The following is a 55,724-nucleotide window of genomic DNA, read 5'->3' as shown; positions in this document are numbered from 1 at the left end:
TGACGGTCGCTCCCGGCGACGTGATCGGCATGGTCGGCGCGAACGGCGCCGGCAAGTCGACACTGCTCACGACGCTCGCCGGCGTCGGTACCGCCGACGTGACCGGCACGATCACGCTCGGCCCGCCCGACGCGACCGTCGGTTATCTCGCCCAGGAACCCGAGCGCATCGCCGGGGAGACGATCCTCGGGTTCCTCGAACGACGCACCGGTGTCGCCGAGGCCGAACGGGTGATGAACGCCGCGGCGGAGGCGCTCGGCGAATCCGACGTCGACGACTACACCCCGGCACTCGAACGATGGCTCGCCCTCGGTGGCGCCGACCTGGGCGAACGCGCCGAGAAGACCGTCGCCGACCTCGGTCTCGACGTCGGGCTCGACGCCCCGATGACCGGTCTGTCCGGCGGGCAGGCGGCCCGGGCCGGGCTCGCGGCGCTGCTGCTGTCGCGCTACGACGTGCTGCTGCTCGACGAACCGACCAACGACCTCGATCTGGCCGGCCTCGAACAGCTCGAGCGGTTCGTCGCCGAGACCCGCACCGCGCTCGTGGTGGTCAGCCACGACCGTGAGTTCCTGGCGCGGACCGTCACCGGCATCGTCGAGCTGGACCTGGCGCAGCAGCAGATCGCCGTGTACGACGGCGGATACGAGGCGTACCTCGTCGAACGGGAGGTCGCGCGACGGCACGCCCGCGAGGCCTACGAGGAGTTCGCCGACACCAAGCAGCAGCTCGAGGATCGCGCTCGGATGCAACGTAATTGGCTCGAGCACGGGGTCCGCAACGCGCGCCGCAAGTCGAAGGACAACGACAAGATCGGCAGGAAGTTCCGCGCCGAGGCCACCGAGAAGCAGGCGGCGAAGGCTCGCCAGACGCAGCGCCGCATCGAACGGCTCGACGTCGTCGAGGAGCCCCGCAAGGAATGGGAACTGCGGATGTCGATCGCGGCCGCACCCCGCAGCGGCGCGGTCGTGGCGACCTTGAACGGCGCCGAGATCCGGCGTGGCGCTTTCCGTTTCGGCCCTGTGACGACCCAGGTCGACTGGGGTGACCGCATCCTGGTGACCGGGCCCAACGGCGCCGGGAAGACGACGCTGCTCGGCCTGCTCCTCGGCACGTTGACTCCCGATGCCGGCAGCGTGTCGCTCGGCTCCGGTGTCGAGATCGGTGAAATCGACCAGGCGCGTGGGTTGTTCGAGGGCGAGGAGCCGTTGGTCGAGGCGTTCGGCGCGCAGATACCCGACTGGCCCGACGCGGACGTCCGGACGCTGCTCGCGAAATTCGGGTTGAAGGGCCACCACGTGCTGCGGCCCGCGGCGTCGCTGTCCCCCGGCGAACGCACCCGCGCCGGACTCGCCCTGCTGCAGGCGCGCGGGGTGAACCTGCTGGTGCTCGACGAACCGACGAACCACCTGGACCTTCCGGCGATCGAGCAGCTCGAACAGGCCATCGACAGTTTCGAGGGCACGCTGCTGCTCGTCACGCACGACCGCCGGATGCTCGACACCACCCGCAGCACCCGACGGTGGCGCCTCGACGACGGGAAGCTGACCGAGGAGAACGCATGAGTGGCAGTGTCCGGGTCGACAGCTGGACGTGGTCGGTGCGACTGTTCAAGACCCGCTCGGCTGCCGCGGCGGCGTGCCGGGCCGGGCACGTGCGCGTCGACGGGATGACCGCGAAGCCGTCGACACCGGTGACGATCGGCGCGGAGGTCCGGGTCCGCGCCCACGGGCTCGAAAAGATCGTCGAGGTCACCCAATTGGTGAACAAGCGGGTCGGCGCCCCCATCGCGGCGACCGCCTATCTCGACCACAGTCCTCCGCCGCCGCCGAAGGAGATCCTCGCGTCGCTCCCCCGCCGCGACCGCGGTGCCGGCCGGCCGACGAAGAAGGAACGTCGAGAGCTGGACCGGATCCGCGGGTTCAACGAGGACTGATCCGCCCGGCGGTCACCTCTGGGCGACGGCCGCGAGTGCGTGTTCCACGAAGGTGCGGAAGGCCCAGGCCAGGTCGTCCCGGGATCGGTGGGTTCCGCTCTCGTACCCGACGAGCATGTACATCGCGACGGTCGCCTGCCGTTCGGCCAGCGTACGGTCGCCGGTCGCGTCGAAGAAGGCCTCGGCGATGAACTGCCGACGTTCCTCGTCGGCCTCGATCTGGATCGCCCGGACGTCGGGGTCGTGGGCCGCCCACACGCGGATGGCGGCCTCGGTGTCGTGAGGCAGGTTGAGGGCGACGTCGATGAGGAATTGGAGCCGTTCGACCGGGTCGGCGACCTCTCGTGCATCGCCGATGAGGCGGTCACTCTTGGTTTCGCGCCAGTAGCGGATGAGCGCGGACGTGTACTCACCCCAGTTGGGGAACGCGTGGTAGAACGAGCCGCTGGTGGCGCCGACCTCCTCGCACACCGTCGCGAGTTTCAGTCCGGCGTGACCCTGCCTGCCGAGCACGTCGAGTCCGGCCTCGAGATAGCGCAACTGAGCGCCGCGCGTGGGTACCTTCCTCTTTCCCCCGTCCGAAGCCATGTCTCCTCCGATCCGGCCACGCCTCTCGATTGTGACCTCTTGCACAAAAATATAACCCTACTTACACTCCGACCGGGACGCGAAGGAGAAGCCGTGAGCAAACCCAACCGCAACGCCGGTCTCGACCCGGAGAGCCGATTCCACGAGATCTACCGCAACCTGACCACCTACGAATTCCCGTGGGATTTCAACCAGGCCCTGAGCTTCGCGCTGTTCCGCACGTATGCGGTGCCGAGCATCGGGTCGCTGCTCGACGCGACCGGCGCGTTCACCGAGACCACCCAGAAGCGCTACGACGACACCTCGATCCTGCTCGAAGTCCCGCTCCTCCAGGGATTCGACAGCGCCGAGGGCAAGGCCGCGATCCGTCGCATCAACCAGATGCACCGCATGTACGACATTTCCAACGACGACTTCCGCTACGTGCTCTCCACGTTCGTGGTCGTCCCGCAGCGCTGGATCCAGGCCTACGGCTGGCGGCAGCTGACCGACGACGAACTGCTCGCGTCGGTCCGCTACTACCAGGCCCTCGGGCGTCACATGGGCATCAAGGACATTCCGGCCACCTACGGTGACTTCGAGACCCTCATGGACAGCTACGAGGCCGAGCACTTCGCGTTCGACGCCGGCGGGCGGCGCGTCGCCGACGCCACGATGGACCTGCTCGCGTCGTTCTACCCGAGCTTCGCCAAACCGGCCGTCGAACTGTTCAGCCGCTGCCTCATGGACGAGCCGCTGCTCGCCGCATTCCGCTACCCCGAGCCCGGGAGCCTGGCCCGGAAGCTCTCGGTCGCGGCGCTGCGGGGCCGTGCCCGGCTGCTCGCCGTCCTCCCGCCGCGACGCAAGCCGCAGTTCGTCCACGACATGCCCCGAATCCGCAGCTACCCCAACGGCTTCGACATCAACAGTATGGGCACCTTCACCCCCGGCTGCCCGGTTCCGCACACGGCGCCGGAGAAGTCCGCACCCCAGCAGTAGACGTCTCGGGATTCGGCCCGCCGACCGTACGCGTCGGCGGGCCTTCCCTTTTTCCGAGCGAATGTATCGCTCGACTCCTCAGATCGACTGAGCGTGCCACTCGCTCTGATGGCACGGTTGACAGATCGTTGGGTTTTCACAACACTTTGTTGTATGAGCCCGGTACGCCGTGGGGAAACCCTCCCCATCTACAACCGGATCCGCGTACTCCGCGCGGACCGCGGATTGAGCCGCAGCCAGCTCGCCGCATTGGTCGAGGTCAATCCCCAGACCATCGGCGCTCTCGAGCGCGGCGACCACTACCCCAGCCTCGACCTCGCGTTCCGCATCTGCGACGTGTTCGGCCTGCCCGTCGAGGCCGTGTTCTCGCGCACGGAGTTCGCGCCGCTGTCCGCCGGGCTGCACCGTCCCGCACCGAAGGAGGCTTGAGATGCCCGCGCAGAACCTGCTCGAGCGGTACGAGGCGCGTCGCACGCGCAGATTCCTCGACAACCAGGAACGGATGTCCGGGTGGCTCCCGACCTGGCGCACCCGAGCGCGTCGCCGGCTGCTCACCGTGATTCTCGCCGTCGTGCTGGCCTGCATGTTCGTCGCCACGACCGCGACCTATTTCGTTCCGCTCGCCGCACTCGCCTGGCTACCGCTGACACTCGTGTTCCTCGTGACCTGGACGTCCCTGCAGATCGTGTCGAGCCGGCTGTCCGACGCACCCCGGCACGCGCTCGACGAACGGGAGATCTCCGAACGCAACAGCGCCCGGTCGATCGGGCTCGGTGTCGCTCAGGTGCTCGTGATGATTCCCATCCTGGCACTACTGCTCGGATCGACCACGGACAGCGTCGACCACCAGGATCTGGCCTACGCCGCAGGAGGTTTCACTCTGGCCTCGATCCTGTTCGCCGGCTGCCTGCCCGCGATGATCCTGGCCTGGATCCGCCCCGACGACGACCCGGAGGACCATCTGTGACCTTGACGCTGAGCCACCTGACCAAACGCTACGGCGACATCGTCGCCCTCGACGACCTGAGCTTCGAGGTCCGGCCCGGCGAACTGTTCGGGTTCGTCGGCAGCAACGGCGCCGGCAAGACCACCACCATGCGCATCACGCTGGGCGTGCTCGCCGCGGACTCGGGTGAGGTGCTGCTCGACGGCAGGCCGGTCGATCTCGACGTGCGCCGCACCATCGGCTACATGCCGGAGGAACGCGGACTGTATCCCAAGATGAAAGTGGGACAACAGCTGTCGTATCTCGCTCAGCTGCACGGCCTGTCCCGTTCCGACGCGGACGGCGCGGTGCGCCGGTGGACGGAACGCCTGGGCATCGCCGAACGTCTCGGCGACACCGTCGATTCGCTCTCCCTCGGCAATCAGCAGCGCGTCCAGCTGGCCGCCGCGCTCGTGCACGACCCGACGGTTCTCGTGCTCGACGAACCCTTCTCGGGCCTCGACCCCGTCGCCGTGGACGTCATGAGCGAGGTGCTCATGGAGAAGGCAAACAGCGGTGTTCCCGTGGTTTTTTCGAGTCACCAGCTCGATCTCGTCCAGCGCCTGTGCCACCGCGTCGGCATCATCGCGAAGGGCCGGATGCGTGCCGTCGGCACCGTCGACGAACTGCGCTCCGGCGGCGACGCCCGCCTCGTCGTGCACGCACCGCAGGCACCGCCCGACTGGGCGGACGGACTGCCCGGCGTCGGCACCGTCGAGCACACGGACGGCCGGACCGTGCTGTCCGTCGCACCCGGGGTCGACGACCAGCAGATCCTGAAGACCGCACTCGAAACCGGGCCCGTGCACGAATTCTCGCTGCACCGACCGTCGTTGGCCGATCTGTTCCGGGAGGTGGTGTCCGCATGAGCGCCCCGTTGACCACGACACGTGCGATCGGGCTCGTCGCGCGACGCGAGTTCGTCACTCAGGTTCGGAAGAAGAGCTTCGTCGTCAGCAACGCGATCGTGCTCGTCGCGATCGTGGTGGGCATCGTCGCGATGTCGATCTTCGGCGGATCCGACGACGACCGGCCCACCGTCGGTGTCGTCGCCGCGCCGCAGCTGAGCGCAGCACTCGGCGCGATCGGCGACGCCACCGGCATGCCGCTGGAGATCTCCGAAGTACCGGACGGCGATACGGGTCGCGCACAGGTCTCCGCGGGCGAACTCGACGTCGTGCTGATCCCCCGCGAGCCCGCGGGCGTCACCGCCGTCACCGAATCGAATATCGACGCCGGGCTGAAGACCGTTCTCGATGCCGCGGTCGCGCAGGACGCGCAGTCGGCGGCACTGATCGAACGCGGAGTCGATCCCGCCGAGATCGCCGACGCCACCGCGCGATCGACCGTCGTCGTCGAAGCGATCGACCCGCCCGATCCGGAGCAGGGTCAGCGAGTCGTCCTGTCGATCGTCGCCGTGGTGTTGCTGTACATGCAGATCCTGATGTTCGGCATGTACGTCGCCATGGGGGTCGTCGAGGAGAAGTCCTCGCGCGTCGTCGAACTGCTCCTGTCGACGCTGCGCCCGCTGCAGTTGTTGTGGGGCAAGATCATCGGCATCGGTGCCGTCGGCCTGCTGCAGCTCGCCGCGTACGGCGTTGTCGGTGTCGGAGCCGCCCTGGCCACCGACACGCTCACCATCACCGGCACCGCGCTCGGGGTGTTCGCGAGCACACTCGGCTGGTTCGTCCTCGGATTCGCGTTCTTTGCGGTGCTCTACGCCGCCGCCGGGTCGATGGTGTCGCGGCAGGAGGATGTCAACTCCACCTCTGGTCCGTTGATGATGATCATCCTCGCGATGTTCTTCGCCGCGTTCTCGTCCGTCGACGATCCCGACGCCACGTGGAGCACGGTACTGAGCTGGATTCCGCCGTTCTCGGCGATCCTCATGCCGCTGCGGATCGCGGCCGGCGTCGCATCACCGTTCCAGATCGTCGGCACGATCGTGCTCATGATCGTGGTCACCGCGCTCCTCGCTGTCGTGGCGGCGAAGATCTACCAGCGTTCGATCCTGCGGATCGGCCGCACCGTCACGTGGAAGGAAGCCCTCGGGCGGTGACACCGGTCCCGAAGCAGCCCGACGTTCCATCTCCTCCACGAGGATGGGCACACCGATGTTGCAGGAGTGGATCCCGACGGTGGTCGCGAACTTCAGGACGTCGAGGATCGCCTCGGGTTCCACGCCGAGTTCGAGTGCGGCACGGATGTGGCGCCGCACGCCGGGCGCATACATGTGCAGGCAACTGGCGTCCACCGCGATGCACAGGAGCTGGATCTCCCGGGGCGTGAGCGAGCCGGACTGCAGCGGCTGCATGGCCGCGGCCATGTACTGCTCGGTCCACGCCGGGTCCATCCGGTCCAGGTCGTCCCACAGCGGATTCCAGAAACCCTCGTCCCGCATGCGTTCCACGGTCGGGCGGGTTCCCGGGCCGGTCACGACACACCCGCTTGCGTCGACGAGGCGGACTCGACCAGCGCCCGCTTGAGGATCTTCCCGGTGGCGGTCATGGGCAGGACGGCCGTGAACTCGATCCGGCGCGGATACTTGTACGCCGCCATCTGCTCCTTGCACCAGTCGATCAGCTCGGCCTCGCCGAGTCGTTCTCCCGCCTCGGGGATGACGAATGCCTTGACCTCCTCACCGTGCCGCTCGTCGGGGATTCCGACGACCGCGGCCAGCGAGACCGACGGGTGGCTCATCAGCACCTCCTCGATCTCTCGCGGGTAGACGTTGAACCCACCCCGGACGATAAGGTCCTTGGCCCGGTCGACGATGTAGTAGAAGCCGTCGTCGTCCCTGCGGGCGAGGTCGCCGGTACGGAACCAGCCGTCGCGCATCACCTCTGCCGTCGCTTCGGGCCGGTCCAGATAGCCCTTCATGACGTTGTGCCCGCGCAGCACGAGTTCACCGACCGCGTCGGGCCCGGTCACGGGATTCCCGTCCTCGTCGACGAGCATCGCCTCGATCCCCCACACCGGAACCCCGATCGAACCGGGCCGCGGCTCCCGCTCGGGGTCGCTGAACATCGCCAAGGGCGACGTCTCCGACAGGCCGTAGCCCTCGAGGATTCCGATGCCGAAGCGCTCGGCGAACCGGGTCAGGATCTCCACGGGCAGCGCCGCCCCACCGGAGATCGCCCGGCGGAGTGTGCGGGCGATCCGCTTCACGTCGACGGACTCGTCCACCGCGCCGAGCAGCGCCCAGTACATCGTCGGGACACCCGCGAACACGGTGACCGATTCGGCGAGCATGAGATCCAGGGCGGCCTTCGCCTCGAATCGGGGCATGAGCACCAGCGTCGCACCGACAGACAACCCGGCGTTCATCGTCACCGTCTGCCCGAACGAGTGGAACAGCGGCAGCGTGAGCAGGTAGGTGTCGTGGCGCAGCGGATTGCTGTCGAACAGGCGGTTCGCGGTCAGTGCGTTGAGGACCATGTTCGCGTGCGTGAGTTCCGCACCCTTCGGCCGGCCGGTGGTTCCGCTCGTGTAGAGCACGACCGCGGTGTCGGTCGGGCAGCGCACCACGGCACCGGTCCCGACCACCCAGTCCGGGTCGACGACGGGTCGCGCATCGCTTCCGTCGGCCGTCGTCACCACATCCGAATCTGCGGAGAGAAAGAGGATTTCGCGACAGCCGTCCGCTTCCGCGAAGGCGGACCGACCGTACTCGCCCGTCGGCAGCTCGTCCGTGCCCTCGAAGCAGAAGTAGAGGGCTGCGCCGGAATCGTTCAGGTGATAGGCGATCTCGCGGGGCTTGAGCAGGGTGTTCAGCGGCACCACCACACCCCCGGCCTTGAGGATGCCGTAGTACACGGCGGGAAACGCAGGAATGTTCGGGCACGTCAGCGCAATTCGGTCGCCGGGCCGGATACCGCGATCGATCAGCAGAGCCGCGATTCGGTCGGCGCGGACATCGAGTTCGGCGTAGGTCAGCCGCTCGGTGCCGTGGACCAGCGCGACCCTGTCCGGGTAGCGGCGAGCGGAATCCTCGAGAAGCACGGAAAGATTGAACATGGGATGGGTAGATCCTGTCGTTGCGGTGTGTGATGCCCGGAAGAACTCACTCTGCCTGTGAGAGCACCGGACTCGTGTCGTCGATCAGCTCCTGCAGCAGCGTCTCGGCGTCGGGCCAGAAGCCGTATCCGGCTGCGGGATTCAGATGCCCGACGTCACCGAGATCGACCAGGCGGCTCCCCCACGCCTCGGCCATTCCGGCGACCCGGCGGAAGCCGGCGAGCGGGTCGTTGCGGCTGGCCGCGACGATGCTCGGGAACGGCAGGATACGGCGGGGAATCGGGGTCCATCCCCCGTGTTCGAGTTCGTCCGTCGTCGGATATCCGGCCGGCAGTGGCAGTTCGACGTCCGCGGGGGTCGCGAGCAGTGCCCCTTGAATCGGGCGGGTCGGATTCTGTGCCCAGTGGACGGTGGTGACGACGCCGGCGCTGTGCGCGACGAGCACCACCGGACCGGCGGTGTCGGCGAGAACGGCGTCGAGGGCAGCGACGCGGGCGGCGCGATCGAGTTTGTGGTGTTCGAGCGGCGGCACGATGCGGGCGTCGTCGAGTCGTTCGGCGAGGAGGGTCTGCCAGTGGTCGGCGACATGGTCGCGCAGGCCGGGCACGATGACCACGGTCGGGGACGAAGAAGTGTTCACAGGGAGCTCCGGGGGTCGTCGAGGTACGGTTCGGGGTCAGCTGACCTGGACGGCGCGGTCACGCAGCTCGGCGAAGCGGCGCAGACCCGCCGGATACAGCCGCTTGCCTGCGATCAGCGCGACGATGGCGACGACATAGATCAGCGGCGCCAGCTGCAGCGCGCCGACGAGGCCGAGGCGGTCGGCGAGGATGCCGATGACGAACGGTCCCAGCGCGAGGCCGAGCAGGTTGTTCGCGACGGTGAGGGTGCCCATGGCCGAGGCACGGACCGAGGAATGGGTGAGGTTGGCGACCATCGCGGCCGTCGGGCCGGACGATCCTGCCGAGAAGAACGCGCCGATGCCGAGGAGCACCAACTGTGCGGTGCCTGCTTCGAGGCGGAACGCCGCTACCAGGGTCACCAGCGAGATCGCGCAGTAGACGATGGCGGTGGTCCACTTCCGGGCGATGTCCAAGCGCCCGACGCGGTCGGTGATCACGCCGCAGACGACCATGCCGCTGCCGATGAGGAGCACGACGATCGCTGCTGCGGCGGCGGCCTTGTCGGGAGCGAGGCCGTAGTACCGGTTGAAGAAGCTGGGTGTCCACGAGAGCAGGACCGCCGCGGTGAACATCTGCAGGCCGCCACCCGCGTAGGCGCACAGCACCGCGGGGTTGGTGAACAGGCTCGACACGGGAGCCCGGAAGCCGTCCGGCGGTGACGCGACCTTCGTTTCGGGAGCATCGTCGACCGAATACCGCGCCAGCTTCCGTTCACTGACGAGTGCGCGGAACAGCGCCACGAGGAGAAGCCCGAACACCGCCATCGCGGCGAACGACCACCGCCAGCTCAGATGCACGGCGATCAGACCGCCGAGCGCGACACCGACGACCGAGCCGAACGAACCGCCTGCCATGAATGCGCCGCTGAGGGTCGCGTGGATCCGCGGGGCGAACACGCTCAGGACCAATGCGATTCCGACGCTGCCGTAGGCCGCTTCACCGACACCGACGAGGAACCTGGCGCCGAGCATCTGCTCGTAGTTGCTCGCGACCGCGCACAGCAATGTCGCGGCGGACCACAACGTGGCCATGAGCACCAGACTCTTGACGCGACCCCACCGGTCGGCGAGCAGCGACAACGGGAGGGTGAGCAACCCGACCATGAGCGCGACGACGCTCGTCAGCGAGGCCAGTTCCGAATCGGCCAGTGCCCATTCGGTTTTGAGAAAGGGGAAGACGGCGCTGAGGACCTGCCGCGACATGTAGTCGGAGAGCAGCAGACCGAAGGTGAGTGCGAAGACGATCCACGGGTAGGCCCGTGAGCGGGTGCGCGGTCCGGCGACGGTGGCGCCCGGATCGGCGACAGAGGTGGTGTGCAGTCCCATGGGTGCTCCTGGGGAGACGGTTCGGTGAGTGGGGACTCGGCGGGCGGTGCGGTCCCGGGGCACGATGCGAGTGCGTGCCCCGGAACCGCTGGGTGTAGCGAGGTCGATCAGGCGTGCTGTGTGAAGCCGACCTGCCCGGGGCGACGGTTGGGCGCGTAGCCGAGCTTGGCGAGGGTTTCGTCGGCGTCGCGGTAGGTTTCGCCGATCTTGTAGATGTCGCGGGCTTCCTTGCCGGTGGCGACCTCACGGCCGAGTTCGCCGGCGATCCGGACGAGCTGCTGGATCTGCTGGACCGAGGTCATCTTCCGACCCTTGCGACCCCAGAGGGTGTCCTCGTTGCCGCACCGGGTGTGCAGGCCCATCGCGATCGCCATCGTGTTGACGGGAAGCACCGAGCGCATGAGGGTTTCGAGGGTCAGGCACGCACCGTCGGGGACGCGCTGGATGAAGTTCATGATGTTGTACGGGTTGGGGCCGTCGAAGCCGCCGCCGATGCCCACCCACGTGAGGTTGAGGGGTCCGGTGTAGACGCCGCGGCGGATGAGCCGTTCGACGGTCTCGAGCTGCGGGATGCTCGACAGCTGGAAGTGCGGCTGGATGCCCGCCGCCTGCAGGCGGCGCAGGTGCTCCTCGACCCACTCGGGTCCGGCGGGCACCGTCATCTCGCGGTAGGTCGTGGCCAGCTCCGGGCGTTCCATCGAGGTACCCGCGATGTCGTCCGCGGTCATCAGTTCCATGATGTTCATCTGCGAGGTGTTGATCGCGATGGTCACCTGATCCGGCTTCGGGTCGAGCTCGGCGAGCATGTGCCGCACGTCGTCGTCCAGCCACTTCGCTTCGGCGCCTTCACCTTCCGGAGCGAAGGAGATCGAGCCACCGACCTGCAGGATCATGTCCGGCACGGCCTCGCGCAGGCCGGCGAGGAGCTCGTTGAACTTCGACAGTCGCTTCGAGCCCTTGCCGTCGAGTTCGCGAACGTGGATGTGCAGCACCGTCGCGCCGGCCTCGTAGCAGTCCACGGCCTGCTGGATGTGCTGCTCCATGGTCAGCGGCAGGTCTTCGGGAAAGTCGGAGGGTTCCCACTCCGGGCCGTAGGGGGCCGCGGTGATGACCAGCTTCTCCTGGCACTCGGGGAACAGGGCGTCGTCGTGGAAATGCATGGGAGGTCTCCGTATCGGTATCGGGGGGATCGGGGGAAGGTCAGAAGGGGCGGTCGCCGACGATTCCGGCGCGTTCCATCCTGCGGACGGCCGGCCAGTAGTCCTGGACCGCGTAGTGCTGGGTGGATCGGTTGTCCCAGATGGCGATGCTGTTCCGGGTCCACCGCCAGCGCACCTGGTACTCGGGGATCGCCGCTTGGGATGTCAGGTAGCGCAACAGTTCTCCGGCGCCGGGTGCGTAGTCGCAACCGAATCGCACGTTCTCGGGGGTGTGGTAGTTGACCAGGTGCGTCGTGAAGGAATTGACGAACAGGATCTTCTCGCCGGTTTCCGGGTGGGTGCGAACCACCGGGTGCTCGGCGTCGGGGAACTGCGCGTGCAGTGCATGCCGCTTCTCCGTCGACAGTGCCGCACCGAAACTCGACTCGATGCTGTGCCGCGCGCGCAGGCCGGCGATCTTGTCCTTCACCGCATCCGGCAGACGACGGTAGGCCTCGACCATGTTCACCCAGATGGTGTCGCCACCGACGGGAGGTGTCTCCACGCACCGGAGCACGCAACCCATCGGCGGGTTCTCCCGCCACGTGGCGTCGCAGTGGTAGGCGTTCTCGTAGTGCTCGGGCGCGCTGTCGAGATCCTTGTAGATCCGAACCAGGCCGGGATGCTCGGGGTGGCTGCCGAGGACGGGGTGGTCCTCGAGTGCACCGAAGCGTTCTGCGAGAGCGACGTGTTCGGCGCAGGTGATGTCCTGGTCCCGGAAGAAGAGCACCTTGTGCTCGAGGAGCAGCGCGCGGAGCTGGGCGAACAGTGTCTCGTCGCGGGCGACGTCACCGAGGTACACGCCGGACAGTTCGGCGCCGATCGTCGCGGTGAGCCGCTCGACCCGGAATGCGGTGCGGGTGTCGCCGGCCGGAGGGAGCGTTGTGGTCATGGGAGTGTCCTTCGAGGTGGTGCAGATCAGAGGGTGAAGACCGAAGAGCCGATGCTGCGGCCGGATTCGATGTCGCGGTGCGCGCGGACGGCGTCGTCGAGCCCGTACCGCTGGTTGATCTCGATGGTGATGTCGCCCGCCGCGACGTGCGAGAAGAGCTCGCCGGCGAGTTCGGCTCGCTCGGCCGGGTCTGCGATGTAGTCCGCCAGCGCGGGGCGGGTCACGTACAGCGAGCCCTTGATCGCGAGCTGCATGGCGTCGATCGGGGGGATCGGCCCCGAGGCGGTACCGAAGCAGACCAGCAGACCCCGGCGGGCGAGCGAGTTCAGCGACGTCTCGTAGGTGGTGGCACCGATGCTGTCGAACACCACCGGGACGCCCTTGCCGTCGGTCAGTTCGCGGACGCGGGTGGCGACGTCCTCACGGGTGTAGAGGATCACCTCGTCGCATCCGTGCGCCCGGGCGATCTCGGCCTTCTCCTCCGTGGACACGGTCCCGATGACCTTGATTCCCAACAGCTTCGCCCACTGGGTGAAGATCAGGCCGACACCGCCGGCGGCGGCGTGGAGCAGAACCGTGTCGCCCGCCGAGAGCGGCCGGATCCGGCGCAGCAGGTAGGAGGTGGTCAGTCCGCGCATCGTCATCGCCGCGGCGGTCTCGAACGGGATCGCGTCGGGCAGATGGATGAGATGCTCGGCGGGCATCACGCGCTCGGTGCTGTAGGCGCCGAGGGGGCTGCCGGTGTAGGTGACGCGGTCGCCGGGTGCGAAGTCCTCGACGCCGGCGCCGACCGCCTCGACCACTCCGGCGGCCTCGACGCCCATGCCCGCCGGCAGCGGCGCGGGGTACAGGCCGGTGCGGAAGTAGGTGTCGGCGAAGTTCATGCCGACGGCCTCGTGACGGATGCGGACCTCGCCCGGTCCCGGGTCTCCGACCTCGACGGCTTCCCAGGTGAGGACCTCGGGGCCACCGGTTTCGTAGAAGCGGACGGCTTTTGCCACGGTATCTCCTTCGCGGCCGCACCGGGTCGCAGGCGGGCTGCGACAGGTGGGGCCCGGTTTCGGGGTGCGTTCGATCCCGTTGCGGGATCGCGGAATTAACCGGCGCTGGTGCGCTCGGCTCCGGCGTTTGCAGAGCCGGCCTTTGTGATGTGACTAACACTACGGGGCTCACGGCCCGTATGCTTATCCCTATGGGACATGACCCTGTTCATTTCGGGACATCGGTGTGACGACGTGAAGCCCCTCGCCCGCTATGCGTCGCTCAACAACTACGTCGACCTCGCCCACTCTGCCGGGCTCGATCCCGCCCGCATGATCCGCGACGCCGGTCTCGATCCCGCCGGTCTCGGTCTCCAGGACCGCTGGGTCCCGGCGTCGGCCATCGCGACACTGCTGGAGAACTCGGCGACGGCGTCCGGGCGCGACGACTTCGGCATAGCGCTCGCCGGACTGCGCCGCTTCTCCAATCTCGGCCCGTTGAGCCTGGTCGTCCGCGAGGAACCCGATGTCCGCAGCGCCGTGAAGATGCTCGTGCGCTACCAGCACATGTACAACGAGGCCCTGAGGACCCACATCAGCGAGAACGGCGGGATCACGACCCTGCGCGTCGAACTCGACGTGGGCGTGCCCGGCGACTTCCCCCAATCGATCGACCTGGCCGTCGGGGTGCTGCACCAGCTACTGAAGGGATTCCTGGGCCGGACCTGGCGGCCGCTCTCGGTGTCCTTCACCCGTCCCGCACCCCACGATCCGGCTCCCTATCGCCGGATGTTCGGAACCGAGGTGCTCTTCGCCGAGAGATTCGACGGAATATCCCTGTACACCAAGGATCTCGACGCACCGAACGCCATGTCGGATCCGCTGCTGCGTCCCTACACCCGGAAGATTCTCGAAGGAGTCGACGCGCGCGAGGACGTCACCACCCTGAGCAGGGTCCGCGAGCTGATCGAACTCCTGCTGCCCACCGGACGGTGCTCGGCCGAGCAGGTCGCCCGGAGCCTGGGCGTCGATCGCCGAACCGTGCACCGCAAACTCGCCGAAGAGGGTCATACGTTCTCGTCGGTGCTCGATTCCACCCGCGCCGAACTGGCCTCGCACATGGTGGGCAACACCCGGTACTCGCTCACCGAGGTCTCCGAACTTCTCGGGTTCTCCTCCCCCGCGAACTTCTCCCGCTGGTTCCGAAAGCAGTTCGGCCGCAGCCCGAGCCAATGGCGAGCCGAGACCATAGGGGGCAGGTCCACCGAACCCGAGTGACATATCGAATCGATATGCCCTGATGCCGGAATGACGTCTATCGGTTTCGGCGTCCTCGGGCCACGGTGGGAGAATGGTTCTCTCCCCCACCGTCGCTACCACGCCTCCGATCCGGACGCGTCTGCGAACTCCGTTGCCGGGTCTCGCATTCTGCGCCGTGGGTGCCGCCGCGGCACTCGGCATCGCCCGACTGTCCGGCATCAGCCCGCTGCTGATCGCGATCGTCCTCGGAGCGACGATCACCAATTTCTTTGCGCTACCGTCCTTCACGGCGCCCGGTATCGCGGTCGCCTCGAAACGGCTGCTGCGCGTCGGAGTGGCACTTCTGGGCCTGCAACTGCTGCTCTCCGATGTTCTCGGCCTCGGCTGGGGCGTGCTCGCCCTCGCCGCCGCCGTGGTGGTGGGTGGGATCGCCGGCACAATGGCCGTGGGACGGCTTCTCGGCATGGAGTGGGGCGAACGCCTGCTCATCGCGTGCGGCTTCTCCATCTGCGGCGCCGCCGCGGTCGCGGCCGTCGAAGGGGTGACCGCAGCCCGAAAACAGCATGTCGTCACGGCCGTGGCGCTGGTGGTCGTGTTCGGGACCGCCATGATCCCCGGACTCCCGTTCGCCGCGTCGCTGCTGGGGCTCGACACGACTCGGGCCGGCATCTGGGCGGGCGCTGCCGTCCACGAGGTGGCGCAGGTCGTGGCGACCGGCGGCGCGATCGATGCCGGCCGTCTCGGAACGGCCGGGGCGAGCGCCCTCGCGGTCGCCGTCACCGTCAAACTCGCCCGTGTCGCGCTCCTCGCACCCGTGGTCGCGTGGATCGGTGTCGCCTCCCGCCGTCGCAGCACCACGGACGGCCCCGCCGGGCGGCCACCGCTGGTTCCGCTCTTCCTGCTCGGATTCGTCGGGTTCGTGGCGTTGCGGGCGACCGGACTGCTGCCCGACCCGGCGCTCGACCTCGCACCACTCGCCCAGACCGCCCTGCTCACCACCGCGATGTTCGCGCTCGGCACCGGGGTGAAGGTCTCCGTCCTCCGCGGGGTCGGCTGGCGCCCGTTCGTCCTCGCGACCGTCTCCACCGTCTGGGTCTCGGCGATCGCACTCGGCGGTGTCCTTCTCCTCGGCCTCGAACCGATCGTGTGACCGCGCGACGCGAACGTCCGTCAGTCGAGGTAGCGCTGTAGCGGCGTCGATTCCGGCTGATCGAGCCGCCAGAATGTGCCGCCGTCGCAGGTTACGGTGTCGCCGCTGATGAAGCTTGCGACCGCGCGGGCGGCGGTCGTCGGGTCCGGAAATCGTCGGCCCTCCATCGGACCGGCCGTGATCTCGAGGGTGCCGGTAGCCGGGTCGAACCGGCCCTTGACGCGGTAACCGCCCCGGTCGGCGATCACCCGCAGCCGCAGGTCCTCGACGACCTCGGGTTCGACCGACTTGCGCACCGCACCGGCACTTGCCTTCTTCGCACGGTTGCGGGCGCACCGCTCGGCCTCGGCCTCGGCCGCGTCGTCGTCGGTGTACAGAGTGGTGTCCTTGGCTGCTGCCAAGCCGAGCAGGTCCCAGCAGTCCTTGCCGTGGACGACGCTGCTGAGGGGGATGGCGTGACTGCCTGTGTGTGTCCGGCCGGGGACATCCGCCATCCAGAGGTCCACCTCGGCGGCGATGCCCGCCGCGACCTCGTCGGAAGGCAACACGAAGTAGCCCGCCGGGTCGCTTCCCAGGTCGACGAACACCCAGAACTGCGAGCCGGTGTCGTCGGTGTCGGGCAGGGCATCCTGCCGTCTGGCCTGCCAGTCCCCGTCGATCCTGGTCCGGACGCGGACGATGCGGCTGTTTCCGTCCGCACCCAGGACCTCGACCGGGGTGCGCGGCAGGTGGTCGAGCCGCTCGGCGCGGCCTCCACGCTGGATGACCTCGGAGATGAAGGCTTGGATCCCTCGACCGGCAGTGTCGTGCACTCGACTGCGTCCATTTCTGTGTCGCGACCCGTACGCCTCGGTGAGCTGTGTTGCGACGGGTCTACGCGGCACGACTCGGGTTACTGCACCCACAGTACGGGCACGGGGTGCGGCCACCACAGGACGCGTCGGCATCCGGTGGGTCGGGCCGAGTACCGGGCGACCACTCCGGTATAGCTTGACACCAGGAACGACAGGTGGAGGCGACGTGGCCGGCAGCAAAATCTCCGCACGGGAGTTCATCGACAGCGTCCTCGACGAGGGCAGTTTCGTCTCCTGGGACACGACACCCGTCGACGTCGGCGCCGACGAGACGTACCGCGCCGAACTCGCTCGTGCGGCCGAGCGTTCCGGCGTCGACGAATCGGTGATCACCGGTATCGGCACGGTGCACGGCCGTCCCATCGCGATCATCGCGTGCGAGTTCGCGTTCCTGGCCGGGTCGATCGGGGTGGCCGCGTCCGAGCGCATCGTGTCGGCGATCGAACGCGCCACCGCCGAAGGGGTGCCGCTGCTCGCGTCCCCCACCTCCGGCGGCACCCGCATGCAGGAGGGCACGCTCGCGTTCGTGCAGATGGTGAAGATCGCCGCCGCGGTCGCCGCGCACAAGGCCGCGCACCTCGGATACCTGGTGTACCTGCGCAATCCGACCACCGGCGGGGTGTTCGCGTCGTGGGGTTCGCTCGGCCACATCACCGCCGCCGAACCCGGTGCGCTCGTCGGCTTCCTCGGACCGCGCGTCTACAAGGCGCTGTACCACGAGGAATTCCCGCCGGGCGTGCAGACCGCCGAGAACCTGTCCGCCAACGGCGTGATCGACGGGGTGGCACCGCTCGAGGCCGTGCGACGGCTCGTGCACCGCACGCTGCGGGTGCTGGTCGAGCCGAGCAGCCCGGACGAGGGCGCCGAGGCGGCCGTCACGGACATCGACGAGGTGCCGGATGTGCCCGCGTGGCAGTCGGTGATCCTGTCCCGCCGTCCCGAACGACCCGGGATCCGGCAGTTGCTGCGGCACGCCGCGTCGGCGCAGGTACCGCTGTCCGGCACCGGTCAGGGCGAGGCCGACAAGACGGTGCTGCTCTCGCTCGCCCGGTTCCGGGGCGTGTCGTGCGTGCTGTTCGGTCAGGACCGCAGCGGCCAGTCCGCCGCGCTGACGATGGGGCCGGGTGCGCTGCGCGAGGCGCGTCGCGCGATGCGGCTCGCCGACGAATTGCGGCTGCCGCTGGTGCTGGTCATCGACACCCTCGGGGCTTCGCTGTCGCGTGAGGCCGAGGAGAAGGGACTCGCACCGGAGATCGCCCGGTGCATAGCCGATCTGGTGACTCTGCCGACCCCGACGGTGTCTGTGCTGCTCGGTCAGGGCACCGGCGGGGGCGCCCTGGCGCTGCTGCCCGCCGACCGCGTGCTGTGTGCGCAGAACGGCTGGCTGGCGCCGCTGCCGCCGGAGGGTGCGAGCGCGATCGTGCACCGCGACACGACGCACGCGCCGCAGATGGCCGCCGCGCAAGGAGTTCGCTCACGAGATCTGTTGCGCCACGGCATAGTCGACGGTGTGATTCCCGAATTCCCGGATGCTACAGAAGAACCCACGGAGTTCGTGAAGCGGGTCGGCGCGGCCGTGGCCGTCGAACTGGGCGATCTGGCGAGCGAACCCGCCGATACGAGGTACGCGCGGCGCCTCGAACGCTACCGCCGGCTGGGGTTGCCCGACTGAAGATCCGACCCGGGAGCGTGCCGGCCGGGGAAGGTCACCGCAGGCCCCGGCGTTCCCGACCTCAGGGCAGCCGGCCGCGTCGGCCCGCGAGGCGCGCGAGTTCCCGGAGCACGCCGGGGGCCTTGCGCGCCACGGTCAGGACCGCCCGATCGGACATGGTCGGGCGCGGCGGTGCCGCCGACTGCGTCGGCCGTGCCCCGTTCGTCGCGGCGAACAGCCGTACCTGACCGGGGACGCCCTTGAGCCGGTGCCTGCCGAGGTCGGTGAAGTCGATGTCGGCGCCGGCCGCGAGATCACGCACCGTTTGTGAGCACCGCACCTGTCCCGGGCCGGCGGATGCGGCGATGCGGGCCCCGAGGTGAACCGTCATCCCGGTCAGTTCCGGACCCGCGCGGGCGACCGGCCCGGCGTGCACACCGGCCCGGACCGAGAGTCCGAGTTTCTTTGCGGCACAGTCTATTCTATGCGCGCAGTGCAGCGCGGCCGCCGGTCCGTCGAACACGCTCAGGGTGCCGTCGCCGGCGATGCCGACCAGACTGCCGCCGCCCGCCCCGACCTCGCCGCGCACCATCCGGTCGTGTGCGGCCAGGAGTTCCGCGAACCGGTTGTCCCCCAGCCGCGCGAGCACCTCGGTCGAGCGCACGACGTCGGTGAACAGGATGGTCGCGAGAAAGCGGTCCGCGTCGACCGGCCGAACCGTGCCGGTGGCGAGTTCCTCGACGTGGTCGAGCACCGGGATCAACGCCTCGCCGAGGGTCGCACCGGCCGGGATCGGCGGCAGGTCGTGGAAACGGCCGTTCGGCACGAGTTCGGCGACCCGGCGGACGGCGTCCCGGGCGAACAGGCTCTCCGGCTGGTGCAGCACCTCGGTGCGGCACTGGATCGAGGGCAGCACCTGCACGTAGCTCACCCGCATCGCCCACTCGAGATGCTGCTGCGCGGTTGCCGGTGTGGCAGAACAGCGTTCGAGCATGGCCATGATGCGGCGGTTGTGCGGAACATCGAGGGTGGGGTGCGCCAGGGAGGTCAGTTCGCCGTGCCCCCAGCGTGCGTACGCGCCCCGGAAGGAATCGACGAACCGGTCCCGTTGGGCGCGGGTCCATCCGGGCGGCGGCTCGCCGTCCTCGGACAGCAGAGCCTCGGACCAAGGCTCGGCGAGGACCAGCCCGGCGACCCGGTCGGGACAGCGGGCGGCGAGCAGGGCGACCGCCCCGCAGGTACTGGAGGCTCCGACCAGTGTCACCCGCGCGACACCGGCGTCGTCGAGGACCGCGAGGACGTCGTCGGCCTGCTCCTCGAGGGTCGGAACGTGGTCGACCGGATCGGACAGCCCGAAGCCGCGCCGCTGGAAGAACAGCGACCGCGCGAAGCTGGAGCAGCGTTCGAAGTTGTAGTGCAGATGCGGATCGGTCCACATCAGGTCCGGGTGCATCATGTCCTCAAAGAACCAGGCCACCGGGTGTGGTCCTCCGCCCACGAGCTGGTACGCCAGTGCGTGACCGTCGCGCTGGATGTACCGCGTCACGGGCGGGTCCATGGGACAACGATAGGCGGCGACCGGGCGAGCTGCGAGGGATCAGCCCCTCGTCCGACCCCGGTGACCCGGCGCGACGAGATTCCTGCTCACCCGCTGGAGCCCGCGACGGCACCCGCGGTGACGGCCGCGATCATCGCGGTGTTGACCGCCTCGACCGCCTGACGGACCGCGGCTCCCGCCCATTCCCCTTCTGCGATCTCCTTCGCGCGCTTGTTCACGGCACGCTTGTCCGCGTCCGGGAACACCTTCGAGGCCGCGGAGACGGCCGAGAGCATCGAGACAAGGGCCGCGGTCCGTGGCGCCGGAGTGAGACCGTCGACCAGCGCGGCCCGCAGTTCGGCGCGCACGTGCCGCTCGTGACTCTCGTCCACCGCGGGCCACCGGCGCGTCGTGAACAGTCCGAGGATCCGACCGCGCTCTTCCCGCAGCCAGCCCCGGTCGACGATTCGATCGATCAGCGTGTCCTGCAGACCCTTGGTGAGCTTCTCGATCGCCGACGCCGGTTTCATCGGTTTCGCGTCCGCGAGCCTGCGGGTGGCGTCGGCGAGCACCGGATCGTCCGGCGCCGGGTCCGGGCGCACCACGAGCCGGCCCTTCCGGACGACGCTGCCGTCGACGTCGGGCGTGACGGTCCCGGCGAGCGCGAGTTCGAGCAGCACCGCCCCGGCCAGCACCCGCGGCAACCGGATACCGTCCACGATCGGTTTGCCCGATTCGTCGTCCAGCAGCAACAGCAGCAGGTCTTCGGCGAGCAGCGGCATGTAATCCACGTTACTGTTCGCCACCCGCTCGTCGACCGATTCGGACCGTCCGTCGCACGGCATCCGCACCGAACCGCGGGGTGGCACCCGGGGCACCGTCCGGTCGCATAAGGTGTTCGGCGTCACAGTGCTGTGTGGAGGAAGGACACGAATCGATGAGCTCGTACGCGGAGGCGTTCCGGCAGAGTGTGGAGGACCCGGAGACCTTCTGGCTCGACGCCGCGCGCGGAGTGGACTGGGTGAACGCACCGACCCGGGCTCTCGACGGTTCCGAGGCGCCCTCCTTCCGCTGGTTCCCGGACGGCACGCTCAACACCAGCGTCAACGCACTGGACCGGCACGTGCAGGCCGGCCACGGCGACCGCACCGCGCTGATCTGGGACTCGGCGATGGTCCCGGCCAAGCGCACCTACACCTATTCCGAGCTGCTCGACGAGGTTGCCGTGTTCGCCGGCGTGCTGCGTGACCAGGGCATCGTCGCCGGGGACCGTGTCATCGTCTACATGCCGATGATCCCGGAGGCAGCCATCGCGATGCTCGCGTGCGCCCGCATCGGCGCCGTGCACTCGGTGGTGTTCGGCGGGTTCGCCGCGAAGGAACTGGCCACCCGCATCGACGACGCGCAGCCGGCGCTCCTGGTGACCGCGTCCGGCGGTCTCGAGCCGGGCCGCACCGTCGAATATCTCCCCATGGTCGAACAGGCGATCGGCCTGTCGCAGACCCCGCCGCACACCGTGATCGTCAAGGACCGCGAGTCCATCCCGGGCTCGGCCGCGGACTACAAGACCTCGTCGGCGGCGTGGTTCGACTGGGACGAGCTGGTCGCCGACGCCGGCCCGGCCGATCCGGTCCCGGTCGCGGCCACCGACCCGCTGTACATCCTGTACACCTCGGGGACCACCGGGAAGCCGAAGGGTGTGGTCCGCGACAACGGCGGTCACGCGGTCGCGCTGACCTGGTCGATGCGCAACATCTACGACATCTCCCCCGGTGACGTGTGGTGGACGGCCTCCGACGTCGGCTGGGTCGTCGGCCACTCCTACATCGTGTACGGGCCGCTGCTCGTCGGCGCGACGACCGTGATGTACGAGGGCAAGCCGGTGGGCACCCCCGACGCGGGCGCGTTCTGGCGGATCATCTCCGAATACGGTGTCCGTGCGCTGTTCACCGCACCCACCGCGATCCGCGCCGTCCGCAAGGCCGATCCGAACGCCGAGGAACTGAAGAAGTACGACATCTCGTCGCTGCAGACGCTGTTCGCGGCCGGCGAGCGTCTCGACCCGGACACCTACGAATGGGCGACCGCCGTCCTCGACCGTCCCGTCGTCGACCACTGGTGGCAGACCGAGACCGGCTGGGCGATCGCGGCGAATCTGCGCGGCCTCGAACCGATGCCGCTCAAGGCCGGCTCCCCCACCGTCCCGGTCCCCGGCTACCGCGTCGAAATCGTCGACGGCGAAGGCAAGCGCGTCGAGGCCGGCACCGAGGGCAACATCGTCATCGCGCTGCCGTTGCCGCCCGGCACCCTCACCGGTCTGTGGCGCGACGAGGATCGCTACCGCCGCTCCTACCTCGACACGTTCCCCGGCTACTACCTCACCGGCGACTCCGGGTACATCGACGAGGACGGCTACGTGTTCGTCCTCGGCCGCTCCGACGACGTCATCAACGTTGCCGGACACCGTCTTTCGACGGGAAGCATGGAAGCGGTCGTGGCGTCGCACCCCGCCGTCGCCGAGTGCGCGGTCATCGGCATCCGCGACGAGCTCAAGGGCCAGCGGCCCAGCGGCTACGTCGTCCTCAAGGCCGGCGTCGATATCGATCCGGAGAAGCTCCGGCAGGAACTGGTCACGATGGTCCGCGAACAGATCGGTGCCGTCGCAACCTTCCGCGACGTGACGGTGGTGCAGGCGCTGCCGAAGACCCGATCCGGCAAGATCCTGCGGAAGACCATGCGGCAGATCGCCGATCACGAGCAGTACACGGTTCCCTCGACCATCGAGGACCCGGCGGTGCTCGAGGCGCTGGAGCGGCAGCTCGGCGGCTAGAGCAGAAGACGAAGGGACCCCGCCGCCGAGCGCTGCTCAGCGGTGGGGTTCTTCCGTGTCGTGGCCGGCGCCGGTGCGCAGCCGTCGTCCGTAGTCGACGAGTTCCTGCAGCTTCGCGTCGTTCTTCTCGCTCACCCGGGTGTCGCGCTCGGGTAGCTGCAGCGACTCCTCCGCCGCGATGCCGGCCTGCAGCTGACGGCCGCGCTCGAGTTCGGCATCGAATTCGGCGCCGAACAGCAACGCCAGGTTCGTGATCCACAGCCAGAGCAGGAAGATCACGGCGCCGGCGAGCGAACCGTACGTGCGGTCGTAACTGCCGAAGTTGGAGACGTAGAACGCAAAGATCACCGAGGCGGCGATCCAGGTGCCGATCGCGATGACCGATCCGAGGCTGAGCCACCGGAACTTCGGTTGTGCCACATTGGGTGTCACGTAGTAGAGCACCGCCACGATCACCACGACGAGCACGAGCATCACCGGCCATTTGGCGATGTTCCACACGGTGACCGCGGTGTCGCCGAGCCCGACGGCATCGCCGAGGGCACGCGCGACCGGGCCGCTGATCACGAGCATCGCGGCGGTCGCGCCGGCGGCGATCAGTGCCAGCGCCGTGACGAGCAGCATCAGAGGCCGCAGTTTCCACACCGGCCGGCCCTCGTCGATCTCGTAGATGCGGTTCATCGCCCGGCCGAACGCACCGACGTAGCCCGACGCGGTCCACAGCGCGGCGAGCACACCGATGATCAGCGCGAGCCCGGCGGACGGGGCGTTCACGAGCTGCTCGACCGGTCCACGCAGGGTGTCCACCGCCGAGGCGGGACCGAGATCCTCGACCATCTGCATCATTCCGTCGACCGTGGATCGTCCCTGCCCGACCACGCCGAGCAGCGACACCACCACGAGCAGTGCGGGAAACAGCGACAGCACCGCGTAGTAGGTGAGCGCGGCGGCGAGGTCCGTGCACTGGTCGCGGCCGAATTCGCGAACTGTCCTGCGGACCACGTACTTCCACGACGGTTTCGTCAGATCCGTCGGTGAGTCCGGTTTGCGGGGATCGTCGGGCGCGACCGTCCCACCGGTGCGTCCCGAGCCTTCGTCGACCGTCATGGCGCCATGAGTACCCGCGCTCGGCGGCCGACCAAACGCGCGCGCCCGGCGTCCATCCGACGTACGATGCGGCGATGTCCGATGCCATCAGCGGCTCGAGCGACGGGTTCTCCGCGATCGTGGACCGCCTCGACTATCCGATGTTCGTGGTGACCACGCGCGCGGCGAACGAACGCAGCGGGTGCCTGGTCGGTTTCGCCACCCAAGCGGGGATCGACCCGCCGCGGTTCCTCGTGGGCCTGTCCGACAAGAACCGCACGTTTCGGGTGGCCACCGCGGCCGATCATCTCGCCGTGCACGTCCTCGACCAGCGGAACCTGCCGCTGGCCGCGCTGTTCGGCGGGGAGACCGGCGACGAGGTGGACAAGTTCGCACGCTGCCGCTGGAGCGAGGGTCCGCACGGCCTGCCCATCCTGGAGGACGCCGCGGCATGGTTCACCGGCGAGATCCTCGGCCGGTTCGAACTCGGCGACCACGTCGGCTTCCTGCTCGCCCCCGACGAAGGTGAACTCCGCAGCGACCTCACCGACCTCGTGACGTTCCGGGACGTACGCGACATCGACGCCGGCCACGACGCGTGACGACGGCTCTCCCGACATCCGCTCGGTCCCCAGCCATCCTTCCCGACGATCGTCACAGCGTCTGACTGGGTGCCGAGCGGATACGGCGGAGTGCCCTCTCGAAACGCGCCACGAACATGCCGCCGGGAGTGCGGATGGTCCGCTGCAGGTCAGGGTCGGGTATGCCACTGTCGCGCAACCGCAGCCGGCTGAGGGATTCGCCGGGGCTCGCGCTGCGTCCGTCGAGGAAGCCGACGATGCGCCGGGCTGCGGCAATCCCGGTTCGCGGCGCGTCGAGCAGATCGTCGAAACACAGCCCCGGGTCGTGGCGCAGGGCGCTGTCCCCGATCACGACGGCTTCGTCCTCACTCACCGTCCGGGCGAGGTCGACGACGGTACGAGCCGGAGACGTGACGCGCATGTCGTCCAGTTCGACGACGTCCCCGTCGAGCCTCCCGGCGTGCCCGTAGCGCGTCGCCGACCGATACCCTCCTGCGTCGCGCCCGTTGGTGACGTGTACCCGCCCCAGGTCGGTACGCAACACGTCGAACCCGTGCAGGACGGCGGCGGAGATGTGGCTGAGTGCCGCCGAAGATCCGAGTTTCGCCCCTCGGCCGCGCATGGATCGTGTGCCGACCGACGTCGTCGAGATGCCGTAGTCCCTCGCTGTCGAGATAGACACCGGGCGTGAGCCGTGCGAGGTCGCCGCGTCGCACCGCCCGCCGCAGTTCGGCATCGGTACGGCCGGCCGCGAGAGCATCGCGTCGGAACAGCGGTTCTGCCATGTCGGCCGGCGTGCCGCACGACGGCCCGCCTCTTCGTCCGCGAACCGGTGATCGGCGGCGATCTGTGGATGGATGCGCCGCCTGTGGAATTCGTATCCGCTCGGTCCCCAGCCATCCTTCCCGACGATCGGACCAGCGGATAGCTGGCGGCACCGCGGATACCCGTGATCTGATCGGAGGATGCGCCGCCTCGACGACCCGATCGATCCCACCCGAACACTCGACGACGCCGGCCTGCGCGCGCTGTACGCCTATCCCCCGCAATTGGACGGGCCGTGGATCCGCGTCAACTTCGTGTCGTCGCTCGACGGTGCCGTCGCGGTGGACGGCCGATCCGGCGGGCTCGGGACCCCGGCCGACAAGAAGGTCTTCGGGATGTTGCGTGAGCTCGCCGAGGTGATCGTCGTCGGGGCGGGCACGGCCCGGGGTGAGAACTACGGGGGTGCGCGCACGAGTCCGGCGCTGCGCGAACGTCGCGCGGCGGCGGGTCTGCCCGAGACCGCGCCGGTCGTGGTGGTCACCGCGTCGGGCGATCTCGATCCGCAGATGCGGCTGTTCACCGACACGTTCGTGCCGCCGGTTGTGTTCACCAGTACCCGGGTATCCGATGCGAAACGTCGCGCGTTGGTCGACGCCGGTGCAGACGTGCGGGTCGTCGCCGATCACGAGATCGACGGCGTCACGCTCGTCTCGGCGCTCGCCGACGCCGGCTGGCGCCGGGTGCTGTGCGAAGGGGGACCGAGATTGTTCGGCACGTTGATCGCGGACGGGGTGGTCGACGAGCTGTGCCTGACGCTCGCGCCGATGCTGGCGGCCGGTTCGGCGGGTCGCATCGCGACCGCCCCGGTGTCGGCGCCGACGTCGATGCGACGCGAGCACCTGCTGGCCGACGACGACGGAACACTGCTGGGCCGGTGGGTCCGGTCCGATCACCGGGAAGGGGACTCGAATGAGTGACGTGGCGGACGGCACGCGGCAGTCCGAGGAGCTGGTCGAGCGGCTCGCCGACCTCATGGACGCCCACGGGTACACGGTGGCGTGCGCGGAGTCGCTGACGTCCGGGGCGATAGCCTCGCGGCTCGGCGCCGGGCAGGGCAGCTCGGAATGGTTCCGCGGCGGCATCGTCGCGTATTCACGGTCCGTCAAGCACGGTCTGCTGAAGGTACCCGAGGGTCCCGTGGTGTGCGAGGCGGCGGCGCGGGCGATGGCCGAGCATACGGCGCGGCTGCTGGACGCCGATCTCGTCGTCGCCGTCACCGGAGCCGGTGGACCCGACCCGCAGGACGGACGTCCGCCGGGGACAGTGTGTTTCGCGACGACCGGACCGGGCGGCACCCGTTACGAGGAGCGGTACTTCGAGGGCGATCCGGAGAAGGTGCTGGAGAAGACGGTGCGTCACGCCCTGACGTTGCTGGTGGACCGCGCCTCCGCCTGACCGTCGGTAATTCGGGTGCGTGCGGGTGCACGCGGCATCTACCGTACGAACATGCAGGTTGTGTTCACCAAGGGTCCCGGTACGAGCTACGACATCGCCGTGCACCGCGGAACCGGTGCGTCGCTGGCTCCGCGCAACGGTCCCGGAGGTCATCCCTATCTGCCGCACGATCTGGTGCACCTGCTCGTCGAACAGGTGGCCGGGATCGAACTCGGGGTGTTCGGGCAGCTCGCGGCGGGCGACAACGGCCTGTTCTGGCCGGCCGATCCCGCCGAGCGGGTGAAAGCCGCCCGTCACCGGAAGTCCAAGGGCGCCAAGCTCTCCGATCGGGCGAAGAAGGACATGGCCCGATCGGAGGAACTGGCGGGAATCGCCGTTCCGGTGTGGGAGGTGCGACGCGGGTTCGCGAAAACCTTGCCCGCGTACGTCACCCGCAACGAGATTCCACCCGCCGTCGAGCAGATCGTCGGACGACTCGACGACTACGCCGACCGGTGGCATGCGCTCCCGGTCGGCGAATCGCTCACCGTGACATGGTGATTGCTCAGAACACCTCGGGCGAGACGTCGAGCGTGGTGCGGTCCAGGCTGTCGAGCAGATCGAACTGCGGGCCGGTCTTCGGCAGCTCGAAGCGGTAGAAGTACCGGGCGGCAGCGCGCTTGCCGTCGAAGAAGGCGCCCTCGCGGTCGCCGACGGCGAGGAGCTGTTCGAGCCAGATCCACGCGACCACCACGTGTCCGACCGCTTCGAGGTAGACCGACGAGTTCGCCAACGCCAGTTCGGGATCGCGGCCCGCCCACAGCTTCGCTGTGGCGGTACCGACGCGCACGACGGCCGCCTCGAGTTCTTGCGCGTACTCGGCGGCGGCGCCACCGGCTGCCCGCGCCTTCGCGACGGTTCCGGCGATGGTCTCGCCCAGCAGCGCCAGACCGGCGCCGCCCTTCATGATCACCTTGCGGCCGAGCAGATCCAGGCCCTGGATGCCGTGGGTGCCCTCGTGGATCTGGTTGAGTCGGTTGTCGCGGTAGAACTGCTCGACGTCGAACTCGCGGGTGTAGCCGTAGCCGCCGTGTACCTGGATCGCGAGACTGTTCGCCTCGAGGCACCACTGCGACGGCCACGACTTGGCGATCGGGGTGAGCACGTCGAGCAGCAGGCCGGCGCGGTCGCGGGCCTCGGCGTCCGCGGCGCTGCGCTCCTCGTCGACGAGCTTGGAGCAGTACAGCCCGAGCGCGAGGGCACCTTCGACGTACGCCTTCTGCGCGAGCAGCATGCGGCGGACATCGGCGTGCTCGATGAGCGGCACCTGCGCGGAGGCCGGGTCCTTGTCGGCGAGCGGACGGCCCTGCGTGCGGGTGCGCGCGTACTCGAGCGACTGCAGGTACCCGGTGTAGCCGAGGGCGGTCGCGAGGAATCCGACGCCGATGCGCGCCTCGTTCATCAGCAGGAACATGTACGACAGGCCCTTGTTGGCCTCGCCGAGCAGGTACCCGACCGCCCCCTCGCGCCCGCCCGGGGTGAAGGAGCCGTCGCCGAAGTTCAGCAGCGTGTTGGTGGTGCCGCGGTTGCCCATCTTGTGGTTCAGGCCCACGAGGGCGACGTCGTTGCGTTCGCCGAGCGTGCCGTCGGCGTTCACGAGGAACTTCGGGACGATGAACAGCGAGATGCCCTTGACGCCGGCCGGTCCGCCGGGGATCTTCGCGAGCACCAGGTGCACGATGTTCTCGGTCAGCTCGTGGTCGCCGCCGGAGATCCACATCTTGGTGCCGGTCAGGCGGTAGGTGCCGTCGTCCTGGGGGATCGCCTTGGTGGTGATGTCGGCGAGCGACGAGCCGGCCTGCGGCTCGGACAGGCACATGGTGCCGAAGAACCGGCCCTCGAGCAGCGACGGAACGTACGTCGCGACCTGCTCCTCGGTGCCGTGGGTGGCGATGACGTTGGCGTTGCCGACGGTGAGGAAGGGGTACGCGGAGGTCCCGGCGTTCGCGGCCTGGAACCACGCCATCGCCGCGCGCAGCACGGTCACCGGCAGCTGCATGCCACCGAGCGACTCGTCGAAGCTCGCGGAGAGCAGCCCGGCCTTGGAGAACTGGTCGAGCGCCTCCTTGACCTCGGGGATCATCTCGACGCGCCCGTCCTCGCCGATGCGCGGTTCCTCGGCGTCGGCCTTCTTGTTGTGCGTGGCGAAATGCTTGGTGGCGAGGTCGGCGCTGAGGTCGAGGATGCCGTCGAACGTCTCGCGGGAGTGCTCGGCGAAGTAGGGGCGGCCGGTCAGCGACACGACGTCGAGCCAGTCGTACAGCAGGAAGTCGAGGTCACGCCGGGACAGGACGGGAGCGGGCATGGCTATCCTTTCAGGACGACTAAGCGCTCACTTAGTAAACCGGTGACGGTGCATGATGTCAACGAGCACCCCGATCGACCAGGACGGACAACCATGACCGACAGCACCGCCACCACCGCCGGACCCGGCGACCCCGCCGCCCTGACCGGCGTCAAGTCCGACGTCGCGCGGCGCCTCGTGCTGTCGGCCGTGGACTCGTTCGCCCGGCGCGGCTACCACGCCACGACCACCCGCGACATCTCGGTCGGCGCAGGACTGAGCCCCGCCGCGCTCTACGTGCACTTCCCCTCCAAGGAGGAGGTGCTGTTCGAGGCGAGCCGCATCGGGCACCGGTTCGTCCTCGACTCGATCACCGCGGCCGCCGCCGGCGCGGAGACACCCGTCGAGCGGATCCGCGCGATCGTCGACCGGTTCGTGCGCATCCACGCCGAACACCACACGATGTGCCGCGTCGCCCAGTACGAACTGCACGCCCTCACCGACGAGCACTACCGGGAGATCGCCGAGATCCGGCGGGCGACCGACGCGGTGATCCGCGAGGAGATCCAGCGCGGCGTCGACTCGGGTGCGTTCACCGTCGGCGACGTCCCCACCGCGGCGCTGGCGATCCTCTCGCTCGGCATCGACGTCTCCCGCTGGTACCAGCCCGGCCGCATGGACATCGACGCGCTCGCCGGCAACTACGTCGCGCTGGTGCTGTCGATGCTCGGCGCCGCCCCGGGTGCGAACGCACAGGGCACAATGCCCACATGAGCGCCCACGCCACCGTCCTGGTCGTCGACGACGACGAGGACGTGCTCGCGTCGCTGCGCCGCGGACTGCGCCTGTCCGGTTTCGCGGTCCTGACCGCCACGGACGGTCGCGACGCGCTCGCGGTCGTCGAGCAGCAGCGGCCCGACGCGATGGTCCTGGACATGAACATGCCGGTCCTCGACGGCACCGGCGTGGTGACCGCGCTGCGCGAGGCGGGTGACGACATCCCGATCTGCGTGCTCAGCGCCCGCAGTGCCGTCGACGACCGCATCGCCGGTCTCGAAGCCGGCGCCGACGACTACCTCACCAAACCGTTCGTGCTCGCCGAACTGGTTGCGCGGATCAAGGCGATGCTGCGACGCGGGCGGGGTGGCGCACCCTCGGCGACCGTGCGGGTCGGCGACCTCGAACTCGACCCTGCCGGTCGTCGCGTGCACCTCGCCGGGGTGCCGGTCGAACTGACCAAACGCGAGTTCGAGCTGCTCGAGGTGCTGGCACGCAACACCGGGATCGTGCTGACCCGCGAGCGGCTACTGTCGCTGGTGTGGGGCTACGACTTCGACTCCGACACGAACGTCGTGGACGTGTTCGTCGGATACCTGCGCCGCAAGCTCGAGGCCGGCGACGCACCCCGACTCGTGCACACCGTGCGCGGAGTCGGATTCGTGATGCGAGAACCGTGATGCCACACCGTTTTTCACTTCGAGCGCGGGTTGCGGCAGCAACGGCGCTGGGCACGACCGTGGTCGTCGGCGTGCTCGGCGTGCTCGTCGCGATCGAGATCGACCGCAACAACCTCGCCCAGCTCGATCGCCGCCTCGACACCGCCGCGCAGGTTCTCGTCGCCAACGCCGGGACCGCCGGATTGTTCCTGCCCGCGCTCGGCGACGCCGGCGCGTTCGCGGTGACGATCCGCGCCGAAAAGGACGGCCACGTCCGCAGCAGCACCCCGACGCAGCTCCCCGAACTCGACCTCGGGGCCCACACCGTCACGGTCGGCGATGTTCCCTACCGCGCCGTCACCGCACCGGTCGAGGCGACGCGCGGCCGCCTGTCGGTCGCCGTTCCGTACGCGGAGGCACAGGATGTCACGACCGCGCAGCACCGGCAGCTGGCCGTCGCCGGGCTGTGCGCGATCGCGGTCGCCACCGGTCTCGGCTGGGTGTTCGGCGGCCGCGCGGTGCGGCCGCTGGTGGATCTCACGGGCCGGATCGCCTCCCGGGATCCGGATCTCGCGCCCCGCAGATCCGGTGTCCGCGAGGCCGACGAACTCGCGGCCGCCGCCGGAGCGATGCTCGCCGACGTGGCACACGCCCAGGCCGGCACCGACGCGGCGCTCGCAACCGCGCGGGACTTCGCGGCCGCCGCGGCCCACGAACTGCGGACACCGCTGACGGCGATGCGCACCGACCTCGAGGTGCTCTCGACCCACGACCTCGCCGCCGCCGACCGTACCGAGATCCTCGGCGACCTCGTCCGCACCCAGGGCCGGGTGGAGTCGACCCTCGACGATCTCGAACGTCTCGCCCGCGGCGACCTGTCGAGCACCGACGATTTCGTCGACACCGATCCGGTGGAGATCTGCGATGCGGCCGCCGCCGAGGCGCGCGGCCGGTATCCGGGCCTGACGGTGGAGGTCGACGGGGAACCCGGTCGTCTCGTGCCGGCACTGCCCGGGGGCCTCCGGCTCGTCGTCGACAATGCGATCGCCAACGCGGTCCGGCACGGCGGCGCCCGCCACGTCCGACTGACGGTCACCCCGGACGGCCCCGACACGGTGCTCACCGTCGACGACGACGGCACCGGGGTGCCCGCCGAGGAGCGGGAGGTCGTGTTCGAACGGTTCCGGCGCGGCACGGGCGCATCCCGCACCGGTTCCGGGCTCGGGCTCACGCTGGTCGCGCAGCAGGCGGCGCTGCACGGCGGGACGGCACGCCTCGAGGACTCACCGCTCGGCGGAGCGCGCCTGACGGTGCGGATCGCGAACCCGCAGGGGTGAGCCGGGTCCACACCTCGGGTGGGTTCGCCGCGGCACCGGCCGCGAGCACGATGGACGCATCAGACCACCCGATCGTCCACGGAGGACCGAATGTCGAAGAGCCGCAAGCTGATTGCCGCCATGATGATGACCGCGCCGTTGCTGCTCGGGTTCGCGGGCACCGCCGGCGCCGACTCGATGCACCGGAGCGAGGACGGTCGCTGCGACGTCGCGCTCGTCGACGAGCACGGGAACATCATCCGCATCGACGAGAAGTCTCCGGGGACCCGGCTCGACGGGCTGCGGTGCGACGACGGACTGTGGCGCTTCACCACCAACGGCAACACCTACCGGAGCGGCGACGTCGCCACGGCCACCCTCGTCCGGGAACGGGACCGGGATCGGTGAGAAAGCACGACGCCCCGCATCGCGAGCGATGCGGGGCGTCGTCGTGGGTCGATCTAGTTGGTGCCCAGCAGATCGATGATGAACACCAGCGTCTTGCCGCCGAGCGGATGCCCGGAACCGGCGGGACCGTACGCGAGCTCCGGCGGGACCGTGAGCTTGCGGCGGCCACCGACCTTCATGCCGGGGATGCCTTCCTGCCAGCCCGGGATCAGACGCCCGAGCGGGAACTTCACGGACTCGCCGCGGCTGAACGACGAGTCGAACACGTCGTTCGTGTCGTACTCGACGCCGTGGTAGTGCACGTCCACGACCGCGCCGGGCTGCGCCTCGGCACCGTCACCGACGGTGATGTCCTCGACGACCAGTTCGGTCGGGGCCGGACCGGTGGCCGGTTCGACGACCGGCACCGCCGGCGGCACCTTCACATCGAGCAGGTCGATGACGAACACCAGCGTCTTGCCCGAGAGCCGGTGGCCGGATCCGGCCGGGCCGTAGGCGAGCTCCGGCGGGATCGTCAGCTGACGACGGCCGCCGACCTTCATGCCCGGGATGCCTTCCTGCCACCCGGCGATCAGGCCGGCCAGCGGGAAGGTGATGGACTCACCACGGTTCCACGACGAATCGAACTCCTCGCCGGTGTCGAACTCGACACCGACGTAGTGAACCTCGACCTTCGCGCCGGGGGTGGCCTCGGCACCGTCACCGACCGTGAGGTCCTTGATGACCAGCTCGGTGGGTGCGGGACCGTCCTGGAACTCGATCTCCGGCTTGCTCATGCGTGTTCTCCTCGTCGAGGTTGCGTTCGGACGCGCGTCAGCGCGCGTCGAGGGCGGTGTAGGCGCGCTCGGTGTAGCCGGTGTAGATCTGGCGCGGGCGGCCGATCTTCAGGGTCGGATCCGAGTGCATCTCACGCCAGTGCGCGATCCAGCCGGGCAGGCGGCCGAGCGCGAACAGCACGGTGAACATGCGGTCCGGGAAGCCCATCGCCCGGTAGATGAGACCGGTGTAGAAGTCGACGTTCGGGTACAGCTTGCGCTCGATGAAGTACTCGTCGGTGAGCGCGGCTTCCTCGAGCTTCATGGCGATCTCGAGCAGTTCGTCGCCCGCGCCCAGCTTGGAGAGGATCGAGTCGGCGGTCTTCTTCACGATCGCGGCACGCGGATCGTAGTTGCGGTAGACGCGGTGACCGAAGCCCATGAGCTTCACGCCGTCTTCCTTGTTCTTGACCTTGCGGACGAACTCGTTGACGTCGCCGCCGGAGGCCTTGATCTTGTCGAGCATCTCGAGCACGGCCTGGTTGGCGCCGCCGTGCAGCGGGCCCCACAGCGCGTTGATGCCACCGGAGATCGAGGTGAACAGGTTGGCGTCGGACGAACCGACCAGACGCACCGTCGACGTGGAGCAGTTCTGCTCGTGGTCGGCGTGCAGGATCAGCAGCATGTCGAGAGCCTGCGCGATCTCGGGATCGATCTCGTACGGCTCGGCCGGGAACCCGAACGTCATACGCAGGAAGTTCTCGACCAGCGACAGCGAGTTGTCCGGGTACAGGAACGGCTGGCCGACGGACTTCTTGTAGGCGTAGGCCGCGATGGTCGGAAGCTTCGCCATGAGGCGGATCGTCGACAGCTCGACCTGCTCCGGGTCGTCCGGGTCGAGGGCGTCCTGGTAGTACGCCGACAGGGCGTTGACGGCGCTCGAGACGACCGGCATCGGGTGCGCGTTGCGCGGGAAGCCGTCGAAGAAGCGCTTGAGATCCTCGTGCAGCAGCGTGTGCCGGCGGATCTTGTCGGTGAAGACCTCGAGCTGCTCCGAGGTCGGCAGCTCACCGTAGATCAGCAGGTAGCTGACCTCGATGAACGTCGACCGTTCCGCGAGCTGCTCGATGGGGTATCCGCGGTACCGCAGGATGCCCTTCTCACCGTCGATGTACGTGATCGCCGAGGTGGTGGAGGCAGTGTTGACGAAACCGGGGTCAAGGGTGGTGTACCCGGTTGCAGCAAGGAGCTTGCCCAGCTCGATACCGTCATTGCCTTCCGTCGCCTTGGCGATCGACATTTTGTGCTCGCCACCGGGGTAGCTGAGGGTGGGGTTTGTGTCATTCTCAGCGGGCACGAAGGATCCCTCTCAAGCTCAGACCTACGAGAAACTTCCGAACATTCACGTAGAACCTAGCCGCTGGCCGGGGCGGGCGCCCAGGGAGGGTCGGTCGAAAGTCCCGGGACGGCTACCCATGCGAAGCGGAGGCGAACCCTCGTCGTGCCCGGCGATCGGCGCACACCGACGGACGTGAATGCCGCTCACCTGCGACAACACTCCACGCAAATCGATATCACGATACCGGATCGCGCGCGGTGAGGCACCCCCGGCGTGTCCGGCCGAATGTGCACCGCACCGGTACAACGGTCACACCCGGGGCGCTCGACCCCCGTCGGACCGGGGCACTCGGCCCCGTCAGACCAGGGCGCTCAGCCCCCACTGACCGGTCCACGTCTCGCCGGGCTGCAACACGACGATGTCGATGCCCAGATTGAACGCGTCCGGCGGGCACGTCGCCGGCGCGAGCGCGAGGGCACGGCCGCGGCCCGGATAGTCGTCGGCGATCGACGCGTGCACCCACCCGAAGCCCGGGCCGGTCCACAACCGCACGCCGCGACCGTCCGGGCCGAGCAGGTCGTGCCGGACCCGTCCGTCGACGTCCTCGTCGAGCGCGCTGAAGGGGGCGTCGAGCGTGACGCCGCGCAGCGACCGCGGAGAGGTGAAGTCGTAATCGCTGTCGGCGACGGGCTGCGAGTACGCGTTCGGCAGGGACCGCTCCGGGTCGACGGGCAGCCGCGTGCCGGCGGCGATCTGCAGCGTGCAGTCGTCGAGGTCGGAGTCGCCGGCCCGCAGGTACGGATGCGCACCCAGACCGAAGGGCGCGTGATAGCCGCCGATGTTGGTCGTGGTGTGGGTGACTGTCAGCCCGGCCGGCCCCAGTTCGTGGGTGACGGTGAGCCGCAACTGGTACGGCCAGCCCTTGTGCAGTCCGACCTCGAGCGCCTGCACGACCCGATTCTCGCTGTGCGACAACAACTCCCAATAGCTCGCCCATGCGAACCCGTGCAGCGCCGCGCCGTGCTCCGGATCGGTCACGGCGAGTTGGTGTTCGATGCCGTCGAAGAAGAAGTGGCCGTCGCGGACCCGGCCCGGCCACGGGGCGAGCACGACACCGCTGTACAGCGGTGGCCGCTCCCCGGCCGGCCAGCTCTCGGTGAGCGCGTAGGCGCCGTCGGGCACCTCGTGTTCGAGCAGACGCAGCGCACCGCCTGCACTGGACACCACAGCCCGGTACCCGTTCCCCTGGACACCGAAATCCCTCGGATCGGACATGCCCACAGTTTCCACGGCCGCGACGATCCACACCACCGAATCGGCGCCTCCGCGCCCGTGTGTCGTTGTGGCGGTCGGGACCGCCACAAGTACACACCGGCGCCTACGACACCCTCACGACCTCTTTCGCGACCCGGAACCGCACGAACGCGGGGAACGCGAGCACACAGAGTGCGGTGCCGATCACGACGAGCACCCCACCGCCGGCAGCCGCGACCGCGGTGCCGACTGCCGCCGCGGCGACACCGTGCGCGACGTCGCCGATGCGCGGTCCCCCGGCGACGACCACGATGAACACACCCTGCAGCCGGCCGCGCATCTCGTCGGTCGCGACGGTCTGGAGCATCGTCGAGCGGAACGCCGCCGACACCATGTCGACGGCACCGCCGAATGCCAGGAACGCCAACGCGATCCAGAGCAGCACGGGACCGTCACCGGGCTCGGCGAACGCGACCGTGACACCGAAACCGATCATCGCGACACCCCACAGTGCGATGCACACGATCACCGCGAGCCCCTGCCGGCGCACCCGCGGCAGCCAGCCGGAGAACACGCCGCCGAGCACCGCGCCGACGGACATCGCCGCGAACAGCAGGCCGAGGGCGAAGCCGCCGGACACCGGGTCGCCGAACGACTCGTGCGCAATCTGCGGGAACAGGGCACGGGCCATGCCGAAGACCATCGCGACGATGTCGACGACGAACGAGGCGAGCAGGATCTTCTGCGTCGACAGGTACCGGAACCCGTCGAACACCGCGCGCAGCCCGGCCTTCGTGGTCTCCCCGAGCGGCGGGATCGCCGGCAGCCGCACCACCGCCCACAGCGTGGCGAGCAGCGCGACGGCGTCGAGCAGATACAGCGCGGACAGCCCCAGTACCGGGATGAGAACCCCGGCGAGCAGCGGTCCGGCGATCGCCCCGAACTGCATCACCGTCATGTTCAGCGAGGTCGCGGCCGCGATCTGCCCCGGTGGCAGCAGCCGCGGGATGATCGCGGACCGCGTCGGCTGATTGACCGCGAAGAACGCCTGCTGCACCGCGAACAGCCCGAGCAGCACCCACACGTTGTTCAGTCCCGCGGCGGCCTGCGCCCACAGCAGCAGCGCCGTCACGCCGAGACCGGTCGTGGTGATGGTCAGCAGCCGGCGCCGGTCCATGACATCGGCCAGCGCCCCACCCCACAAACCGAACACCACCAGCGGGACCAGCCCGAACACACCGGTCAGGCCGACGTAGGCGGAGCTGCGGGTGATCTCGTAGATCTGCTGCGGCACCGCGACCACACCGAGTTGGGCGCCGATCGTGGTGACGACCCCCGCCGACCACAGCCGCCGGTAGGCGGGGTCGCGCAGCGGGGTGGTGTCGGCGAGCAGGCGCTTCACGGCTGGAGCCGAACTGTCGACCACTGCCCGTCGACGAGCCGGGTGAGGACGCGGTTGTGGAGGCGGTTGGGACGACCCTGCCAGAACTCGACGGACTCGGGAACGATCCGCAGGCCACCCCAGAACGGCGGGACCGGGATGTCCTCGTCGACGCCGTAGCGTTCCCCGACCTCGATCATGGCCTGTTCGAGCGCGGCCCGGGACTCGATCGGCTGCGACTGCCGCGACGCCCACGCGCCGAGCCGCGAACCACGCGGCCGGGTGTGCCAGTACTCGGCGGTCTCCTCCGCCGACACTCGCGTGACCGGTCCCCGCACGGTGACCTGCCGGTGCACGGGAAGCCACGCGAACGTCGCGGACGCGTACGGCCGCGCCGCGAGCTGACGGCCCTTGTTCGACTCGTAGTTGGTGAAGAAGGTGACGCCGTCCGCGTCGATGTCCTTGCACAGCACGGTGCGGGTCACCGGGCGGCCGTCCTCGTCGACCGTGCCGAGCACCATGGCGTTCGGTTCCGGTACCTCGGCGGCGATCGCGTCGGCGAGCCACCGCCTCAGCAGCGACAGCCAGCCGCCGGCGAGGTCTTCGGGTTCGAGGTCGGCGTCGACGGACGCGGCCCCTTCGGGGCCGGCCTTCGCGTAGTCGACGCGCATCGCGGCGAGTTCCCCGGGACGCCGGGGTCGGTTCTGCGGATCTGACGACACGGGCGAAGACGCTACTCCGGAGACTGCGGGTCCGACCTGCAGCGGGGAGGTCTACAGTCTTGTTCGACGACAGCGGTGGGGTGCCCATCACATTCCGGCGCCTCGCCTCACAAGCAGTGCGACCCGGACCGGGCCGCACGAAAACAAGGAGAGTCCACCGTGGCATCGCGCGCGTCAGTACCCGAGGATTTCGTTGCCGGCCTCGAAGGCGTCGTTGCCTTCACCAGTGACATCGCCGAACCCGACAAGGACGGCGGCGCACTGCGATACCGCGGTGTCGACATCGAGGACCTCGTCGAGCGTGGTGTCACCTTCGGAGACGTGTGGGCACTGCTCGTCGACGGCAAGTTCGGTCGCGGCCTGCACCCGGCCGAACCGTTCCCCCTCCCGATCCACACCGGCGACGTCCGCGTCGACGTCCAGGCCGGCCTGGCCATGCTCGCCCCCATCTGGGGATTCCAGCCGCTGCTCGACATCGACGACGACACCGCCCGCGACAACCTCGCCCGCGCCGCGGTGATGGCGCTGTCCTACGTCGCCCAGTCCGCCCGCGGCATCTACCAGCCCGCGGTCCCGCAGAAGCGCATCGACGAGGCCAAGACCGTCACCGAACGCTTCATGGTCCGCTGGAAGGGCGAGCCGGACCCGGCGCACACCGCCGCCATCGACGCCTACTGGGTCTCCGCCGCCGAGCACGGCATGAACGCCTCCACGTTCACCGCGCGCGTCATCGCCTCCACCGGCGCCGACGCCGCCGCGGCCCTGTCCGGCGCGGTCGGCGCGATGTCCGGACCGCTGCACGGCGGCGCCCCCGCCCGGGTGCTGCCGATGATCGAGGAGACCGAACGCACCGGCGACGCCCGCGCGCTGGTCAAGGGCATCCTCGACCGCAAGGAAAAGCTCATGGGCTTCGGGCACCGCGTCTACCGCGCCGAGGATCCGCGGGCCCGGGTGCTGCGCAACACCGCCCAGCGCCTGAACGCCCCGCGCTTCGAGGTCGCCGCCGCGCTCGAGCAGGCCGCGCTCGCCGAACTGCGCGAACGCCGCCCCGACCGGGCCATCGAGACCAACGTCGAGTTCTGGGCCGCGGTGATCCTCGACTTCGCCGAGGTCCCGGCCGCGATGATGCCCGCGATGTTCACCTGCGGCCGTACCGCCGGCTGGTGCGCGCACATCCTCGAGCAGAAGCGCCTCGGGAAGCTCGTGCGACCGGCCGCGATCTACACGGGACCGGATCCGCGCTCCCCCGAGAGCGTCGAAGGCTGGGACACCATCGCACACAGCTGACCCGGCAGTCTTCGGGCGAATCGGAGGGGCCCCGGCCGGATCGGACGCAAATGCGGTGTCGGGGCCGGTGACACGGGCGGTCTAGACTACCTGTGCACCTGTCCCTCGACGCTTAGGACACGCATTCCGATGGCTGACGCTTCACCGATCATTCCCGCCGACCTCAAGCCCGCAGACGGCCGCTTCGGCTGTGGCCCCTCCAAGGTTCGCCCCGAACAGCTGCAGTCGCTGGTCGACGTCGGCGCCTCGGTGTTCGGTACCAGCCACCGCCAGAAGCCGGTCAAGGACGTCGTCGCGCGGGTGCGAGGCGGCCTGCGCGACCTGTTCTCGCTGCCCGAGGGCTACGAGGTCGTCCTCGGCAACGGCGGGTCGACCGCGTTCTGGGACGCCGCCGCGTTCGGTCTGATCCGCGAGCGTTCGCAGCACTTCACGTACGGCGAGTTCTCGTCGAAGTTCGCGTCGGTGGCGAAGAAGAACCCGTTCATCGGCGATCCGGTCGTCGTGTCGGCCGAGCCGGGTTCGGCTCCGGAGATCGTCGCCGACCCCGACGTCGACCTGATCGGCTGGGCGCACAACGAGACCTCGACCGGTGTCGCGGTCCCGGTTTCCCGCCCGGCGGGTTCGGAGAAGGCCCTCATCGCGATCGACGCGACCTCGGGTGCCGGTGGTCTGCCGGTGAACATCGCCGACGTCGACGCCTACTACTTCGCGCCGCAGAAGTGCTTCGCGGCCGACGGTGGGCTGTGGGTGGCGCTGATGAGCCCGGCCGCGCTCGAGCGCGTCGCCGAGATCAAGGAGTCGGGCCGCTTCACGCCCGAGTTCCTGTCGCTGCCGATCGCGATCGACAACTCGGTCAAGGACCAGACATACAACACCCCGGCGCTCGCGACGCTGCTGATGTTCGCCGACCAGATCGAGTGGATGAACAACAACGGTGGTCTGGAGTGGACCACCGCGCGCACCAAGGATTCGTCGTCGCGCCTGTACGAGTGGGCCGAGGCTTCGGAGTACGCGACGCCGTTCGTCGCCGATCCGGCCTACCGCTCGCAGGTCGTCGGCACCGTCGACTTCGTCGATTCGGTGGACGCCGCGGCGGTCGCGAAGATCCTGCGCGCCAACGGCATCGTCGACACCGAGCCGTACCGCAAGCTGGGCCGCAACCAGCTGCGCATCGGCATGTTCCCGGCGATCGATCCCGAGGACGTCACCCAGCTCACCAAGTGCATCGACTGGGTCGTCGGCCAGCTCTGAGTTCCACGTGACGGTGGAGGACCGGGCCCGGTGGGTCCGGTCCTCCGCTGTTTCCCACCCCGGGTGAAACCCTCGACTCCTGGTCGAGACTTCCAGTGAACCCAGCACCATAGCGCGTCCCGGGGGAGGTTGCACGACAACCCGCCGGGCGTGGCGCGGCGTGTCCTGACCTCACCGCCCCCACCGTTCCGTTACAGTCGGGCGGGTCAGTCGCGAACCGGCGCGAGGAGGTCATGGTGCGAGAGCTTCGAGTGGTCGGCCTCGAGCCCGACGGTTCCCACGTCGTGCTCGCGGATCCCGCGACCGGCGACAAGTTCCGCATCCCTGTCGACGACACCCTGCGCGCCGCCGCCCGCGGCGACCTCGCGCGTCTCGGCCAGATCCAGATCGAGACCAACAGCCAGCTCCGCCCCCGCGAGATCCAGGCCCGGATCCGCAGCGGCGCATCCGTGGAGCAGGTCGCCGAGGAAGCCGGCATTCCGATGGCGAAGGTCGAGCGTTTCGCCTACCCGGTGCTGCTCGAGCGGTCGCGGGCCGCGGAGATGGCGCAGCAGGGTCACCCGGTCCGGCCGGACGGCCCCGCGGTCGAAACCCTACTCGAGATCGTCACGCAGGCCTTCCGCACCCGCGGTCACAACATCGACGCCGCGACCTGGGACGCGTGGCGCGACGACGACGGCCACTGGGTCGCGCAGCTGCAGTGGAACGCGGGACGGTCCACCAACAGTGCGCACTGGCGGTATCAGCCCGACGCGCACGGCGGCACGATCGTCGCGCTCGACGACATCGCGAGCGACCTCGTCGATCCGGACTGCGCCCGGCCACTGCGGTATCTGACGCCGGTGTACTCGGCTCGGGACGTCGACGACACCCTCGACACCGACACGGTGGGCGAGCGGGCGTCGGCCGCCGCGGAGCCGATCACCCTGGATCGAGCGGAGCCGGAGCCGGCCGAGCAGCAGGTCACGGCCGAGGCCGAGACCCCGGCCGTCGACTCCGACGAGGACGTCGAGGCCGTGGCCGAGCCCGAGGACGATCCGCAGCCCAAGCTGGCACCGCAGCACACGCCGGGCAAGGACAAGCGCGGCAAGCCCGCGCTGCCGTCCTGGGACGACGTGCTCCTCGGCGTGCGCAGCAACGGACGCGCCTGAGGAACGTCCCGATGGCGGCGTCCGTCTCGACCCTCTGGTACGTCGACGCCCCCGAACCGGCCGCGGTGTTGTGCTCCGCCCGCCCGGACCGCGATTCCGCGCATGCGCTCGTGGGGCGACTCTATCCGGATCTGAATTCGGTTCCGCTGGAACGGGTTCCGCTGGTAGAGGCCGCCGCGTGCGCGGAGCGGGACCGGGTGTACGTGGGCAGCTATCCGGGTGTCACGGTGGTGTGCAGTCCCGACCTGCCGCAGCAGCCGTCGAAGACGCCCGAAACCTGGACGCACACACTGGGTTCCGAGCACACCTACCTGATCCGGTCGGATCCGCCGCGGGCTCTGGGGGCGTTCGCGCAGTGGCACCACGGGGAACTGCGACGCGCGTTCAGCGCGACGACCGTCGACATCTTCGAGGATCACGGCGTGCCGTTCGTGTGGGAACGGCCGTTCTGGGCCGGTGACCATCCTGTGCGCTGGCCCGTCGATGTCACCCCTCCCCCGCAGGCACTGCCGTTCCATCCGCGCCGTCTCGTCGAGACCGCCAACGCGGCCTGGCTCGGCTTCCGGTACATCGGCCGCGAATCCGGAGAGCCGGATCCGGCCGACATCGAGGTCTGGCGGTTCGGTCTCTACCGCGACGGCGAGACACCGCCGCCCGCAACGGATTTCACTCCACCGCCGGAACGACGGCGACGTCGCTGGTGGGGACTCCTCCGCTGACGGCCGAACCGGAGATCACAACGACGTCAGCAGGATCAGCCAGCCGAGGGGAATGCCCGCGGCGACACCCACAGCCACCCAGCGCCACAACGGAATCCGGCTCCACACCCACAAGGTCGGGGCGGCACCCGCACCGGCGACCAGGTTGACCCCGAAGGCGAGCACCGGACTGATGCCCACCAGCACCGAACCGAACGCGACGACCGTCACGACGGTCACGATGAGCGCGAACGCCGTGAGGGTCAGACCGGTTGCCCACGGGGTTGCCGAGGGAGCGGAGCGAGTCATCTCGGGATCCGCACCCGCTCGTAGAACGCCATGGCGGCAGCGGTCGCGACATTGAGCGAATCGGTGCCCGGCGCCATGGGGATACGCGCTCGCACGTCGGTGGCACGCATCGCGTGCTCGGTCAGTCCCGGACCTTCGGCACCGAGCAACAAAGCCACCTTCTCCCCCGTCATCGCTTCGGCGAGGGTAACAGCCCGAGGGTTCGGCGTGAGCGAGATCAACTGGAAACCGCGACCGCGCAGCAGATCGAGGTCGTGCGGCCAGTTCGGCAGGTGCGCGAACGGCACACGCAGCACGTGGCCCATGGACACGCGCACCGCGCGGCGATACAGCGGGTCGGCGCAGCCCTTGCCGAAGAGCACGGCGTCGACGCCGAGACCGGCGGCGTTGCGGAACATCGAGCCGATGTTCTCGTGATCGTTGACGCCCTCGAGCACCGCGACGGTCGTCGCCTTCTCTAGCACGTCCCCGAGGTCGAGGGGTTCGGGGCGGGACGCGGCGGCGAGAACACCCCGGTTCAGGTGGAACCCGACCACCTCGGCCATCACCTCGGCGGAGGCGCGGTAGTACGGCACGTCGACATCGCGCAGGTCGTCGGCGAGTTCCCCGAGCCGGCGGTCGACGCCGAGCAGGCTGTTGGGCGTGAACCGCGAGTCGAGCATGCGCTGCACGACGAACACGCCCTCCGCGATGACCAGGCCCTTGCCGCCCGGGAGATCGGGGCGGCGATCCGAGGAGTTGAGATCGCGGAAATCGTCCAGCCGTGGGTCGGCGGGATCGTCGATGTCGATGACGTGAACCACGTCGCCCATTGTCCCAGTTCACGCCTCGCGTGCAGGCGTCGGGGCGAGGGAATCCGGGTCCACCGGAATGTCGCGCTGCCAGGCCGCTGCGGCCGGGAGCGCTGCGTCGACGACCGGCCGGTCACAGGGCGACGACCGTCCGCAGCGCGGTGATGTCGGTCTCGTCGGTACGGGTGCGGCACGGTCGCCGCCGCCGTACCGACGAGCAGGTGGTTACTTGTCCTCGGTGACGAGCGTGGTGAGGATGCCCACCGCCTCGCGCAACGTGTCGAGACTCTTCTGATCGAGTTGCTGCAGCCGCTCCGTCAGCCACGCCTCCCGTGCCTGCGCCTCGTCGCGCAGCAGTTCCCGCCCCGCCTCGGACAGGTCGACGATGATCTGACGGCCGTCGGTCGGGTGCGGCGTGCGCTCCACCAGACCGAGATCGTTGAGTGATGCGATGACGCGTGTCATCGACGGTGGCTGGACCTTCTCACGCGCGGCAAGTGCCCCGGGGGTCATCGCTCCATCCTGGCTCAGCGTCGACATGGCCGACAGCTGGGTCAGGGACACTCGCGAATCGGTGCGTCTCCCCCGCAAATGACGCGTCAGGCGCACGACAGCCAGGGCGAGATCGCCCGCCAGTGCACGTGTTTCCGATGTCATGGCGAGCACAATACGTTATGCCATGGAAACTACCGACACATGTTCTAGGTGAGCACGTTGGTGATGGGATCCACCACGAAATATGCCGTGAACAATGCTGCTACGACCCACATCAGCGGATGTAGCGTGCGGATTTTCCCGCTCGCCGCGTGCAGCACCACCCAGGTGATGAAGCCCACGCCGATGCCGTTGGCGATCGAGTAGGTGAACGGCATCACCAGGATGGTCAGGAACGCCGGCAACGCGACCTCGAATTTGCTGAAGTCGATGTCCCGGACCTGCCCGATCATCAGGGCGCCCACCACGATCAGGGCGGGCGCGGCGGCCTCGATCGGCACCATCTCGTACAGCGGCGTCAGGAACATCGCGGCGAGGAACAGCACACCGGTGACGACGTTCGCCAGGCCGGTGCGGGCGCCGTCGGCGATACCCGACGCGGACTCGACGAACACGGTGTTCGACGACGACGAGGCAGCGCCACCGACGATGGCACCGGTGCCCTCGACGACGAGGGCGCGGCCCACGTTGGGCAGGTTGCCGTCCTTGTCGACCAGACCGGCTTCCTTACCGAGTCCGGTCATCGTGCCCATCGCGTCGAAGAAGTTCGCGAGCACCAGGGTGAACACGAGCAGCGTCGCGGCGATCACGCCGATGCGGGTGAAGGCACCGAACAGGTCGACATCACCGACCAGGCTCAGATCGGGCATGCCGGCCACCTGCCCGGGCACCTCGGGGGTGCTCAGGTTCCAGCCCTTCGGGTTGGTGCCCATCGACGGCCCGACGTCGGTGAGCGCCTCGACGATCGCCGCGACCACCGTGGTGATCACGATGCCGATGAGCAGACCGCCACGCACCTTGCGCACGACCAGCACACCCATCAGCAGCACACCGAAGACGAACACCGCGGTAGGCCACGACGCAATCGAGCCGTCGATGCCGAGACCGACGGGCACGGTGGTGCCGGCGGCGTCGGGGATGCGGCGGACGAAACCGGCGTCGACGAGGCCGATGAACGCGATGAACGCACCGATGCCGGCGGCGATGGCCGATTTGAGTTCCGGCGGAATCGCATTGAACACCGCGGTCCGGAATCCGGTCAGTGCGAGGACCACGATGATGATGCCGTCGATGACGACCAGGCCCATCGCCTCCGGCCACGTCACCTGCGGCGCGATGGTCACCGCGAGCAGACTGTTGATGCCCAGGCCCGCGGCGAGCGCGAACGGATAGTTGGCGATGATGCCGAACACGATGCTCATCAGTCCGGCGACGAGTGCCGTGACCGCGGCGACCTGGTTGATCGGCAGGATGTTGCCGAGCACGTCGACCTTGGCGGTGGCGTCCTCGGGCGAGAAGCTACCGAGGATGAGCGGATTGAGCACCACGATGTAGGCCATCGCGACGAAGGTGACCACACCGCCGCGGACTTCCCGGGACACCGTAGAACCACGTTCGGTGATCTTGAAATAGGTGTCCAGTAAACCGGTGCCTACGGCCATGTCGAATATCCACTCCGGAGAAGATTTGCTCGAGTCGCAACCGGGAGATTATTGCAGCGCGGAACTACTAGTCTGCAAATTGTGAAAGACGCAGATGACGTTGCCGCGCAGGTCCGACGCCTCGCCGATCCCCGGCCCGCGCTCGCCCTCGGCACCGTCGCGTGGCTCGTCGCGACGATCGTCGTTCTCGTCGTCGGAGACCGCTGGTCGGCGGCGCTTCCGGTGTGCGTGGCCGGAATCGTGGTGGGGCTGCTGGGATCTGCGCTCTTCCTCGTTCAGCGGCGCGCCGCGCGCCGCGGCCGGCGCGGGGCACAGGTCGGGCTGAACTGACGGATCGGGCCGCGAGCCGGGTGCGTCAGCGACGGATCCGCACCCGCGTGACCAACCACACCCACAGCAGAGCCCACAGCGACCCGAGGATCCAGCCGGCCACGACGTCGGTCAGCCAGTGCGCCGCGAGGTAGACGCGGGAGAGTCCGACGGCCACGGTGTAGCCGGCGAGACCGGCGTAGAGCGCCGCGCGCCACGGGCCCTGCGGACGCGCGGACCGGGCGAGAACGGCCGCGAGCGTGACCGCCAGGATCGCCGACATCATCGCGTGGCCGGACGGGAACGAGTGCGTCGACAGGTCCACCAGCCGCTCCGGCTGCGGCGGCCGGGCACGACCGAACAGCAGCTTGAGCAGGCTCATCACGGGCCAGCCGGTGAGAACCGCGCCGGCGACGAGCAGCGCGTCCTGCGGCCGCGACGCACGCATCAGCAACAGGGTCGCGACGATCGCGAGGATCGTGACCCCCACCGTGCCGCCGGTGTGGGTGACGACGGTGACGGCGGTCGTGATCGGCGGCTCCCGGACGCCGAGCATCCAGTCGAGTACCGCGACGTCGACGCTCACGACCCGGCACCACCGCTCGCCACGGCGGCGGCGAACCCGGCGGGCGTGCAGTGGGTGGTGCCGGATCGGTCCACCCACCAGGCCACCTCGCGCTCCCCCGTCACCGCACCCGAACAGCTCACGACGAGCCGGTCGTGAACGGTCAGCGGTCCCCGGGGCAGGGGCACCCCGGTGGTCGCGGCGGCGAGCACGGCCTGCGGTTCCCGCGACCATTCGGTGGCCCGGCCCGGGCCGGTCGGTTCGGCGGACACCGTGTCGGACGCGAGCGGGAGGTCGAGCAGTTCGGCGAGTGCACCCGCAGTTGCCGTGGTGCCCATCACGATCCGTTCCGCGGGGACGACGGCGGCGAGCCACGGACGGTCGAGCACGAGCGCGTCGGCCGCGTCGACGACGGTCCCGGCGATGCTGCGCACGGCGTCCGGCAGGTCCAGTGCGGCGACGTCGAGAACCCCGGACGCGTACGCGGCGGCGAGGGCACCGTGCGCGGCGGCGACGACCGCGGGTGCCGGGTCACGGTCCGGGTCCGCTAGGCGGTCGAGCAGCAGCGCGGCCAGTGCGGTGCTGTCGACGACCGGCGACGCCAGGCACGCCCGCAGCCGGTCGGCGTCGGGGTGCGGGCACGGATCGAGCAGGCCCTCGAAGGTCGTGTCGTCGGGGGCGCGCAATCGTCCCAGCGGCTGCCCGTCGAGAACCGCGTAGGTGCGCAGCCACCACGCGGTGTACCCCTCGCGGTCGGCCAGCGCGTCGGCGGTGTCGGGATCCGCGGCGAGCAGCGTCAGGGCTCTTGCCCATCGGGTTTCGTCGACGAGGTCGAGGTCGCGGACCGCGACGAGGGTGTCCGGGTCGGTGTCGACCGTCTCCCACCACTGCCCCTCGTCGGGCAGGTCGTGGTCCGGACCGGTGGGCAATTCCGCGCGCAGCACGGTGAAACCCCAGCCGACCCCGACGGCCCGCAACGCGTCCACGCCGTACCGGTCGATCACCTTGGAATCGACTGTCCCGAAAGGTGATTCGTCGACGAGAACATCGGCGAGGGGCGCATCGGGCAGGAGCAGTTCGTCGGCGGGAACCAGCTCGCCGTCGACGTCGGGCAGCAGCAGGGCCCCGAGATCGCGGGGCAGGGAGCCGCCGGGAACGTGCCCGGCGAGCCGCAGCACCGTGTCGGCGAGTTCCGCGGCGGCTTCGTCGTCGTCGGGGTCGACGTCCTCGACGGCGGCGAACAGCGCGGGGTCCGACAGCAGATCGACGGCGGTGACGGTGCCGGCCCCGAGCCGCGCGAGCAACGGGTGAGCGGCGTCCGGGTGCACCAGCCGCACCCACGGCAGCACGAGCGGGCCGTCCACCCCCAGATCGGCTCCGAGCACGGTGGTGCGCGGACCGGTGACGAGACGCCCGTCCGACAGCGGCACCGGAATCGACGCGAGTTCCTCCGCGACCACCGCGTCCACGACGAGCGGCTCGAGCGCGTCGTACAACCGGCGCCACCACTGCGGGTCGCGGTCGAGTCCGGCGAGCAGTTCGGCAACCCGGGCCGGGCCGATCCGGTGCACGTCCACCGCGGCGAGCAGCGACGCGTACCGCGGCCCGCACAGCGCGGGCGCGACGAGACCGGGCACGACGTCGGCGAGGGCCTCGGCCAGTTCGTCGGTGAGCCCGTCCAGCGCCGTCGCGCGTTCGGGCACCAGGTCGTCGCCACCGCGGGCGATCTGGTGGCGGCTGCCGCCGCCAGCGGCGGCGGGAAGCCAGGGGTGGGTGCGCAGTTCCGCGAGCACGGCCTCCCGGAGCAGTCCGTCGGCCTCGCTGCGCGCGAACCCGGGCACCGGTACCAGCGCGATCCGCTGGTCCGCGGGCAGGGCCGCGGCGAACCGCGCGTAGCCCTCGGCGATCCGGTCGAGCGGGGCGCCGGGCAGCAGCCGCCGCCGGTCCGGCTGCATCGGCACGTCGGCGACGACGAGGACGGGCAGCGACAGTTCCTCGTCGGACCGGGTGGGGGCGCGCAGCACGTCGTCGCCGAGGGGCGTGATCTCCCCGGCGGCGGTGACGGGAACCAGCCAGCGCGCGTGCGGTCCTTCGCCCTCCCACCAGCGGCGTTCACCGACGACGATCTCGTGGACGCCGCCGCCGAGGTCCGTGCGGGTGCGGATCAGTTCGTCGTCGCCGACGGTGATCGAGCCGAGGGCGGGCAGTTCCAGCAGCAGTTCCGCGGCTTCGGCGCGGAATCCGTCGAGCAGGGCCCGCGCGTCGACATCCGGGCGCAACCGCAGCACGATCTCGGTGTCGGAGCCGGACACGGGAGGTTCGGCGGTGGGCCACGCCAGGCGCAGGACCGGCACTCCGGACCGCGGTGGCGTCAGGTCGTGCTCGCGCAACACCGCGCGGGTGCGCTCGGCGGAGAAGCGGATCGATCCGGTCCGGGACCGGATCTCGATGTCGTCGGAGACCGCGAGGACGGCGGTGAAGCCGACACCGAAGCGTCCGACTCCCCCGGTCTTCGCGGACGCCCGCAGCGCTGTCAGCGCCTGCACGCCGGGGCCGTCCAGCGGGGGAACCGGTGTTGGCGACGTGCAGGCCGTCGTCGCCGAGCCACACCCGCATCGCGCCGGTGATGCCCGCGCGGGTCGCGGCGTCGGCGGCGTTCTGGGCGAGTTCGGTGAGTACCCGGTCGCGGTAGCCGGCACGGACGAGGTCCGATTCGGTGGCGGTGTCCTCCCGCAGGCGGGTGGGCGACGACCGCCACGCGAGCAGCGTGCCGTCCCGCAGCGCCGCGGTACCGAACGGGTCCGCGGGGTCGGCCTGGGTCACGTCAGTCGGTCTGTTCCGGCCGGCCGGTGTCGTCGCTGGTCGTCGCCTCGTCGGTGACAGTGGGCTCCTCGGCGGGCGCTTCGTGGGTGGCAGTCGGTTCCTCGGCGGGCGCCTCGTCGGTGACCGTCGGCTCCTCGGCGGGCGCCTCGTCGGTGGCGCTCGGCTCCTCGGCAGCGGGCACCTGATCGGTGACCGTCGGCTCCTCGCTGGCGGGCACCTCGTCGGTGACCGTCGACTCCTCGGTGACAGTCGGCTCGGCGGGCTGCTCGGGCCCTTCGGCCTCGACGGTGCCCGACTCCGCCGGCGCGGCGGTGTCCGACTCCGCCGGCGCGGCGGTCGCGACGATCTCCACCGCCGCGTCGTCGTACGCGTCGAAACGGGGCGAACCCGCACCGGTCGGAAGGGTGGTGTCCGAATGGGCACCGCAGCCGTACTGGGCGTGCACGACGTGCCCGTCCGCGGCGAACTCGTTTCCACAGACCCCGAACGCCGCGTGCAGCGACCCGGCGAGCGGCAGGAAGAATCCGCACAGCATGCAGGTCGACGGGGCGGCCTTCGCCATCTCGGTGTCCGGCCCGTATGCCTCGAACCAGCGCTGGGCCGCGTCGAGGCGACCTTCCAGGCTCATGACCTGGCGACGGCCGAGACCGATCTCGAGTGCGGTTTCGTCGACCTCTGGGTCGCCGGTCTCGACGTATCCGGGCACCAGGCGGGGATCGCCGGGGGCGGGGGCCAGCAGGTCGCCGGGGCCGAGGTCGCCGGGGCGGATCCGCTCGCTCCACGGAAGCCATTCGGGTGCGATCAGCGCGTCGGGTCCGGGCAGCAACGCCAGCTCGCTGACGGTGACGTGATCGGACTCCGGAGCAGCGGCCACGACGACCGCCCACTGCCAACCGCGGTAACCGGGCAGGTCGGCGACGAAACGGTGGGTGGCCGCGCAGTCGTTCTCCGCGGTCACACCCAGATGCGGGCCGATCCCGCCTTCGCCGAGCTCGTCGAGAGCCGCGCGGGCGATGTCGACCGCATCGGCGAGGACAGGTCGCACAGCCTCGGCGGAGCTTTCCGCGCTGGGGGCATCAGCAGAAGACACAGCACTCACGGCTCCCATTCTGCCGCACCCGAACGGGAGCGCGACCCTTGGCCGCCGGGACGGCGGCCGACGACTGCGATGATGGCAGCGTGCGACCGCGACAGGGCAGCAAACTCCCCGGGCCGATCCGAACCACCGGTGTCCTGGCCCCGGCCACCGCGCTGCTCGCCGCCGGAATCCTCGCCGGGTGCGGCGACGAACCCGTCCCCGACCCCGGTCCGCCCGCCGACCGGCTGCGCGTCGAGATCGTCGCGACCCGGCCGCACGATCCCGAAGCGTTCACCCAGGGGCTCGAGATCTCCGACGGCGAACTGCTCGAGGGCACGGGCCGGAGCGGCCGGTCGTACCTGTCGGCGCGGGCCCTCGACACCGGCGTCGAACGCACGCGGGTACCTGTTCCCGACGACATGTTCGGTGAGGGCATCACCGTGGCCGGGGACACGGTGTGGCAGCTGACCTGGAAGGACGGGGTGGCCATCGCCCGCGACCGCGACACGCTGACTCCCCGCGACCACGTCGAGTACGACGGCCAGGGCTGGGGCGTGTGCGCGGCCGGGGACCGTCTGGTGATGAGCGACGGTTCGTCCACACTGACGTTCCGGGATCCGGCGACCTTCGACGTGCTCGGCAGCACGACCGTCCGCGTCGACGGCCGTGAGATCGACAACCTCAACGAGCTCGAGTGCGCCGAGGACGGATCCGTCTACGCGAACGTGTGGCAGACCGACCGGATCGTCCGCATCGACCCGGGCTCAGGGCGCGTGACCGCGACCATCGACGCCGGTGCCCTGCGCGACGCGCTCACCGACGAGCAGCGCGCGGAGATCGACGTTCTCAACGGGATCGCGCAGGTGCCGGGCACCGACCGGTTCCTCGTCACCGGCAAGTACTGGCCCACGATGTTCGAGGTGCGATTCGTCCCGTGAGCACCATGGATCACATCTCACGCCGGGACCTGTCTGCGCCCCCGGGGGACGGTGGGGAAGAATCGGAGGCGTGACCGATCCGGACGAGCGCCGACCCGCCGACCCGGCGCGCGGCCGTGCCGACGCCGACGGCAGCGACTCCCGTTCGGCTCCGCGCTCCTCGCGTCCCGGCCGGCCCGACCCCGAGGCGAGCCATCCCGGCTACCGGAACTATCCGCCCCCGCGGCACATCGGGTCGCGGCGCACTCCGCTGCCGCCGCTGCACCCCCTCGACGGGAATCGCAAACCCCGCGACGACGCGCGCGCGGCCTCGGAGTCCGACGCACCGCGCGCCCCGCGGATGCCGCGGAAGCTGACCGTGACCCGGGTCGCGGCCCTGCGCAGCCGGGAGCTGACGAACAAGGGCATCGCCACGTTCCGGCGCGCGGCCACCGCGGACGGCGCCGACAAGTCCGGGCTGACGGCGCTGATGTACGCGACGATGGCGAACTTCGCGAGCGACGCGGCGATCGCGGTAGCGCTGGCGAACACCTTGTTCTTCTCGGCCGCGACCGGCGAGGACAAGACGAAGGTCGCGCTGTACCTGCTCATCACGATCGCCCCCTTCGCGATCATCGCCCCGCTGATCGGCCCGTTGCTGGATCGGTTGCAGCACGGTCGCCGGCTGGCGCTGGCGGCGTCGTTCGCGCTGCGCTGCGTCCTTGCGGTGGTGCTCGTGTTCAACTTCGACAGTTGGGGCCTGTACCCGGCGGCGCTGGCGATGATGGTGCTGAGCAAATCGTTCTCGGTGCTGAAATCGGCGGTGACACCCCGGGTGCTGCCCCCGGAGATCGATCTTGTCCGGGTCAATTCCCGGCTGACCGTGTTCGGCCTGGTCGGCGGCACCTTGGGTGCCGGTGCGGTCGCTGGCGCCGCGGCGTGGCTGTTCGGCTCGTCGGGTGCGCTGTGGCTGTGCGCCGGCATCACCGCGTTCGGCGCGTACCTGAGCATGCGGATCCCCGCGTGGGTGGAGGTCACCGAGGGCGAGGTCCCGGCGACGCTGTCCTATCACGGGTCCGAGGCCCGCACCGAGATGCTCGACACCAAGACGGAGGTGATCACCCCGCCCGGCACGCGACGCCGTCAGCCGCTGGGCCGGGCGGTGGTCACCGGACTGTGGGGCAACGGCACGATCCGGGTGCTGACCGGATTCCTGACCCTGTTCATCGCGTTCGTCGCGAAGTCCAAGACCGAGCACGACCCGCTCGTGCAGGCCGCGATGCTGGGCCTGGTCGGCGCGGCCGCGGCGATCGGCAACTTCGCCGGCAACGCGACGGGGGCGCGGCTGGCGCTGGGTCGTCCCGCGCTCGTCGTCGTCCGCTGCACCGCGGCGGTGGTGATCGTGTCCGCGATCGTCGCGGCGACGGACAACATCTTCGCGGCCGCCGCCGCGGCGCTGGTCGCGGCGTGTGCGAGCGCCCTGGCGAAGGTGTCGCTGGACGCGTCGCTGCAGCAGGATCTGCCGGAGGAATCGATCGCGTCCGGGTTCGGACGTTCGGAGACGGTGCTCCAGCTGAGCTGGGTGGCCGGCGGCGCGCTGGGGGTGCTGTTGCCGCCCGAATACTGGATCGGCTTCGGTGTCGTCACGGTGGTGCTGGTTCTGGGACTGACCCAGACGATCCTGACCTACCGTGGGAAGACGCTGCTGCCCGGATTGGGCGGTAAACGTCCCGAGCACGCCGACCAAGAGACCGCCGGCCGGCGCACCCCGCGCGCGACCGGACATTCGAGCAGGAACGGAATCAGATGACGCTGCAGGCCCGGACGAAGAAGATCATCGCGCTGATCGCGGTGGTCGTATTGCTGGCGGCGGGTGGTCTCGCCGCGGTGGTGTGGAAGCTCGTCGACTCGGCCGAACCGCAGCTCCCGACGATCACCGCCTTCGCGCACGGCAAGAGCGTGACGGTCGAGCCGACCCAGCACTGCAACCTCTACCTGGAGGAATGCGTCGAGAATCCGCTGGGCATGCTCGACGTTCCGGCCGGGTTCCCGCTGCAGTTGTCGCTGCCGTCCGAGATCTCCGACGCCCCGTGGCGCCTGATCGTCGTCTACGGCGATCCCAAGACGGGCCAGACGTTCGTGGACGGGCGCCTCTTCGAGCCCGGTGAGCAGCGCGCGGTCACCGTCCCGTCCGATCCGTCGATCCAGCTGCTCGGCGTCGAGATCCAGCTGCCGTCGGCCGTGCAGGACGAGACGGGCACCGCGATCGCCCACGCGGTCTGGGCACTCCAGACGTACTGACCGATCCGTCACACGACCCGAGCTTCAACGACGAGGGCCTCCGGTGCATCACCGGAGGCCCTCGTCGTGAGTGCGGTGACGAAAATCAGGAGTCGAGCTCGCGGGCGACGGCGCGCAACACCTCGGAGATGCGCTGGGCGGCCTTGCGGTCCGGGTACTGGCCGCGCCGCAGGTCCTTCTGGACCGACGCCTCGAGCAGGTTGATCATGTCCTCGATCATGCCGTGCAGTTCGTCGGGGCTGCGCCGCTTCTTGTCCGCGGTGCTCTCGCGGCGACCACCCTTCTGTCGCAGGGTGGGCTGTTCGAGCAGTTTCACGCTCAGTGCCTGCGGGCCGCGGCGGCCGACTGCCATGCCGAACTCGACGCGCTGTCCCGGCTTGAGGGCCTCCACCCCTTCCGGGAGTGCGGACGCGCGGACGTAGACGTCCTCGCCCTCCTCCTGGGACAGGAAGCCGAAGCCTTTCTCGACGTCGTACCACTTCACCTTGCCGCTTGGCACCGCGCTCACCCGCTCCTCGACAGCTGTACCCGTCCGGGCACCTGTGGATATGCAAAACAACGCGCCCCGCAATCGGGTGCGGGACGCGTAGACGGCCGCCAGTGTACCCCGACCCGTGCGACGGCCACGTACCTGCGCGACCCACTACCGTGGACGACGTGGGTACTTCCGATTCTTCTACGCGTCCGGGCACCGGCCTGCTGAAAGCGGCGCTGGTGTGCTTCGCCGTCGGTATCGTCGCAGTTGTCCTGATTTTCCTGACGCCGGTCGTCACGGACGGCAAACCGGGCCTGGTGCTGTATTCGCTGACCGCGGCCTGGCCGCTGGGCTTCCTGCTGGCAATCGCGTTCGCCCTGCGGTCGGGCCGTCGCGCGCGTGGAGGTGGATCGTGAAGTTCCTGCTCAACGTCATCTGGCTGATCTTCGGCGGACTGTGGCTGGCACTGGGCTACTTCCTCGCCGGCATCATCTGCTGCCTGCTGATCATCACGATCCCGTTCGGCATCGCGGCGTTCCGCATCGGCGTGTATGCGCTGTGGCCGTTCGGCAAGACCGTGGTCGACAAGCCGACGGCCGGGGTCGGTTCGCTGATCGGCAACATCATCTGGGTGATCGTCGCGGGCGTGTGGCTCGCGATCGAACACATCGTGACCGCGGTCGCGATGGCGATCACGATCATCGGGATTCCGCTCGCCATCGCGAACCTGAAGATGATTCCGATCTCGCTGATGCCCCTCGGCAAGGACATCGTGCCCGTCCGATCACTCCAGTCACACCTGTGACGTTAGTCACATCACGCCCCGATAACATTCCGGCCTCGAACGCGCCGGGCGCCCGCAGATAGGGCGCTACCTGCGGGTTCTCGAGCACTCCCGTCCAGGTCACCTGCTTGCGCGCGAAACATGGCGCGTTATCAATTGGTGACACTCCGCCCCCGGAACCGTTACCTTCGAATCCGGTCGGACTGGTCCGGCCGACCCGGATCCGCCGCGCCAAATCCTGTCCCGCGGAACCGGACCCCCAACGAACGATCCAGGGGACAGGAAACGGGGGACCCACACGGTCTCCCAGGGAGCGGAAGTTCCCAGGAGGCACCCGGGCACGAGCACCAGCAACGGCCCTAGGGGTGAAGCCGAATCGCTCCCAGCGGGAGCGTCGCGGCCGGGCTACCTCTTCAGCCCGAACCCGACAGCTGACCTCGTAGGCGCGTGCGGAGAGGAACCGGAGCAATGAGCGGACGCCATCGCAAGCCCACCAACACCGGCCGTACCGTCGCGAAGTTCGCGCTGACCAGCGCGGTTCTCGGCGTCACCGGCGTCGCATTCAGCGGCACCGCCAACGCAGCCCCCGATTCCGACTGGGACCGCCTCGCGCAGTGCGAGTCCGGCGGCAACTGGGGCATCAACACCGGCAACGGCTACCAGGGCGGCCTGCAGTTCTCGCCGAGCACCTGGAACGCCTACGGCGGCACGCAGTACGCACCGACCGCCCACCAGGCCACCCGCGACCAGCAGATCGCCGTCGCCGAGCGGGTCCTCGAAGGCCAGGGCTGGGGCGCATGGCCGTCCTGCTCCTCGAGCCTCGGCCTGAGCAGCGCACCCACCCAGCGTTCGGCGCCGACCTCCGGCACGCTCGCGGACAAGGTCGAGACGCCGCAGGAGCAGGCTGCTCCGCAGGCCGCTCCCGAGGCCGCGCCGACCCTGCAGGACAGCATCCCGTTCCTCGCGCCGCAGAGCGCCAAGGAAGGCTTCGCCCAGGGCATCGAGGCGCTGCGCGCCGCCGGAATCCCGGTCGATCAGGGCCTGGTGGATCAGGTCACGGCCATCCTGCCGAACTGACACGAACACACACCGCGAAGCTGCCGTTCGGGCTGGACCCGGCGGTCACCCCGGTGCTGGGCAGCT

Annotated in this window: 54 protein-coding genes, 5 pseudogenes and 1 riboswitch (1 of these 60 running past the window's edge); of the genes and pseudogenes, 30 read left to right on the top strand and 29 right to left on the bottom strand. The window is 69.5% G+C overall.

Annotated features, from left to right (window positions below):
- Together ACWDUD_RS10250 and ACWDUD_RS10245 are read left to right on the top strand one after the other, a co-directional pair.
- Nucleotides 1–1,565, top strand: the 3' portion of a protein-coding gene (locus ACWDUD_RS10250) for an ABC-F family ATP-binding cassette domain-containing protein (RefSeq protein WP_450109229.1). 73 nt of this gene lie to the left of the window's left edge; only the last 1,565 of its 1,638 coding nucleotides appear in the window; its start codon lies off the left edge, out of view; its stop codon occupies nt 1,563–1,565.
- Nucleotides 1,562–1,936 (top strand): RNA-binding S4 domain-containing protein, encoded by a 375-nt coding sequence (locus ACWDUD_RS10245; protein WP_197250816.1) that lies wholly within the window; start codon nt 1,562–1,564, stop codon nt 1,934–1,936. Before ACWDUD_RS10250 ends, ACWDUD_RS10245 begins: the two co-directional genes overlap by 4 nt.
- A gap of 12 nt (nt 1,937–1,948) precedes the next feature.
- On the opposite strand, the gene ACWDUD_RS10240 is transcribed toward ACWDUD_RS10245, so the two are convergent.
- On the bottom strand, nt 1,949–2,524 hold the full coding sequence (locus tag ACWDUD_RS10240) for a TetR/AcrR family transcriptional regulator (protein WP_450109228.1): 576 nt from the start codon (nt 2,522–2,524) through the stop codon (nt 1,949–1,951).
- A 93-nt stretch (nt 2,525–2,617) separates the two neighbouring features.
- Between ACWDUD_RS10240 and ACWDUD_RS10235 the strand changes: the two genes are divergently transcribed.
- The 5 genes from ACWDUD_RS10235 to ACWDUD_RS10215 all read left to right on the top strand — a co-directional run bounded on the left by ACWDUD_RS10235 (nt 2,618) and on the right by ACWDUD_RS10215 (nt 6,546).
- On the top strand, nt 2,618–3,502 hold the full coding sequence (locus tag ACWDUD_RS10235) for an oxygenase MpaB family protein (RefSeq protein ID WP_450109227.1): 885 nt from the start codon (nt 2,618–2,620) through the stop codon (nt 3,500–3,502).
- A 153-nt stretch (nt 3,503–3,655) separates the two neighbouring features.
- Nucleotides 3,656–3,931 (top strand): helix-turn-helix transcriptional regulator, encoded by a 276-nt coding sequence (locus ACWDUD_RS10230; RefSeq protein ID WP_197250821.1) that lies wholly within the window; start codon nt 3,656–3,658, stop codon nt 3,929–3,931.
- Nucleotide 3,932: 1 nt separating this feature from the next.
- On the top strand, nt 3,933–4,469 hold the full coding sequence (locus tag ACWDUD_RS10225) for a hypothetical protein (protein WP_197250822.1): 537 nt from the start codon (nt 3,933–3,935) through the stop codon (nt 4,467–4,469).
- The gene (locus tag ACWDUD_RS10220; protein WP_197250823.1) at nt 4,466–5,356 is read left to right on the top strand and encodes an ABC transporter ATP-binding protein; all 891 of its coding nucleotides are present in this window, start codon (nt 4,466–4,468) and stop codon (nt 5,354–5,356) included. Before ACWDUD_RS10225 ends, ACWDUD_RS10220 begins: the two co-directional genes overlap by 4 nt.
- On the top strand, nt 5,353–6,546 hold the full coding sequence (locus ACWDUD_RS10215) for an ABC transporter permease (protein WP_450109226.1): 1,194 nt from the start codon (nt 5,353–5,355) through the stop codon (nt 6,544–6,546). The genes ACWDUD_RS10220 and ACWDUD_RS10215 overlap by 4 nt, the downstream gene beginning before the upstream one ends.
- 18 nt (nt 6,547–6,564) lie before the next feature.
- On the opposite strand, the pseudogene ACWDUD_RS10210 reads toward ACWDUD_RS10215, so the two are convergent.
- The 7 genes and pseudogenes from ACWDUD_RS10210 to ACWDUD_RS10180 form a co-directional block, all read right to left on the bottom strand.
- Nucleotides 6,565–6,888, bottom strand: a pseudogene (locus ACWDUD_RS10210) (carboxymuconolactone decarboxylase family protein); the annotation flags it as partial.
- Nucleotides 6,889–6,920: 32 nt separating this feature from the next.
- Nucleotides 6,921–8,504 carry a long-chain-fatty-acid--CoA ligase gene (locus tag ACWDUD_RS10205; RefSeq protein WP_450109225.1) on the bottom strand — a complete coding sequence of 528 codons (1,584 nt, stop codon included), beginning with the start codon at nt 8,502–8,504 and terminating at the stop codon, nt 6,921–6,923.
- Between the two features lie 46 nt (nt 8,505–8,550).
- Nucleotides 8,551–9,144, bottom strand: a complete 594-nt coding sequence (locus tag ACWDUD_RS10200) for an RBBP9/YdeN family alpha/beta hydrolase (RefSeq protein WP_197250826.1) — start codon at nt 9,142–9,144, stop codon at nt 8,551–8,553.
- A gap of 36 nt (nt 9,145–9,180) precedes the next feature.
- Entirely contained in the window at nt 9,181–10,512 is a 1,332-nt protein-coding gene (locus ACWDUD_RS10195) for an MFS transporter (RefSeq protein ID WP_197250827.1), read from the bottom strand.
- Nucleotides 10,513–10,619: 107 nt separating this feature from the next.
- Complete coding sequence (locus tag ACWDUD_RS10190) at nt 10,620–11,672, bottom strand: BKACE family enzyme (RefSeq protein ID WP_197250828.1); 1,053 nt, start codon at nt 11,670–11,672, stop codon at nt 10,620–10,622.
- A gap of 40 nt (nt 11,673–11,712) precedes the next feature.
- The gene (locus ACWDUD_RS10185) at nt 11,713–12,603 is read right to left on the bottom strand and encodes a TauD/TfdA dioxygenase family protein (protein WP_248675379.1); all 891 of its coding nucleotides are present in this window, start codon (nt 12,601–12,603) and stop codon (nt 11,713–11,715) included.
- Between the two features lie 26 nt (nt 12,604–12,629).
- On the bottom strand, nt 12,630–13,604 hold the full coding sequence (locus tag ACWDUD_RS10180) for a quinone oxidoreductase family protein (RefSeq protein WP_450109224.1): 975 nt from the start codon (nt 13,602–13,604) through the stop codon (nt 12,630–12,632).
- Between the two features lie 234 nt (nt 13,605–13,838).
- Here ACWDUD_RS10180 and ACWDUD_RS10175 point away from each other — a divergent pair, with 234 nt between their 5' ends.
- A complete protein-coding gene (locus ACWDUD_RS10175) occupies nt 13,839–14,861 on the top strand; it encodes an AraC family transcriptional regulator (RefSeq protein ID WP_450109290.1) in 1,023 nt (340 codons plus the stop codon).
- 73 nt (nt 14,862–14,934) lie between these two features.
- A complete protein-coding gene (locus tag ACWDUD_RS10170; RefSeq protein WP_450109223.1) occupies nt 14,935–15,993 on the top strand; it encodes a YeiH family protein in 1,059 nt (352 codons plus the stop codon).
- Between the two features lie 20 nt (nt 15,994–16,013).
- Here ACWDUD_RS10170 and ACWDUD_RS10165 read toward each other — a convergent pair whose 3' ends face one another.
- Nucleotides 16,014–16,805, bottom strand: a complete 792-nt coding sequence (locus tag ACWDUD_RS10165; RefSeq protein ID WP_197250832.1) for a hypothetical protein — start codon at nt 16,803–16,805, stop codon at nt 16,014–16,016.
- 208 nt (nt 16,806–17,013) lie between these two features.
- Between ACWDUD_RS10165 and ACWDUD_RS10160 the strand changes: the two genes are divergently transcribed.
- Nucleotides 17,014–18,519 carry a carboxyl transferase domain-containing protein gene (locus ACWDUD_RS10160; protein ID WP_197250833.1) on the top strand — a complete coding sequence of 502 codons (1,506 nt, stop codon included), beginning with the start codon at nt 17,014–17,016 and terminating at the stop codon, nt 18,517–18,519.
- Nucleotides 18,520–18,580: 61 nt separating this feature from the next.
- Here the strand turns inward: ACWDUD_RS10160 and ACWDUD_RS10155 are convergent, their stop codons facing one another.
- Both ACWDUD_RS10155 and ACWDUD_RS10150 read right to left on the bottom strand, forming a co-directional pair.
- On the bottom strand, nt 18,581–20,056 hold the full coding sequence (locus ACWDUD_RS10155; protein ID WP_450109222.1) for an adenylate/guanylate cyclase domain-containing protein: 1,476 nt from the start codon (nt 20,054–20,056) through the stop codon (nt 18,581–18,583).
- Nucleotides 20,057–20,142: 86 nt separating this feature from the next.
- Nucleotides 20,143–20,817 (bottom strand): GOLPH3/VPS74 family protein, encoded by a 675-nt coding sequence (locus ACWDUD_RS10150; RefSeq protein WP_450109289.1) that lies wholly within the window; start codon nt 20,815–20,817, stop codon nt 20,143–20,145.
- A 134-nt stretch (nt 20,818–20,951) separates the two neighbouring features.
- Here ACWDUD_RS10150 and ACWDUD_RS10145 point away from each other — a divergent pair, with 134 nt between their 5' ends.
- Nucleotides 20,952–22,865: a propionyl-CoA synthetase gene (locus ACWDUD_RS10145; RefSeq protein ID WP_308200821.1), complete on the top strand. Its 1,914-nt coding sequence runs from the start codon at nt 20,952–20,954 to the stop codon at nt 22,863–22,865.
- A 36-nt stretch (nt 22,866–22,901) separates the two neighbouring features.
- Here the strand turns inward: ACWDUD_RS10145 and ACWDUD_RS10140 are convergent, their stop codons facing one another.
- Complete coding sequence (locus tag ACWDUD_RS10140; protein ID WP_197250835.1) at nt 22,902–23,972, bottom strand: YihY/virulence factor BrkB family protein; 1,071 nt, start codon at nt 23,970–23,972, stop codon at nt 22,902–22,904.
- A 74-nt stretch (nt 23,973–24,046) separates the two neighbouring features.
- Between ACWDUD_RS10140 and ACWDUD_RS10135 the strand changes: the two genes are divergently transcribed.
- Nucleotides 24,047–24,553 carry a flavin reductase family protein gene (locus ACWDUD_RS10135; protein WP_197250836.1) on the top strand — a complete coding sequence of 169 codons (507 nt, stop codon included), beginning with the start codon at nt 24,047–24,049 and terminating at the stop codon, nt 24,551–24,553.
- A gap of 52 nt (nt 24,554–24,605) precedes the next feature.
- On the opposite strand, the gene ACWDUD_RS10130 is transcribed toward ACWDUD_RS10135, so the two are convergent.
- Both ACWDUD_RS10130 and ACWDUD_RS10125 read right to left on the bottom strand, forming a co-directional pair.
- Complete coding sequence (locus tag ACWDUD_RS10130) at nt 24,606–25,214, bottom strand: hypothetical protein (RefSeq protein ID WP_248675407.1); 609 nt, start codon at nt 25,212–25,214, stop codon at nt 24,606–24,608.
- A gap of 34 nt (nt 25,215–25,248) precedes the next feature.
- Nucleotides 25,249–25,317 (bottom strand): annotated as a pseudogene (locus tag ACWDUD_RS10125) (hypothetical protein); the annotation flags it as partial.
- A gap of 180 nt (nt 25,318–25,497) precedes the next feature.
- Here ACWDUD_RS10125 and ACWDUD_RS10120 point away from each other — a divergent pair.
- The 3 genes from ACWDUD_RS10120 to ACWDUD_RS10110 are packed head-to-tail and all read left to right on the top strand — an operon-like array spanning nt 25,498 to nt 27,292.
- Nucleotides 25,498–26,274 carry a pyrimidine reductase family protein gene (locus tag ACWDUD_RS10120; RefSeq protein WP_450109221.1) on the top strand — a complete coding sequence of 259 codons (777 nt, stop codon included), beginning with the start codon at nt 25,498–25,500 and terminating at the stop codon, nt 26,272–26,274.
- Nucleotides 26,267–26,752 (top strand): CinA family protein, encoded by a 486-nt coding sequence (locus ACWDUD_RS10115; protein WP_197250838.1) that lies wholly within the window; start codon nt 26,267–26,269, stop codon nt 26,750–26,752. The genes ACWDUD_RS10120 and ACWDUD_RS10115 overlap by 8 nt, the downstream gene beginning before the upstream one ends.
- 51 nt (nt 26,753–26,803) lie before the next feature.
- On the top strand, nt 26,804–27,292 hold the full coding sequence (locus ACWDUD_RS10110) for a hypothetical protein (RefSeq protein ID WP_450109220.1): 489 nt from the start codon (nt 26,804–26,806) through the stop codon (nt 27,290–27,292).
- 4 nt (nt 27,293–27,296) lie between these two features.
- On the opposite strand, the gene ACWDUD_RS10105 is transcribed toward ACWDUD_RS10110, so the two are convergent.
- On the bottom strand, nt 27,297–29,096 hold the full coding sequence (locus ACWDUD_RS10105; RefSeq protein ID WP_450109219.1) for an acyl-CoA dehydrogenase: 1,800 nt from the start codon (nt 29,094–29,096) through the stop codon (nt 27,297–27,299).
- A gap of 93 nt (nt 29,097–29,189) precedes the next feature.
- Here ACWDUD_RS10105 and ACWDUD_RS10100 point away from each other — a divergent pair, with 93 nt between their 5' ends.
- The 4 genes from ACWDUD_RS10100 to ACWDUD_RS10085 all read left to right on the top strand — a co-directional run bounded on the left by ACWDUD_RS10100 (nt 29,190) and on the right by ACWDUD_RS10085 (nt 32,235).
- On the top strand, nt 29,190–29,849 hold the full coding sequence (locus tag ACWDUD_RS10100; protein ID WP_248675389.1) for a TetR/AcrR family transcriptional regulator: 660 nt from the start codon (nt 29,190–29,192) through the stop codon (nt 29,847–29,849).
- Nucleotides 29,846–30,532 carry a response regulator transcription factor gene (locus ACWDUD_RS10095; protein ID WP_450109218.1) on the top strand — a complete coding sequence of 229 codons (687 nt, stop codon included), beginning with the start codon at nt 29,846–29,848 and terminating at the stop codon, nt 30,530–30,532. Before ACWDUD_RS10100 ends, ACWDUD_RS10095 begins: the two co-directional genes overlap by 4 nt.
- Nucleotides 30,532–31,848, top strand: coding sequence for a sensor histidine kinase (locus ACWDUD_RS10090; protein WP_450109217.1), 1,317 nt, complete (start codon nt 30,532–30,534; stop codon nt 31,846–31,848). The genes ACWDUD_RS10095 and ACWDUD_RS10090 overlap by 1 nt, the downstream gene beginning before the upstream one ends.
- A 90-nt stretch (nt 31,849–31,938) precedes the next feature.
- Nucleotides 31,939–32,235 carry a hypothetical protein gene (locus ACWDUD_RS10085; protein WP_197250847.1) on the top strand — a complete coding sequence of 99 codons (297 nt, stop codon included), beginning with the start codon at nt 31,939–31,941 and terminating at the stop codon, nt 32,233–32,235.
- Between the two features lie 53 nt (nt 32,236–32,288).
- Here ACWDUD_RS10085 and ACWDUD_RS10080 read toward each other — a convergent pair whose 3' ends face one another.
- The 6 genes and pseudogenes from ACWDUD_RS10080 to pdxH form a co-directional block, all read right to left on the bottom strand.
- Nucleotides 32,289–32,642, bottom strand: a complete 354-nt coding sequence (locus ACWDUD_RS10080; protein WP_248675404.1) for an FKBP-type peptidyl-prolyl cis-trans isomerase — start codon at nt 32,640–32,642, stop codon at nt 32,289–32,291.
- Nucleotides 32,643–32,663: 21 nt separating this feature from the next.
- Nucleotides 32,664–33,011: pseudogene (locus ACWDUD_RS10075) on the bottom strand (FKBP-type peptidyl-prolyl cis-trans isomerase); the annotation flags it as partial.
- A 37-nt stretch (nt 33,012–33,048) separates the two neighbouring features.
- Nucleotides 33,049–34,347 (bottom strand): citrate synthase, encoded by a 1,299-nt coding sequence (locus ACWDUD_RS10070; protein ID WP_248675391.1) that lies wholly within the window; start codon nt 34,345–34,347, stop codon nt 33,049–33,051.
- Between the two features lie 339 nt (nt 34,348–34,686).
- Complete coding sequence (locus tag ACWDUD_RS10065) at nt 34,687–35,604, bottom strand: aldose 1-epimerase family protein (protein ID WP_450109216.1); 918 nt, start codon at nt 35,602–35,604, stop codon at nt 34,687–34,689.
- A gap of 103 nt (nt 35,605–35,707) precedes the next feature.
- The gene (locus tag ACWDUD_RS10060; protein WP_450109215.1) at nt 35,708–36,985 is read right to left on the bottom strand and encodes an MFS transporter; all 1,278 of its coding nucleotides are present in this window, start codon (nt 36,983–36,985) and stop codon (nt 35,708–35,710) included.
- On the bottom strand, nt 36,982–37,635 hold the full coding sequence (gene pdxH / locus ACWDUD_RS10055) for a pyridoxamine 5'-phosphate oxidase (protein ID WP_450109288.1): 654 nt from the start codon (nt 37,633–37,635) through the stop codon (nt 36,982–36,984). Before pdxH ends, ACWDUD_RS10060 begins: the two co-directional genes overlap by 4 nt.
- 210 nt (nt 37,636–37,845) lie before the next feature.
- On the opposite strand from pdxH, the gene ACWDUD_RS10050 reads away from it, so the two are divergent.
- The 4 genes from ACWDUD_RS10050 to ACWDUD_RS10035 all read left to right on the top strand — a co-directional run bounded on the left by ACWDUD_RS10050 (nt 37,846) and on the right by ACWDUD_RS10035 (nt 42,094).
- On the top strand, nt 37,846–38,973 hold the full coding sequence (locus tag ACWDUD_RS10050; protein ID WP_248675393.1) for a citrate synthase 2: 1,128 nt from the start codon (nt 37,846–37,848) through the stop codon (nt 38,971–38,973).
- A gap of 129 nt (nt 38,974–39,102) precedes the next feature.
- Nucleotides 39,103–40,224, top strand: a complete 1,122-nt coding sequence (serC, locus tag ACWDUD_RS10045) for a phosphoserine transaminase (protein WP_197252847.1) — start codon at nt 39,103–39,105, stop codon at nt 40,222–40,224.
- 236 nt (nt 40,225–40,460) lie between these two features.
- Nucleotides 40,461–41,375 (top strand): septation protein SepH, encoded by a 915-nt coding sequence (sepH, locus tag ACWDUD_RS10040; protein ID WP_450109287.1) that lies wholly within the window; start codon nt 40,461–40,463, stop codon nt 41,373–41,375.
- 11 nt (nt 41,376–41,386) lie between these two features.
- Nucleotides 41,387–42,094, top strand: a complete 708-nt coding sequence (locus tag ACWDUD_RS10035; protein ID WP_450109214.1) for a DUF6928 family protein — start codon at nt 41,387–41,389, stop codon at nt 42,092–42,094.
- Nucleotides 42,095–42,109: 15 nt separating this feature from the next.
- Here the strand turns inward: ACWDUD_RS10035 and ACWDUD_RS10030 are convergent, their stop codons facing one another.
- The 4 genes from ACWDUD_RS10030 to ACWDUD_RS10015 all read right to left on the bottom strand — a co-directional run bounded on the left by ACWDUD_RS10030 (nt 42,110) and on the right by ACWDUD_RS10015 (nt 45,329).
- Nucleotides 42,110–42,382, bottom strand: a complete 273-nt coding sequence (locus ACWDUD_RS10030) for a DUF2537 domain-containing protein (protein WP_197252849.1) — start codon at nt 42,380–42,382, stop codon at nt 42,110–42,112.
- Nucleotides 42,379–43,185, bottom strand: coding sequence for a TrmH family RNA methyltransferase (locus ACWDUD_RS10025; protein WP_197252858.1), 807 nt, complete (start codon nt 43,183–43,185; stop codon nt 42,379–42,381). The genes ACWDUD_RS10030 and ACWDUD_RS10025 overlap by 4 nt, the downstream gene beginning before the upstream one ends.
- Before the next feature lie 213 nt (nt 43,186–43,398).
- Entirely contained in the window at nt 43,399–43,830 is a 432-nt protein-coding gene (locus tag ACWDUD_RS10020) for an Rv0880 family HTH-type transcriptional regulator (protein ID WP_197252850.1), read from the bottom strand.
- Between the two features lie 44 nt (nt 43,831–43,874).
- Nucleotides 43,875–45,329 (bottom strand): NCS2 family permease, encoded by a 1,455-nt coding sequence (locus ACWDUD_RS10015; protein WP_420753874.1) that lies wholly within the window; start codon nt 45,327–45,329, stop codon nt 43,875–43,877.
- A gap of 81 nt (nt 45,330–45,410) precedes the next feature.
- On the opposite strand from ACWDUD_RS10015, the gene ACWDUD_RS10010 reads away from it, so the two are divergent.
- Entirely contained in the window at nt 45,411–45,659 is a 249-nt protein-coding gene (locus ACWDUD_RS10010) for a DUF2530 domain-containing protein (RefSeq protein WP_197252852.1), read from the top strand.
- A gap of 25 nt (nt 45,660–45,684) precedes the next feature.
- Here the strand turns inward: ACWDUD_RS10010 and ACWDUD_RS10005 are convergent, their stop codons facing one another.
- From ACWDUD_RS10005 to ACWDUD_RS09995, 3 genes and pseudogenes are all read right to left on the bottom strand, one after another.
- Nucleotides 45,685–46,224: a phosphatase PAP2 family protein gene (locus ACWDUD_RS10005; protein ID WP_197252853.1), complete on the bottom strand. Its 540-nt coding sequence runs from the start codon at nt 46,222–46,224 to the stop codon at nt 45,685–45,687.
- Nucleotides 46,221–49,026 (bottom strand): annotated as a pseudogene (locus tag ACWDUD_RS10000) (sacsin N-terminal ATP-binding-like domain-containing protein). The gene ACWDUD_RS10005 and the pseudogene ACWDUD_RS10000 overlap by 4 nt, the downstream one beginning before the upstream one ends.
- Before the next feature lie 238 nt (nt 49,027–49,264).
- Nucleotides 49,265–50,134, bottom strand: a pseudogene (locus ACWDUD_RS09995) (DUF3027 domain-containing protein); the annotation flags it as partial.
- A 71-nt stretch (nt 50,135–50,205) separates the two neighbouring features.
- Between ACWDUD_RS09995 and ACWDUD_RS09990 the strand changes: the two are divergent.
- From ACWDUD_RS09990 to ACWDUD_RS09980, 3 genes are all read left to right on the top strand, one after another.
- The gene (locus tag ACWDUD_RS09990) at nt 50,206–51,042 is read left to right on the top strand and encodes a glutaminyl-peptide cyclotransferase (RefSeq protein ID WP_450109213.1); all 837 of its coding nucleotides are present in this window, start codon (nt 50,206–50,208) and stop codon (nt 51,040–51,042) included.
- Nucleotides 51,043–51,112: 70 nt separating this feature from the next.
- Complete coding sequence (locus ACWDUD_RS09985) at nt 51,113–52,831, top strand: MFS transporter (RefSeq protein WP_450109212.1); 1,719 nt, start codon at nt 51,113–51,115, stop codon at nt 52,829–52,831.
- Between the two features lie 2 nt (nt 52,832–52,833).
- Nucleotides 52,834–53,322, top strand: a complete 489-nt coding sequence (locus tag ACWDUD_RS09980; protein ID WP_197252491.1) for a DUF2771 domain-containing protein — start codon at nt 52,834–52,836, stop codon at nt 53,320–53,322.
- Between the two features lie 85 nt (nt 53,323–53,407).
- Here ACWDUD_RS09980 and ACWDUD_RS09975 read toward each other — a convergent pair whose 3' ends face one another.
- A complete protein-coding gene (locus tag ACWDUD_RS09975; protein WP_197252490.1) occupies nt 53,408–53,821 on the bottom strand; it encodes a cold-shock protein in 414 nt (137 codons plus the stop codon).
- 149 nt (nt 53,822–53,970) lie between these two features.
- Here ACWDUD_RS09975 and ACWDUD_RS09970 point away from each other — a divergent pair, with 149 nt between their 5' ends.
- The 3 genes from ACWDUD_RS09970 (at nt 53,971) to ACWDUD_RS09960 (ending at nt 55,658) form a co-directional block, all read left to right on the top strand.
- Complete coding sequence (locus ACWDUD_RS09970) at nt 53,971–54,213, top strand: hypothetical protein (protein ID WP_450109211.1); 243 nt, start codon at nt 53,971–53,973, stop codon at nt 54,211–54,213.
- On the top strand, nt 54,210–54,602 hold the full coding sequence (locus ACWDUD_RS09965) for a YccF domain-containing protein (protein WP_450109210.1): 393 nt from the start codon (nt 54,210–54,212) through the stop codon (nt 54,600–54,602). Before ACWDUD_RS09970 ends, ACWDUD_RS09965 begins: the two co-directional genes overlap by 4 nt.
- A 248-nt stretch (nt 54,603–54,850) precedes the next feature.
- A riboswitch (cyclic di-AMP (ydaO/yuaA leader) is annotated at nt 54,851–55,023 on the top strand.
- Between the two features lie 26 nt (nt 55,024–55,049).
- Complete coding sequence (locus ACWDUD_RS09960) at nt 55,050–55,658, top strand: transglycosylase family protein (protein ID WP_450109209.1); 609 nt, start codon at nt 55,050–55,052, stop codon at nt 55,656–55,658.
- The last annotated feature ends 66 nt before the right edge of the window (nt 55,659–55,724 follow it).

Source organism: Rhodococcus sp. NPDC003382 (assembly GCF_053589135.1).
Note: the sequence above shows the minus strand (reverse complement) of the source record. Positions and strands in the feature narration are given on the sequence as shown.

Coding starts and splice junctions, on each gene's coding strand:
- ACWDUD_RS10245 (WP_197250816.1), top strand. CDS start 1,562: ATGAGTGGCAGTGTCCGGGTCGACAGCTGGACGTGGTCGGTGCGACTG.
- ACWDUD_RS10240 (WP_450109228.1), bottom strand. CDS start 2,524: ATGGCTTCGGACGGGGGAAAGAGGAAGGTACCCACGCGCGGCGCTCAG.
- ACWDUD_RS10230 (WP_197250821.1), top strand. CDS start 3,656: ATGAGCCCGGTACGCCGTGGGGAAACCCTCCCCATCTACAACCGGATC.
- ACWDUD_RS10225 (WP_197250822.1), top strand. CDS start 3,933: ATGCCCGCGCAGAACCTGCTCGAGCGGTACGAGGCGCGTCGCACGCGC.
- ACWDUD_RS10215 (WP_450109226.1), top strand. CDS start 5,353: ATGAGCGCCCCGTTGACCACGACACGTGCGATCGGGCTCGTCGCGCGA.
- ACWDUD_RS10205 (WP_450109225.1), bottom strand. CDS start 8,504: ATGTTCAATCTTTCCGTGCTTCTCGAGGATTCCGCTCGCCGCTACCCG.
- ACWDUD_RS10195 (WP_197250827.1), bottom strand. CDS start 10,512: ATGGGACTGCACACCACCTCTGTCGCCGATCCGGGCGCCACCGTCGCC.
- ACWDUD_RS10190 (WP_197250828.1), bottom strand. CDS start 11,672: ATGCATTTCCACGACGACGCCCTGTTCCCCGAGTGCCAGGAGAAGCTG.
- ACWDUD_RS10185 (WP_248675379.1), bottom strand. CDS start 12,603: ATGACCACAACGCTCCCTCCGGCCGGCGACACCCGCACCGCATTCCGG.
- ACWDUD_RS10170 (WP_450109223.1), top strand. CDS start 14,935: ATGGTTCTCTCCCCCACCGTCGCTACCACGCCTCCGATCCGGACGCGT.
- ACWDUD_RS10155 (WP_450109222.1), bottom strand. CDS start 20,056: ATGGACCCGCCCGTGACGCGGTACATCCAGCGCGACGGTCACGCACTG.
- ACWDUD_RS10150 (WP_450109289.1), bottom strand. CDS start 20,817: ATGCCGCTGCTCGCCGAAGACCTGCTGCTGTTGCTGCTGGACGACGAA.
- ACWDUD_RS10140 (WP_197250835.1), bottom strand. CDS start 23,972: ATGACGGTCGACGAAGGCTCGGGACGCACCGGTGGGACGGTCGCGCCC.
- ACWDUD_RS10135 (WP_197250836.1), top strand. CDS start 24,047: ATGTCCGATGCCATCAGCGGCTCGAGCGACGGGTTCTCCGCGATCGTG.
- ACWDUD_RS10120 (WP_450109221.1), top strand. CDS start 25,498: ATGCGCCGCCTCGACGACCCGATCGATCCCACCCGAACACTCGACGAC.
- ACWDUD_RS10115 (WP_197250838.1), top strand. CDS start 26,267: ATGAGTGACGTGGCGGACGGCACGCGGCAGTCCGAGGAGCTGGTCGAG.
- ACWDUD_RS10110 (WP_450109220.1), top strand. CDS start 26,804: ATGCAGGTTGTGTTCACCAAGGGTCCCGGTACGAGCTACGACATCGCC.
- ACWDUD_RS10105 (WP_450109219.1), bottom strand. CDS start 29,096: ATGCCCGCTCCCGTCCTGTCCCGGCGTGACCTCGACTTCCTGCTGTAC.
- ACWDUD_RS10100 (WP_248675389.1), top strand. CDS start 29,190: ATGACCGACAGCACCGCCACCACCGCCGGACCCGGCGACCCCGCCGCC.
- ACWDUD_RS10095 (WP_450109218.1), top strand. CDS start 29,846: ATGAGCGCCCACGCCACCGTCCTGGTCGTCGACGACGACGAGGACGTG.
- ACWDUD_RS10090 (WP_450109217.1), top strand. CDS start 30,532: ATGCCACACCGTTTTTCACTTCGAGCGCGGGTTGCGGCAGCAACGGCG.
- ACWDUD_RS10085 (WP_197250847.1), top strand. CDS start 31,939: ATGTCGAAGAGCCGCAAGCTGATTGCCGCCATGATGATGACCGCGCCG.
- ACWDUD_RS10065 (WP_450109216.1), bottom strand. CDS start 35,604: ATGTCCGATCCGAGGGATTTCGGTGTCCAGGGGAACGGGTACCGGGCT.
- pdxH (WP_450109288.1), bottom strand. CDS start 37,635: ATGCGCGTCGACTACGCGAAGGCCGGCCCCGAAGGGGCCGCGTCCGTC.
- serC (WP_197252847.1), top strand. CDS start 39,103: ATGGCTGACGCTTCACCGATCATTCCCGCCGACCTCAAGCCCGCAGAC.
- ACWDUD_RS10035 (WP_450109214.1), top strand. CDS start 41,387: ATGGCGGCGTCCGTCTCGACCCTCTGGTACGTCGACGCCCCCGAACCG.
- ACWDUD_RS10030 (WP_197252849.1), bottom strand. CDS start 42,382: ATGACTCGCTCCGCTCCCTCGGCAACCCCGTGGGCAACCGGTCTGACC.
- ACWDUD_RS10020 (WP_197252850.1), bottom strand. CDS start 43,830: ATGACATCGGAAACACGTGCACTGGCGGGCGATCTCGCCCTGGCTGTC.
- ACWDUD_RS10015 (WP_420753874.1), bottom strand. CDS start 45,329: ATGGCCGTAGGCACCGGTTTACTGGACACCTATTTCAAGATCACCGAA.
- ACWDUD_RS09960 (WP_450109209.1), top strand. CDS start 55,050: ATGAGCGGACGCCATCGCAAGCCCACCAACACCGGCCGTACCGTCGCG.